At 71.4% G+C, this 57,671-nt stretch carries 38 protein-coding genes (1 of these 38 running past the window's edge); 17 read left to right on the top strand and 21 right to left on the bottom strand.

What is annotated here, in order from left to right; all coding sequences use genetic code 11:
- A protein-coding gene (locus AB0P17_RS16820; RefSeq protein WP_365811615.1) for a glycoside hydrolase family 2 TIM barrel-domain containing protein crosses the window boundary here: on the bottom strand, nt 1-3,523 show its 5' portion. The gene continues 371 nt to the left of window position 1, outside the view; only the first 3,523 of its 3,894 coding nucleotides appear in the window; its start codon is at nt 3,521-3,523; its stop codon lies off the left edge, out of view.
- 195 nt (nt 3,524-3,718) lie between these two features.
- Entirely contained in the window at nt 3,719-5,851 is a 2,133-nt protein-coding gene (locus AB0P17_RS16815; RefSeq protein WP_365811613.1) for an alpha-galactosidase, read from the bottom strand.
- Nucleotides 5,852-6,031: 180 nt separating this feature from the next.
- Between AB0P17_RS16815 and AB0P17_RS16810 the strand changes: the two genes are divergently transcribed.
- Genes AB0P17_RS16810 through AB0P17_RS16785 form a run of 6 tightly spaced genes read left to right on the top strand, consistent with a single transcriptional unit; the run spans nt 6,032 to nt 14,850 of the window.
- Entirely contained in the window at nt 6,032-7,219 is a 1,188-nt protein-coding gene (locus tag AB0P17_RS16810) for an ROK family transcriptional regulator (RefSeq protein ID WP_365811612.1), read from the top strand.
- The gene (locus tag AB0P17_RS16805; protein ID WP_365811611.1) at nt 7,216-8,529 is read left to right on the top strand and encodes an ABC transporter substrate-binding protein; all 1,314 of its coding nucleotides are present in this window, start codon (nt 7,216-7,218) and stop codon (nt 8,527-8,529) included. Before AB0P17_RS16810 ends, AB0P17_RS16805 begins: the two co-directional genes overlap by 4 nt.
- A gap of 46 nt (nt 8,530-8,575) precedes the next feature.
- Nucleotides 8,576-9,550, top strand: a complete 975-nt coding sequence (locus AB0P17_RS16800; RefSeq protein WP_365811609.1) for a sugar ABC transporter permease — start codon at nt 8,576-8,578, stop codon at nt 9,548-9,550.
- A 56-nt stretch (nt 9,551-9,606) separates the two neighbouring features.
- Nucleotides 9,607-10,467 (top strand): carbohydrate ABC transporter permease, encoded by an 861-nt coding sequence (locus tag AB0P17_RS16795; RefSeq protein WP_365811787.1) that lies wholly within the window; start codon nt 9,607-9,609, stop codon nt 10,465-10,467.
- A 54-nt stretch (nt 10,468-10,521) separates the two neighbouring features.
- The gene (locus AB0P17_RS16790; RefSeq protein ID WP_365811607.1) at nt 10,522-12,360 is read left to right on the top strand and encodes a CBM35 domain-containing protein; all 1,839 of its coding nucleotides are present in this window, start codon (nt 10,522-10,524) and stop codon (nt 12,358-12,360) included.
- 51 nt (nt 12,361-12,411) lie between these two features.
- The gene (locus AB0P17_RS16785; protein WP_365811604.1) at nt 12,412-14,850 is read left to right on the top strand and encodes a glycoside hydrolase N-terminal domain-containing protein; all 2,439 of its coding nucleotides are present in this window, start codon (nt 12,412-12,414) and stop codon (nt 14,848-14,850) included.
- A 16-nt stretch (nt 14,851-14,866) separates the two neighbouring features.
- Here the strand turns inward: AB0P17_RS16785 and AB0P17_RS16780 are convergent, their stop codons facing one another.
- The 18 genes from AB0P17_RS16780 to AB0P17_RS16695 all read right to left on the bottom strand — a co-directional run bounded on the left by AB0P17_RS16780 (nt 14,867) and on the right by AB0P17_RS16695 (nt 39,132).
- A complete protein-coding gene (locus AB0P17_RS16780; RefSeq protein ID WP_365811602.1) occupies nt 14,867-15,988 on the bottom strand; it encodes an aminotransferase class V-fold PLP-dependent enzyme in 1,122 nt (373 codons plus the stop codon).
- A 69-nt stretch (nt 15,989-16,057) separates the two neighbouring features.
- Nucleotides 16,058-18,910, bottom strand: a complete 2,853-nt coding sequence (locus tag AB0P17_RS16775) for a beta-L-arabinofuranosidase domain-containing protein (RefSeq protein ID WP_365811600.1) — start codon at nt 18,908-18,910, stop codon at nt 16,058-16,060.
- A gap of 259 nt (nt 18,911-19,169) precedes the next feature.
- A complete protein-coding gene (locus AB0P17_RS16770; RefSeq protein ID WP_365811598.1) occupies nt 19,170-20,930 on the bottom strand; it encodes a DUF6055 domain-containing protein in 1,761 nt (586 codons plus the stop codon).
- Between the two features lie 209 nt (nt 20,931-21,139).
- Nucleotides 21,140-23,794 (bottom strand): beta-L-arabinofuranosidase domain-containing protein, encoded by a 2,655-nt coding sequence (locus AB0P17_RS16765; protein ID WP_365811596.1) that lies wholly within the window; start codon nt 23,792-23,794, stop codon nt 21,140-21,142.
- Entirely contained in the window at nt 23,791-25,200 is a 1,410-nt protein-coding gene (locus tag AB0P17_RS16760; RefSeq protein ID WP_365811594.1) for an aminopeptidase P family protein, read from the bottom strand. The genes AB0P17_RS16765 and AB0P17_RS16760 overlap by 4 nt, the downstream gene beginning before the upstream one ends.
- Complete coding sequence (locus AB0P17_RS16755; RefSeq protein WP_365811592.1) at nt 25,197-26,465, bottom strand: alpha/beta fold hydrolase; 1,269 nt, start codon at nt 26,463-26,465, stop codon at nt 25,197-25,199. The genes AB0P17_RS16760 and AB0P17_RS16755 overlap by 4 nt, the downstream gene beginning before the upstream one ends.
- 17 nt (nt 26,466-26,482) lie before the next feature.
- Nucleotides 26,483-27,328, bottom strand: a complete 846-nt coding sequence (locus AB0P17_RS16750; protein WP_365811590.1) for an ATP-binding cassette domain-containing protein — start codon at nt 27,326-27,328, stop codon at nt 26,483-26,485.
- Entirely contained in the window at nt 27,325-28,140 is an 816-nt protein-coding gene (locus tag AB0P17_RS16745; RefSeq protein WP_365811588.1) for an ABC transporter ATP-binding protein, read from the bottom strand. The genes AB0P17_RS16750 and AB0P17_RS16745 overlap by 4 nt, the downstream gene beginning before the upstream one ends.
- Nucleotides 28,137-29,135: an ABC transporter permease gene (locus tag AB0P17_RS16740; RefSeq protein WP_365811587.1), complete on the bottom strand. Its 999-nt coding sequence runs from the start codon at nt 29,133-29,135 to the stop codon at nt 28,137-28,139. Before AB0P17_RS16740 ends, AB0P17_RS16745 begins: the two co-directional genes overlap by 4 nt.
- Nucleotides 29,132-30,088 (bottom strand): ABC transporter permease, encoded by a 957-nt coding sequence (locus AB0P17_RS16735; RefSeq protein WP_365811585.1) that lies wholly within the window; start codon nt 30,086-30,088, stop codon nt 29,132-29,134. The genes AB0P17_RS16740 and AB0P17_RS16735 overlap by 4 nt, the downstream gene beginning before the upstream one ends.
- A 1-nt stretch (nt 30,089) precedes the next feature.
- Nucleotides 30,090-31,787 carry an ABC transporter substrate-binding protein gene (locus tag AB0P17_RS16730; RefSeq protein WP_365811583.1) on the bottom strand — a complete coding sequence of 566 codons (1,698 nt, stop codon included), beginning with the start codon at nt 31,785-31,787 and terminating at the stop codon, nt 30,090-30,092.
- Between the two features lie 326 nt (nt 31,788-32,113).
- Nucleotides 32,114-32,782, bottom strand: a complete 669-nt coding sequence (locus tag AB0P17_RS16725; RefSeq protein WP_365811581.1) for a GntR family transcriptional regulator — start codon at nt 32,780-32,782, stop codon at nt 32,114-32,116.
- A gap of 223 nt (nt 32,783-33,005) precedes the next feature.
- Nucleotides 33,006-34,007, bottom strand: coding sequence for a proline racemase family protein (locus tag AB0P17_RS16720; protein ID WP_365811580.1), 1,002 nt, complete (start codon nt 34,005-34,007; stop codon nt 33,006-33,008).
- 1 nt (nt 34,008) lies between these two features.
- On the bottom strand, nt 34,009-34,938 hold the full coding sequence (locus AB0P17_RS16715; protein ID WP_365811578.1) for a dihydrodipicolinate synthase family protein: 930 nt from the start codon (nt 34,936-34,938) through the stop codon (nt 34,009-34,011).
- The gene (locus AB0P17_RS16710) at nt 34,935-36,353 is read right to left on the bottom strand and encodes an FAD/NAD(P)-binding oxidoreductase (protein ID WP_365811577.1); all 1,419 of its coding nucleotides are present in this window, start codon (nt 36,351-36,353) and stop codon (nt 34,935-34,937) included. Before AB0P17_RS16710 ends, AB0P17_RS16715 begins: the two co-directional genes overlap by 4 nt.
- The gene (locus AB0P17_RS16705) at nt 36,346-36,603 is read right to left on the bottom strand and encodes a 2Fe-2S iron-sulfur cluster-binding protein (RefSeq protein WP_365811575.1); all 258 of its coding nucleotides are present in this window, start codon (nt 36,601-36,603) and stop codon (nt 36,346-36,348) included. Before AB0P17_RS16705 ends, AB0P17_RS16710 begins: the two co-directional genes overlap by 8 nt.
- On the bottom strand, nt 36,600-37,817 hold the full coding sequence (locus tag AB0P17_RS16700; RefSeq protein ID WP_365811573.1) for an FAD-dependent oxidoreductase: 1,218 nt from the start codon (nt 37,815-37,817) through the stop codon (nt 36,600-36,602). Before AB0P17_RS16700 ends, AB0P17_RS16705 begins: the two co-directional genes overlap by 4 nt.
- A gap of 469 nt (nt 37,818-38,286) precedes the next feature.
- On the bottom strand, nt 38,287-39,132 hold the full coding sequence (locus tag AB0P17_RS16695; RefSeq protein WP_365811571.1) for a class II fructose-bisphosphate aldolase: 846 nt from the start codon (nt 39,130-39,132) through the stop codon (nt 38,287-38,289).
- 314 nt (nt 39,133-39,446) lie between these two features.
- Between AB0P17_RS16695 and AB0P17_RS16690 the strand changes: the two genes are divergently transcribed.
- Nucleotides 39,447-41,309: a glycoside hydrolase family 76 protein gene (locus AB0P17_RS16690; protein ID WP_365811570.1), complete on the top strand. Its 1,863-nt coding sequence runs from the start codon at nt 39,447-39,449 to the stop codon at nt 41,307-41,309.
- A 63-nt stretch (nt 41,310-41,372) separates the two neighbouring features.
- On the opposite strand, the gene AB0P17_RS16685 is transcribed toward AB0P17_RS16690, so the two are convergent.
- The gene (locus AB0P17_RS16685; protein WP_365811568.1) at nt 41,373-42,452 is read right to left on the bottom strand and encodes a LacI family DNA-binding transcriptional regulator; all 1,080 of its coding nucleotides are present in this window, start codon (nt 42,450-42,452) and stop codon (nt 41,373-41,375) included.
- A gap of 182 nt (nt 42,453-42,634) precedes the next feature.
- Between AB0P17_RS16685 and AB0P17_RS16680 the strand changes: the two genes are divergently transcribed.
- From AB0P17_RS16680 to AB0P17_RS16635, 10 genes are all read left to right on the top strand, one after another.
- The gene (locus AB0P17_RS16680; protein WP_365811566.1) at nt 42,635-45,805 is read left to right on the top strand and encodes a glycoside hydrolase family 38 C-terminal domain-containing protein; all 3,171 of its coding nucleotides are present in this window, start codon (nt 42,635-42,637) and stop codon (nt 45,803-45,805) included.
- A 127-nt stretch (nt 45,806-45,932) separates the two neighbouring features.
- Nucleotides 45,933-47,234: a sugar ABC transporter substrate-binding protein gene (locus AB0P17_RS16675; RefSeq protein WP_365811564.1), complete on the top strand. Its 1,302-nt coding sequence runs from the start codon at nt 45,933-45,935 to the stop codon at nt 47,232-47,234.
- A complete protein-coding gene (locus tag AB0P17_RS16670) occupies nt 47,231-48,229 on the top strand; it encodes a sugar ABC transporter permease (protein WP_365811563.1) in 999 nt (332 codons plus the stop codon). Before AB0P17_RS16675 ends, AB0P17_RS16670 begins: the two co-directional genes overlap by 4 nt.
- Nucleotides 48,229-49,104: a carbohydrate ABC transporter permease gene (locus AB0P17_RS16665; protein WP_365811561.1), complete on the top strand. Its 876-nt coding sequence runs from the start codon at nt 48,229-48,231 to the stop codon at nt 49,102-49,104. Before AB0P17_RS16670 ends, AB0P17_RS16665 begins: the two co-directional genes overlap by 1 nt.
- 24 nt (nt 49,105-49,128) lie before the next feature.
- The gene (locus AB0P17_RS16660) at nt 49,129-50,460 is read left to right on the top strand and encodes a glycosyl hydrolase (RefSeq protein ID WP_365811559.1); all 1,332 of its coding nucleotides are present in this window, start codon (nt 49,129-49,131) and stop codon (nt 50,458-50,460) included.
- Between the two features lie 130 nt (nt 50,461-50,590).
- Complete coding sequence (locus AB0P17_RS16655) at nt 50,591-53,197, top strand: endo-beta-N-acetylglucosaminidase (protein ID WP_365811558.1); 2,607 nt, start codon at nt 50,591-50,593, stop codon at nt 53,195-53,197.
- A gap of 126 nt (nt 53,198-53,323) precedes the next feature.
- Nucleotides 53,324-54,043, top strand: coding sequence for a GntR family transcriptional regulator (locus tag AB0P17_RS16650; protein ID WP_365811557.1), 720 nt, complete (start codon nt 53,324-53,326; stop codon nt 54,041-54,043).
- Nucleotides 54,040-55,074 (top strand): ADP-ribosylglycohydrolase family protein, encoded by a 1,035-nt coding sequence (locus tag AB0P17_RS16645; RefSeq protein ID WP_365811555.1) that lies wholly within the window; start codon nt 54,040-54,042, stop codon nt 55,072-55,074. Before AB0P17_RS16650 ends, AB0P17_RS16645 begins: the two co-directional genes overlap by 4 nt.
- A 109-nt stretch (nt 55,075-55,183) precedes the next feature.
- Nucleotides 55,184-56,653: a cytosine permease gene (locus AB0P17_RS16640; protein ID WP_365811553.1), complete on the top strand. Its 1,470-nt coding sequence runs from the start codon at nt 55,184-55,186 to the stop codon at nt 56,651-56,653.
- Nucleotides 56,650-57,671 (top strand): PfkB family carbohydrate kinase (locus AB0P17_RS16635; protein WP_365811551.1); only part of this gene is annotated, 1,022 nt, incomplete at its 3' end. The genes AB0P17_RS16640 and AB0P17_RS16635, both read left to right, overlap by 4 nt.

The following is a 57,671-nucleotide window of genomic DNA, read 5'->3' as shown; positions in this document are numbered from 1 at the left end:
AGGAGGTCCACTGCCCGGCGACGGTGCCCGAGTACAGGCCCACATCGGTGCCGTTGTTGCGGTCCCACATGTTCTCCTCGGGGCCGCGGCCGTAGTAGTGCAGGCGGTCCAGGTGCTTCGGCAGGAACAGCAGGGTGCCGACCTCGGGGAGGTAGGGCAGGCTCGACGCACCCGGGTGCAGGGTGTGGTCGACCTTGATCTCGCCGTTGCCGAAGACCGTGTACGTGGTGGTGTACGTCGACTCCACGGTCGTCGGCAGTGTGCCGCTGACCTTGATCTCGACGGCCTTGTCCCGCAGTGCGCGGACATCGACGGCCGTGACCTCGCGCAGGGAGCCGGCGTCGCGCCAGGTCTGGTTGCGGGTGTGCTGGCCGTTGCCCCGGTCGTTGTCGGTGGGCGCCCGCCAGAAGTTCGGCACGGGGCCCGAGGTGATCAGCCGGAGGCCTCGGGCCTCGTACGAGGTGATGGTGCCGGTGCCCTTGTCGACGGTGACGGAGAAGCCTCTTCCCGTGACGGTGACGGTCTTCTCGCCGTCCTCGTGGCGCAGAGCCGGTACGGTCTCCAGCGCCACCGGTGTCACGGCCGGACTGCTCGCGGCGACGGGCAGTTGCTGCTTGGCCGTCTCGAACCCGGCCTCGGCCCACTTGGCCGGCTCCTTGGTGGTGAAGGAGAGCTGCAGGAAGTACTCCGTGCCGGGCGCCGGTCTCGCCGGGACCTTGACGGGGACCGTGATGTCCTTGCTGGTGAGCGGAGCGACGTCCAGCTGGTCGCGGCTCAGCCTGCCGCGCTGGACGACCTTGCCGTCGGCGACCAAGGACCAACGGCCGTCGAACTCCCGGAGGTTGGTGAAGAGGTGCTCGTTGGTGAGGGTGACCCGGCCGGAGGTGACGGTGTCCCCGCCGACGGGCGCGGCGTTGATCGCCTGGTAGATCTGCTTGACCTCGACGGCCTTGCCGGTGCTGCCACGGTCGGCGGTGACGATGCCGTCCCCGGAGAACGCCCCGTCGTTGGGGTTGTCGCCCCAGTCGCCGCCGTAGGCGAGGAACGTCCTGTCGCGGGGCCGCTTCTCGGTGAGGCCGACGGTGGCGGCGTCGAACCAGAACCGTACGCCCTCGTCTCGGGGGCCGCGGCTGCCCGAGGCCAGTTCGGTGGCGCTCAGCGCCCGCGCGTACACACGCGCCCGGCGGATGGTGCCGCTGAACTCGCGGGTCGGGTTGTCGACGTCGGTGGCCAGCACCAGCGGCGCGGTGTTGACGGCGGGGCCCCGGGGGGCGGTCCGGGTGGCCCGGACCGCGCCGTCGACGTGGAGGCTCAGGGTGCCGGCCCCGGCGTCGAAGACGCCCGCCACATGGTGCTCGCGGCCGGTCCAGTCGTCCGGCAGCGGCCAGCTCGCGGTGACCCACTGGCCGCCGTCGTGGATGAAGAACTCCAGGGTCCGGCCGGACTGCTTCAGGGCGTAGTGGGTGTCGCCCTTGGCGATGATCGGCTGGTGATAGCCGGTGACGCCCGGGGTGACCCATGCCTCCAGCGTGAGCGAGCCCGTGAGGTCGAGGCTCGCGTCCCGGGCGAAGACGGTGCCGCCCGAGACTCCCGTGGCGCGGGCGAAGGTGCCGCTGGGGGCGACGAGCTCGCCGTTCAGGGCGGCGGGCCCGGACTCGGTGAGCAGCTTGCGCGTGGGGGTGGGCCAGCTCAGGGCCTGGTCGACGAAGTCCCAGATCCAGCCGCCCTGGAGCACGTCGTAGCGGCGGACGAGGTCCCAGTACTTCTTGAAGTTGCCGCTGGAGTTCCCCATCGCGTGGGAGTACTCGATCATGACGTACGGCCGGGTGTCGCCCGTGTCCTTCGCCCGGGCCTCGACGCGGGAGGGACTGTCGTACATCTCGGAGCGGATGTCGCTGATGCCCGGGCGGTCGTCGCCCTCGTACTGGATGACTCGGGTGGTGTCGTAGGAGCGGATCCAGTCGTACATGGCGGTGAAGGTGCTGCCGCCGCCCGCCTCGTTGCCGAGCGACCAGATGACCACGGACGCGTGGTTCTTGTCGCGGTGGACCATGTTCTGGGCGCGGGCCACGCACGCCTCGGTCCACTCGGCGTGGTTGCCGGGGTAGTCGCCGCGGATGCCGTGGGTCTCCAGGTTGGTCTCGTCGACGAGGTACAGGCCGTACTCGTCGGCGAGTTCCAGCCACAGCGGGTTGTTGGGGTAGTGCGAGGTACGGACGGTGTTGATGTTCAGCCGCTTGATGACGCCGATGTCCTCGACCATGTCGGCGCGGGTGAGCGCCGAGCCGTGGGTCGGGTGCATCTCGTGCCGGTTGGTGCCCCGGAAGGAGACCGGCTTGCCGTTGATGCGCATCAGCCCGTCCCTGAGCGCGAACTCGCGCAGGCCGACCCGGTGGGAGAGGGTCTCGACCACCTTGCCCGCCGGATCCCGCAGGCGCAGCACGGCGGTGTAGAGGTGCGGATGCTCGGCCGACCAGAGGCGCGGCGTGGGCACGGCCTTCGCGGCCTGTACGGTCGTCTCCTCGCCGGCGTCGAGCGTGACGGTCTGCTGGAGCGGCCGGCTCCAGACCGGGTGCCCGCCTGCGTCGTACAGCTGGGTCTCGACCGCGTACCGGCCGGCGCCCTCGCCTCCGTAGTCGCGCACGCTGGCGGTGACCGACAGCTCGGCCGCCGTGCAGTCGTCGCTCAGCGGGGTGTCGAGCTTGAAGTCGCGCAGATGCACGGCGGGTGTGGAGTACAGGTAGACCGAGCGGAAGATACCGCTCAGCCTGATCATGTCCTGGTCCTCCAGCCAGTCGCCGTCGGAGTAGCGGTAGACCTCGACCGCGATCTGGTTGGTGCCCGGCTTGAGGTGCCGGGTGATGTCGTACTCGGCGGGATCGTAGGAGTCCTCGTGGTAGCCGACCAGCTCGCCGTTGATCCAGACGTAGTGGGCGGACTTCACTCCCTCGAAGTGCAGGAAGGTGCGCCGTCCCGCCCAGTCGCGCGGGACCGTGAAGGTGCGGCGGTACTGGCCGACGGGGTTGTAGCGGGTGGGGGCGGCCGGTGGCTGTGCCTCCTCGCCCCGGCCGTTGGCGCCCCACCACGGGTATGTGATGTTGACGTAGATCGGGAAGTCGTAGCCGTGCAGCTGCCACACGGAGGGGACGGGGACGCTGTCCCAGGAGGTGTCGTCGAGGTCGGTGCGGTGGAAGTCGGCGTCCCGGTCGTCGGGGCGGTCGGCGTAGGCGAACTTCCACGTGCCGTCCAGCGTGAGCCGGTACGGCGACCGGGTGCGGTCGGCGGCCAGCGCCTGGCCGAGGGTCGCGTACGGCATCAGGGTGGTGTGCGCCGGCTCGGCTCCCAGCCGGAAGACGTTGATACGGCCGTTCCACTCCGGGGTCCCGGCGACCGCCTCGCGCCGGCCGGCCGCGTAGGACGGTACGGGCGACGTGGACAGGGCGAGCGCGCCGAGGACGGCGGCTCCGCCCTCAAGGAGACGACGGCGGCTGACGGCCGTGGGAGACACGTGCGGGTGCGGCATGTCCGTGACCTTCCTCGGAGCGAACGGGAAACCACGTTCCTGATCAAGGCTCGAATACGGCGTGTGCGTAAGGAACTTGATGCTGCGTCAGATGACACGGGAGATGACGGTGAGGTCACCGGGTCAGCCTCACCCTAGGACTCGATCACAAACGAATCAATGATCCTGTCGGAATCTGTGCGTTCCTGATGGGTGTCATGACACCCGCTTCAGATGGACCGCCGTGCTCGCCCAGTCCCCCGCCGGCAGCTCCAGTGGCAGTCCGTGCTCCATCAGTACCCTCGCGTGGTGCGCGACCCCGGTCGTCATGTCCCGGTAGACCGCCGCCGGGTCGAGGCCGGCGAGGTGGACGGGCAGCTCCGGCCGCCCCCGGCGGGGCGTCCGCCGCCAGGCGAGCACCAGGGTTTCCGCCCGGTCGGCGGAGGCGTACTGCACGACGCTGGGCCCGTCGTCCACCGGCGCCCGCAGCCGGTACTGCACGCCGTGCTGGACCAGATGACGGACCCGCTTGTACGCGTCGACGAACGCGGCGCCCTCGGCGATCTCCTCGTCCGACCAGCGGGTGAGGTCACCGCCGACGCCGAGCACCCCGGCCGTCGCCACATGGAAGCGGAAGGCCAACGGCACGGAGCGCGAGGTGAGTTCATTGGGTACGTCGGTGACCCACGCGGCCATCGTGGACGCCGGGTAGAGCTGACTGTAGCCGTGCTGGATGGCGATGCGGTCGGCCGCGTCGGTGTTGTCGGACGGCCACGCCTGGTCCGTACGGGACAGGATGCCGAGGTCCACGCGTCCGCCGCCGCCACTGCACGCCTCGACGCGCAGCCGGGGATGGTCGGCGCGCAGCCGGTCGATGACGCGGTAGAGGTTGCGCACATAGGTGCTCCAGAGCCGGTCGTCACCGTCGGGCCCGGACGGACCCGCCTCGCTGAACGGCCGGTTCATGTCCCACTTGAGGAAATCGACACCATGGTCCGCGACCAGTGCGGTGAGCCACGCGTACGCCCACTCGGCGACGTCGTCCCGGGCGAAGTTCAGCACGAGCTGGTTGCGCAGCTCGGTCCGCGTACGGTGCGGGAAGTGCAGGACCCAGTCGGGGTGCGCGCGGTAGAGGTCGCTGTCGGCGTTGACCATCTCCGGTTCGACCCAGAGGCCGAAGAGCATGCCGAGGCGGTGCACCTCGTCGGCGAGCGGCGCGAGGCCCCGCGGGAACCGGTCGGGGGACGGTGTCCAGTCGCCGAGTCCGGCCCGGTCGCCGCGCCGGGCGCCGAACCAGCCGTCGTCCATGACGTACAGCTCGGCCCCCAGCTCGGCGGCGCGCGCCGCGAGGTCCATCTGGCGCTTCTCGTCGATGTCGAAGCCGGTGGCCTCCCAGGAGTTGTAGAGCACGGGGCGTATCTCGTCGGGGTGCGGCAGGACGTGGGCACGGGTGTACGCGTGCCAGGCGCGGCTCGCCGCGCCGAAGCCGCCCCGGGTGTGGAGTCCGGCGAAGCGCGGCGTGGTGTGGGTCTCCCCGGGCCCCAGGCGCAGGGTCGTCGCCGCGTCGTGTCCCGCGCCGCCGGTGAAGCCGGCCCGGCCGTCGGAGGTGCGCTGGACGGTGACGCGCCAACTGCCGCTCCAGGCGAGGGCGGCGCTCCACACCTGGCCGTGGTCCTCGCTCGCCCCGCCGTCGTCCAGCATGACCCACGGGTTCAGGTGGTGGCTGGAGATCCCGCGTCTGCTGGTCAGCACGGTCTCACCGAACGGCAGTGTCTCGCGGCGGAGCTGGGTCTCGGCGGCCCACTCCCCGGTGACATGGCTGAGCCGGTAGTCGGCGCGCGGCGGCAGGGTCCAGGCCGCCGCGTCGGCGCGCAGCAGGACGATGTCGTCGGCGCCGGTGTTGCGCAGGGAGGTCCAGCGCTCGATCACGTCGCTGTCGTGGTGGACGCGGTAGTGCAGGACGATGGAGAGCGGGTAGTGCCGATCGCGGAAGACGAGGTCCAACTCGCCTGCCCCGTCGGGTCTTTCGCGGATTTCATGGCCGACGGGCTCCCATTCGAGGGCGCGGGTGCCGTCGACGAAGCGGACCTGGAGGGAGGGCACCCCGTAGCGGGCGCCGCCGTCGACGGGCAGTTCCTCGCCGACCGGCGGCCGGCCCTCGAAGCTGTTGGCCTCGCGGTCCACCGGGTGCGGGCGGGCCGCGATCTCCCGTGCCTCGTCCAGGGTCAGCCTGCCGCCCCACGCCACATGGCAGGGTGCTCCGCTGCGGTCGGTCCGCACCGCGTACGAGGTGTGCGGGGTGGTGAGCAACCACAGGCCGGCGTCCGGGGCGTAGGAGATGTGGGGCATGGAGATCCTCACGTTCGGGGGCGGCAGCGTGACGGCTGGCAGCCAATCCACCCGCTGATTTCTTGTCAAGTACGGCTACGGGAGCAGTCTTTGCATGATGCGAGCCTGATCAACTTTCGTTTCCGAGGACTCCTGCTTTTTTTATTGACAGAGGAAATTAACTCACCTACGTTTCCGGCCATGCCGACGACCGACCAGGTGGAGGCCTTCCCCGCGGCCACCCCCGCCGCCTCCTTGGTGTTCACCACCGTGCTCTCGCAAGGCCCGCTCTCCCGTGTGGAGCTCTCCCGGCGCACCGGCCTCTCGTCGGCCGCCGTGACCAAGGCCGTACGCCCGCTTTTGGCGGCCGGGTACTTCGTCGAGGCCGCCGACGACAGCGCCCCGCCCGCCGTCGGCCGGCCCGCCAACCCGGTGCGGGTGGACGGCGGCCGGGCCCTGTTCATCGGGGTGAAGGTGACGGCCGACGAGGTGATCGCGGTCCTCGCGGACCTGTGCTGCCGGATCCGGCTGGCCCGCCACGTGGCGCTCACCGACCGTGCGCCCGGTGCCGTGATCGCCGTGATCGCGGAACTGGCGGGAGAATTGGAGACGGAGGCCGAGGGGTTCGGAGTGCGGGTGCGGGGCCTCGCGGTCGCCGTCTCCGGCGATGTGGACCGGGCGGCCGGAGTGGTCCGTTACTCGCCGTTCCTCGACTGGCGTGACATCGCCCTCGCCGAACTCACGGCGGCGGCGACCGGGTTGCCCACCACCGTGGACAACGACGTCCGGGCGCTGACGGTCGCCGAGCAGTGGTTCGGTGCCGGAGTGGGACTCACCGACTTCGCCCTGATCACCGTCGGCGCCGGGATCGGCTGCGGCCTGGTGGTCAACGGGCGGGTGGTCGCCGGGGCGCACGGCGCGGCCGGTGAGATCGGCCATCTGTCCATCGATCCGCGAGGACCGCTGTGCCACTGCGGCAACCACGGCTGTGTTGAGGCGATCGCCTCCGACTCGGCCATCGTGCGCCGTATCCGGCGCGACACGGGCGAGTCCCCGGCCGGCCCCGCGCAGGCACTCCAACTGGCGCACGGCGGAAGCCCGGAGGCCCGCGCGGCATACGCGGACGCGGGCGCGGCGATCGGCCGGGCGATCGGCACGGTGGTCAATCTGCTCGGCCCCGAGCGCGTGATCATCTCGGGCGAGGGACTCGCGGCGTACGACCTGTTCGCCGCCCAGATCAAGGAAGCGTTCTCCACGACCGCTTTCAGCACCGCCGATCAGTGCGACGTGATCATCCGTCCGCTGCCGTTCGAGGAGTGGGCGCGCGGGGCCGCGGCCACCGCGATCCAGGCCTTCACAGGGTCAGACACCTTCCGGGAGAAGCGATGACGCAGCAGAGCCGCACACCCGCCACCGCTGGTCCGAGACGACGCGGCGTCCTGGGCGGACTGATGGGAGTGGGCGCCGCCGCCCTCGCCGGGCCCGCCCTGGCGGCGTGCGGAGGCGGCCCTCCCGCCGCCGATCCGAAGTCCGTGACCTTTGGCTCCAACGGCGCCGACGCCACCCCCAAGAAGGCCTACGCGGCCGTGACCAGGGCCTTCACCGAGAAGACCGGGCTGAAGGCCAAGACCAACACGGTCGACCACGACACCTTCCAGAAAAGCATCTCCAGCTATCTCCAGGGCACCCCGGACGACACCTTCACCTGGTTCGCGGGCTACCGCATGCGGTACTTCGCGGAGAAGAAGCTGGCCGGTCCGGTCGACGACGTGTGGGAGACCATCGGCTCCGGCTTCAGCGAGGCGGCCAAGCAGCTCTCCCGGGGCACGGACGGCACGTACTACTTCGTTCCGCTGTACAACTACCCATGGGCGGTCTTCTACCGGAAGAGCGTCTTCGAGGAGCGTGGCTACACGGCGCCGGCCACCTGGGCGCAGTTCGTCGCGCTGGCCAAGAAGATGAAGAAGGACGGGCTCTCCCCGATCGCCGCCGGCTACGGCGGCGGCGACAGCTGGTCCGTCCTCGGCGCCTTCGACTATCTGAACCTGCGGGCCAACGGCTACGACTTCCACATGGATCTGATGCGCGGCGGCGTGGCCTGGAGCGACCGGCGCGTGAGCACCGTCCTCGACCTGTGGCGGGAACTCGCCCCGTACCACCAGCCGGGCGGCGGCGGGCGTTCCTGGCAGGACGCGGCGCAGTCGCTGTTCGACAAGAAGTCCGGCATGGCCGTCATCGGACTCTTCCTCGGCCAGCAGGTCACCGACGAGGCGCTGCGCGAGGACATCGACTTCTTCCCCTTCCCGGAGATCGACCCGGCGCACGGCAGGGACAGCGTCGAGGCGCCGACCGACGGATTCATGCTCAGCCGCAGACCCAAGAACCCCGAAGGCGCGCGGAAGTTCCTCGAATTCCTCGGCAGCGCCGAGGCGGAGAGCATCTACCTGAGTGTCGACCCGAGCAATGTCGCCGTCCACAGCAAGGCCGACACCAGCACGTACAACGCGCTGCAGAAGAAGTCGGCCGAGCTGATCGGCGCCGCGCGACACATCACCCAGTTCGGCGACCGGGACAGCGATCCCGGGTTCGTCTCCACCGTCGTGCTGCCCGGCCTGACGCAGTGGCTCGGCCACCCGGACGACGGGGCGGCCACGCTGAAGAAGATCGAGTCCCAGCGCGGGCGCTTCTTCTCCGGCTGATCCGCCCCGGCCCCCCGTCGCCTCCGCCTGAGGGAAGCCCACCCCTATGACGTCCACGCTCGAAGCACCGGAGGAACCGGTCACGCCGGCCGCGCGCGACGCCTCGGCGCGCCGACGCCGGCCGCGCCGGCTCGGCCTGCGCGACCGGCTCTTCCTCGGTGTCATCGTCGGTGTACCGCTGCTGGCCCTGCTGGTCCTCGTCTGGCTGCCCGCGCTCGCCTCGTTCGCGCTCTCCCTGACCCGCTGGGACGGCATCTCGCTCTCCGAGATCGACTGGATCGGCTGGGACAACTACCGCGAGATCTTCACCAATTACCCGCCGTTCTGGCCGGCCGTCCAGCACAACGTCATCTGGCTGCTCTTCACCGCACTGCTGCCGACACCGTTCGGCATCTTCCTCGCGTACCAGCTCGACCGGAAGATTCGTTTCACCCGGATCTACCAGACCGCGATCTTCCTGCCCATGGTGCTGTCCCTCGCGGTGGTCGGACTGATCTGGGAGATCATCTACAACCCGGACAACGGCCTGCTGAACGGCATCATCGGCGCGGCCTCGCCCGGCACCCACATCGACTGGCTCGGCGATCCGGACCTCAACCTGTGGGCGGTGCTCGTCGCGTCCGCGTGGCGGCACACCGGCTACATCATGATCCTCTACCTGGCCGGGCTCAAGGGGTTCGACCCCGCGCTCAAGGAGGCCGCCGCACTGGACGGCGCGAGCGGCCGGCAGACGTTCCTGCGCGTGGTCTTCCCCGCGCTGAAACCGGTCAACATCGTCATCCTCGTCGTCACGGCCATGGAGTCGCTGCGCGCCTTCGACATCGTGTACGTCCTCGGCGGCGGCATCGGCAGCAAGCCCGGCATGGAGCTGCTCTCCCTCCTGATCACCGACAACATCGTCGGCGAGACCAGCCACATCGGCTACGGCTCGGCGATCGCGGTGATCATGCTGCTGGTCTCGCTGACCGCCATCTGCACCTTCCTCGTACAGAACTTCCGCAAAGAACAGGAGGAGCGGTGACCGCGACCGCCACACCCCCGGCCGCCCCGCCACGGCCACCGCACAGGGCGCCTCCCGTGGAGCGGTCGCGCCCCCGTGCCCAGACGGGCCGCCACCTCTTCCTCGCCGGGGTCTCCCTGCTCTGGCTGATCCCGCTGCTGTGGGCGGTGTACACCTCGCTGCGGCCGTACGAGGACACCGCGAGGAACGGCTATCTGTCCTGGCCCAGCGGTCTGAGCCTGGAGAACTTCACCGACGCCTGGGCGCAGTCGGGTCTCGCGCACTTCTTCTGGAACTCGGTGCTCATCACCGTGCCCGCCGTCCTCGGCACGCTGTTCTTCTCCGCCGCGGTCGCCTTCTACGTCTCGCGCTTCGACTTCCGCTGGAACCTCGCGCTGCTGATGCTGTTCACCGCGGGGAACCTGCTCCCCGCCCAGGTGCTCATCACACCGCTGTACCGGCTGTACCTCCAGTGGAACCTGCCCGGCTGGATGAGCGACTCGTATCTGCTCTACAACTCCTACTGGGGCATCATCGTCATCCACGTCGCCTACCAGTGCGGCTTCTGCACCTTCGTGCTCAGCAACTACATGAAGACGATCCCCAAGGAGATCACCGAGGCCGCGCTCGTGGACGGCGCCCCCGTCTGGCGGCAGTTCCTCCAGATCGTGCTGCCGCTGTGCCGGCCGGCGTTCGCCGCGCTCGCGACGCTGGAGTCGATCTGGATCTACAACGACTTCTTCTGGCCGCTCGTGCTGATCGAGACCGGTGACAAGCGTCCCGTCACCTCCGCGCTCGCGAGCCTGGAAGGGCAGTACTTCACCAATCCCAACCTCATCGCGGCCGGCGCCCTGATGACCGCGATTCCCACGCTGATCGTGTACTTCGCGCTCCAGCGCCAGTTCATCAGCGGTCTGACGATCGGCGCGGGCAAGTAGCCGGACCCGCCCCCGTACCGTCCCTCGTCACCGGAGAGCAGGAGGCCCCTTCCCATGCGCCCACTCACCCGCACCGCCGCGAGAACCCTGCGCGCCGCCCTCGTCCTCGCCGTCACGGCAGGTCTCGCGGTCGCCGCGCCGACGACGGCCCAGGGCCAGGACCGGGCCGAGGCCACCGGCGCGGTGTCCACGGCCCCGGCCGCCGCCACCGGCGGGACGGCCGTCGCCGAGAAGCCGTACATGGGGTGGAGCAGTTGGAGCCTCCAGACCACCTCGTATCCGGGGGTCAACCCCCGCGGCAACTACAGCTTCCTCACCGAGGACAATGTGAACAGGCAGACGGACGCCCTGGCGTCGAAGCTGAAGAAGTTCGGCTACGAGTACGTCAACATCGACGCCGGCTGGTGGCGCGGCTGGGACTGGACGCCGGAGTTCGACGAGTACGGGCGCCAGAAGCCCGACACCGAGCGGTTCCCGAGCGGGATGAAGGCGGTCGCGGACCGCATTCACGGCAAGGGGCTCAAGGCCGGCATCTACCTCCCCGTGGGTCTGGAGAAGGAGGCGTACGGCGGGGGCGAGCCGCGGATCTGGAACACCGACGACTGCACCACCGGGGACATCGTCCACAGCGATCTGCGGACGACCAACGGCTGGGACAGCTCGTACAAGATCGACTTCTCGAAGCCGTGCGCGCAGAAGTACATCGACTCGCAGGCCCGGCTCATCGCCGACTGGGGGTACGACTTCCTCAAGCTCGACGGGGTGGGCCCCGGCTCCTTCAAGAGCGGTGACAACTACGACAACCGCGCGGATGTCGCCGCCTGGCAGCAGGCCATCAAGCGCACCGGACGCCCCGTCCACCTGGAGATCTCGTGGTCGCTCGACATCGACTACGCCAAGGACTGGCAGGCCACGTCCAACGGATGGCGGGTCGACACGGATGTCGAGTGCTACTGCGACACCCTGGTGTCGTGGGAGAACTCGGTCGAGGACCGGTGGCGTGACACCCCCGGCTGGACCCGCTACGCCGGGCCCGGCGGCTGGAACGACCTGGACGCGGTCAATGTCGGCAGCGCCGCCATGAGCGGTCTGACCAAGGCCGAACGGCAGAGCTACATGACGCTCTGGGCGATCGCCAAGTCCCCGCTGTACAGCGGGGACGACCTCACCCGGCTGGACGACTACGGTCTGTCGCTGTTGACCAACCGCGACGTGCTGAAGATCAACCAGCAGCCGGGGAGGCCCGCCAAGCCCGTCACCTCCGTCGGCGACGAGCAGGTCTGGGCGTCCGGGAACCCCGACGGCAGCTACACGGTCGCGCTGTTCAACCAGGGGGACTCGCCCTCGCCCGTGACCGCCGACTGGCAGACACTCGGCTTCACCGGCCAGGCCTCCGTACGGGACGTGTGGAACCACGAGAACCTCGGCCGGCACAAGGACGGCATCACCGAGGCCGTACCGGCCCACGGTTCGCGGCTGTTCACCGTCACCCCGCACGGAGCCGGCCTGAGGACGACCGGGTACGAAGCCGAGTCGCCGGACAACATCCTGACCGGCTCCGCCTCGGTCGCCGGCTGCGACGAGTGCTCGGGCACCAGGAAGGTAGGCAACCTGTACACCGGCGGCACGCTCCAGTTCACGGACGTGGTCGTCAGCAAGGCCGGCCGCTATCTGGTCAAGGTCGCCTACACCTCCCGCGATCCGCGGTCGGTCGGTGTCTCGGCCAACGGCAGGGCACCCGTCGCGACGGCCTTTCCTGCCACCGGCGGCTGGTCGGCGGTCGACTCGATCAGCGTGCCGGTCACCCTGAAGGCGGGCCGTAACACCGTGACCTTCGACAGCGGTGACGGGTACGCGCCGGACATCGACAAGATCGACGTACCGCGCCGCTGACCCCGCTCCGTACCTCCGCGTACCTCCCGTCCGCAGGAATGGAGTTCTTCCGTGCATGACCAGCAGGCGCACCGTCCCGCGCGGTCCGGCCCCGACGACGGCCCGGGTCCCGCCCGCCGTCGGGTGCTCTCCCTCGCCGCCGGCGCCGGAGCCCTCTCCGCACTCGGCGGCCTGCCCGCCTTCGCCGTCACCGCGCCGCCGAAGCGCCCGGCCGTCTCCCCCCTGCTCGCCGACGGCGAGGGCCCGACGACCCGCATGTGGTATCGCGCACCCGCCGGTGACACGACCATGCTCGAACGAGCCCTGCCCGTCGGCAACGGCCGGCTCGGAGCGCTCGTCGGCAACGACCCGGGGCATGAACTGCTCTTCGTCTCCGACGCCACGATGTGGACCGGCGGGATCAATGACGAACTGGATGCGGACGGTCAATTCCCGTATGGCCGGGCCGACTTCGGGAGTCTCACCCAACTGGCGCACGTGACGGTAGACATCCCGGACCACGATCTCGGCGCGGTCCACGACTTCCGCCGCGCACTCGACCTCGACCAGGGCCTGGTCACCTCCGGCTACGTCCGGGCGGGCGTCACCTACGAGCGTCGCGTCTTCGCCAGCCACCCCGACGACGCGATCGTCGTCCATTTCTCGCAGCGCGGCGGCGGCCACTACACCGGCACCCTCTCGCTCGACGGCACCCATGGCGAGACCACCTCGGCGGACGCGGGGACCGACACCCTGTTCCTCGGCGCGCAATTCGCGAACGGACTGCGCTACGGCGCCGCCGTCACCGCGCGCAGCCGAAGCGGTTCGGTCACCACGAGCGGCTCGCGGATCGTCTTCACCCGGTGTGCCGACCTGACCGTGGTCATCAGCGGCGGATCGGACTACGCCCCCGACTCCACCACGGGCTACCGCGCCCCGGGCCTCGATCCGACCGCGCTCGCCAGGACCAAGGTCCGGGACGCCGTACGCCACTCCCCCACCGCTCTGCTGCACACCCATGTCGCCGACTACCGCGACCAGTTCGCGGGGATGAGCATCTCGCTGGGCCCCTCGACGGCCGAACAGCGGTCCCTCGACACCTGGGCGCGGCTGAAGCACCGCGCGCAGCAGGACGTACCCGACCCCGAACTCGAAGCGCTCTACCTCCAGTTCGGCCGCTATCTGATGGTGAGCAGTTCGCGGGACGGTCTGCCCGTGGCTCTCCAGGGGCCGTGGCTGGACGGCAACGACCCGGACTGGATGGGCGATTACCACACCGACATCAACATCCAGATGAACTACTGGCTGGCCGACCGCACCGCCCTCTCGCGCACCTTCGACGCGTTCACCGACTACTGCCTCGCGCAGCTTCCGGTCTGGTCGGAGCTCACCCGGACCCACTTCAACGATCCGCGCAACCGGTTCCGCAACTCCTCCGGCCGGGTCGCCGGCTGGACCGTGGCGTACTCGACGAACATCTACGGCGGACTCGGCTGGTGGTGGCACCCGCCGGGAAACGCCTGGCTCTGCAACTCACTGTGGGAGCACTACCAGTACACGCGGGATCTCACGCACGTGAAGAAGATCTACCCGATGCTCAAGGGCGCCTGCGAGTTCTGGGAGACCCGGCTGGTGACCACGACGGTCGAGGACCCGGAGACCGGCGAGGAGCGCGAGGTCCTCGTCGCCGACAACGACTGGTCACCCGAGCACGGCCCCCAGGACACGAAGGGCATCACCTACGCGCAGGAGGTGGTCCGCGACCTGTTCGCCAACTACCGGGAGGCGTGCGGGCTCCTCGGCCGGGACGCGGCGTTCGCCAGGACGGTGGCCGGGCTCCAGGAACGGCTGTACCTGCCCGAGGTCAGTCCGAAGACCGGTTGGCTCCAGGAGTGGATGTCCCCCGACAACCTCGGCGAGACCACCCATCGTCATCTCTCCCCGCTGATGGGCCTGTTCCCCGGCGACCGTATCCGCCCCGACGCCTCGCCCGCGGCGCTGGTGAAGGGCGCCACCGAACTCCTCGCCGCCCGTGGCATGGAGAGCTTCGGCTGGGCGAACGCCTGGCGCGCCCTGTGCTGGGCGCGGCTGAAGCACGCGGACAACGCGTACGCGCTCGTCATCAACAACCTGCGGCCCTCCGTCGACGGCGGCAACGGGAGCGCGATGAACCTCTTCGACATCTACGAGGTCGAGAAGGGCAGGGGGATCTTCCAGATCGAGTCCAACTTCGGCACCCCGGCCGCCATGATCGAGATGCTGCTCCACTCGCGGCCCGGCCATATCGAGCTGCTTCCCGCACTGCCCGCCGCCTGGGCGCGGTCCGGCTCGGTGACCGGCATCGGCGCGCGCGGCGGGTTCGTCGTCGATCTGAGCTGGCGTGACGGGAAGGTCCGTGAGGCGAGGATCCGCAGTGTCGGCGGGCGCAGGACGAGGGTCACGGCCGGTGGCGTCTCGCACGAGGTGGACGTCCGGTCCGGGAGGACGGTCATCCTGCGGGACTTCGGATGAGCGGGCCCGGGGTGGGTCAGGAGGGCGCCCCCAGCACGGTCAGGGCCGCGTCGAGCGCGGCCGGTGTGGTGGTCGCGTGGATGCTGAAACGTATGCGGTCGTCCCCGTGCACGGTCGCGGTCACGCCCGCCGCGTCGAGCTGTTTGTGGACGGTCGGGGCCGCGCCGTGCGCGATGCCCACCACGACGAGGCCGGCGCGCTCGTGGGGTGCGACGGGTGAGAGCACCGGGAGGTCCGCGGTGAGGAGCCGGTCGATGAAGGCGGTCGCCGTCTCCTCGATACGACGCCGGACGGTGGCGACCCCGACCGACTCCAGCTGGGCGAGCGCCGCCGCGAGCGCCCCGGACGCGAACGGTGATCCGTTGGTCGTCGAGAAGCGCTGCGCGCCGGGGAGCGGTTCGTGGGGCACGCCGTCGTAGCGGGAGGGGCCTTCGACACCGGTCCAGCCGCCGAGGACCGGCCGGAGGCGGGCGAGGCCCCGTGGGGAGAGTGCCACGAAGCCCGTGCCCCACCCCGCTCTGAGCCACTTCTGGCCCCCGACGACGAGCGCGTCCGCCACGGTCCAGTCCTGGTCGACGACACCGAACCCCTGGATGCCGTCGACCACGAGAAGGCGGTCGCCGATCGCCGCGCGGATGCCCGCCAGGTCGGCGCGGAACCCGGTCCGGAAGTCCACCGCGCTGACCGCCACCGCGACGGTGTCCGGCGTGAGGGAGGCCGCCACACGTTCGGGCGTCACCGGCGCGAACCCATCACCGGACACGCCGGGCAGCGTACGCACGGTGATGAGCCCGGCGTCCCGGGCCCGCCACCACGCGTACAGGTTCGAGGGGAACTCCGCGCTGCTGACGAGCACCGCGCCCCGCGGCAGTCCGAAGGCGATCTGCAGAAGACCGAAGGACGTGCTGGGCGTCAGCGCCACCGCACCGCGGTCGAACCCGGTGAGGCGCGCGACCGCCGCGAGCGCGTGCTCGTCCCGCGCGTGCAGTCCCGACGAGGGAACACCGGCGCTCGCCTCCGCCGTGAGCCGGCCGATCGTCTCCACCACCGCGCGCGACGGTGGCCCGTAGCTGCCGAAGTTGAGATATCCGGTCGGCTCCGCGAAGGAGGCGAGGTAGTCGTCGAGCTCTGCCGTCACGCGGAAACTCCCTGGAGAACGATCGGTCGGGACATCCTTCATACCTCACGGCCCGCCGGCCGCCGGACGTCAGGGTTTCATCGGTGCCGCCGCCGCGGCCCCGGTGACGGCCGCGCCCTCCGCCCGGCTCAGCAGCCCGGCGGCCTCCCACTCACGGACGGTGGCGGTCACGGCCCGCAGGAACGCCCGGCGGTCGGCGAACGGCGCCCCCGCCCACAGCCGGTCGAGGAAGGTCGTGCCGCTCGCGTCGGCGCGGTTCGCGACGCCCGCGTCGGTGCCGGCGAACACGATCCGCGGCTCCTCCCGGCGGAAGTAGGCGTGGTAGGGGTCGGTATCGCCCAGGTAGAACGGCTCGAACGGCACCCCGCCCACCGTGAACGTCATCGGCCGCTCCCCCGCCCCGGCGACGGCCGCGAGGTCGCCTTCGAGCGTCAGGGACCCGTACCACGACATCGGCAGGGCCTGCGGGCTCGCCGACTTGGCGACGAGCGCGACGGGCCCATGGAGCAGGGCCTGCAGACCGGGGTCGTCGAGAGCCCGCTCGACCCGCAGCCGGAACGGGAAGCGGGCCTCGACCCGGTCGCCGTTCCGCCAGGTCCTGGCGAGGCTCGCGTACCCGTCGAGGCCCACCGGTACGGTCTGCGGCCGGTTGTTGACCGTGATCGTGAAGCCGGAGCGGGCCCACGACGGCACCCGCAGGCGCAGGTCCAGCCGGCCGCCGCCGGTGATCGTCAGGGTGGTGGTGTCCGACCTGGGGTAGTCGCCGCGCTGGGTCACGGTCAGTCCCCGCTCCGCCCATCGCAGGGTCGACGGGAGGTACAGGTTGACGTAGAGCACGTCGCCGCGCGGTGACCGGAGGTAGATGGAGTCCTGGTACTTGGTGTGGTTCTCCAGCCCGGTGCCGCCGCAGCACGTGCCGGTGTTGCCGTATCCCCGTCGCACGCCCGGGCCGACCGGCACCATGTACGTGACCAGCGGGTCGTCGGTGCTGTCGGTGTCCTGCCGGGAGGCGAGGATCTGGTTGACCAGTGTCTTCTCGTAGTAGTCGAAGAACCGGGCGTCCGGCGCGTGCAGGAACAGCCCCCGTGCCACCTTGAGCATGTTGTACGCCGCGCACGACTCGGCGTTGGTCGTCGTGACGATGCTGCCCGCGATGACGTCCCGCCCGCGGAAGACCTCGCCCTGGCCGGTGCCGCCGTGCACGTAGGTGCGGTGCGGCACGACCATGTCGAAGAAGTGGGCCGCGGCCTTCCGGTAGTCCTCGCCGCCGCCGTTCTCGAAGAGGCGGAGATAGCCGAGGAACTGCGGGATGTGCTGGTTCGCGTGCTTGCCGTCGAGGCTGTCGGTGCCGGCCACGCAGTCGGCGAGCAGCGCGGTGTTGTCGAAGCAGCGCGCCGTGGCCAGGAACGTCGCGTCACCGGTCAGCGCGTACAGGTCGGCCATCACCTCGTTCATGCCGCCGTACTCGCCGGCGATGTACAGCGACCACATCCGGTCGAGCTGCTCGCGGGGCAGCGCGCCGAGCCGGCTGTGCACCCACTCCCCCATCCCGGTCGCGACGGCGAGCGCCGTGGTGTTGCCGGCGAGGGTGTACGCGTCGAGCAGCCCCCGCATGATCTTGTGGCAGGTGTAGTACGGCGCCCAGATCGCCGGGTACGTGACGTACGACTCCAGCTGGATGAACTGCGTCTCGGGGTAGGCCGCGAGGAAACCGGCGTGGCTCGGGCCGGGGGCGCCGCCGGGACCGGTGACGACCGCCGCGTCCCAGCCGCGGCCCGAGGAGTCGGCGACCGCCGAGCCGGACGTCTCGTCGAACCGGTACCAGGCGAGGTTGCCGTGCGTGCCGCCCTCGGCGGCCGCGAGCGCGGCGATCTCCGCCGCGTCGAGGGCACGGTCGTACAGGTGGAACTCGTCGACGGTGCCGGCCAGGTGCGCGTCCCCGAACTGGGAGCGGCCGATCCAGTTGTTCTTCGGGGCGCCCAGGTCGGCCGGTGAGAGCGTCATCGCCGGGTTCGTACCGGCCACCGCGCCGTCGACGTAGAGGGTCCCCGTGCCGCCCGTGAGGGTGACCGCGAGATGGACCCACCGTCCGGCCGGCACGGGCGCGGCGCCCCGGATCCGCTGCTCGGCGGAGCTGCCGCCGGTGGTGATCGCGAAGCGGGGGCCCACTCCGTCGTCGGCGGTCAGGAACATGTAGGTGCCGGTGCCGGTGCCGAAGTCGAACACCCGCGACCAGGTCCGCTTCTCGGCGAGCCGCACCCACACGGCGATGGTGAACGTGCCGAGGCCGTCCACGGTGGCGTCGGGCAGCCCGACGTACTGTCCGTCGCCGCTGAGTTCGAGCCCGCCGCCGGCCCGGCCGGTCGACCACACGGCCGGTGGCGGCGGTGTGCCGGGCCGGCCGACCTGGGCGGTCCAGGCGTCCTGGCACTCCTTGAGCCCGGCGACGACGGCGTCGAGCTTGTCCTTGAACACGGCCTCCCCGGTGCCCGCCCACGCCTGGGCGAGCATCGACAGGAAGTGCCCGCTGTAGTGCCCGCGCAGGTTGCCCGTCGCGTCGTCCCAGCCGCCCGGCGGCTCGGCGCCCCCGGTGTCCAGCCCCGCCGCGGCACGGAAATTGCTGAGGACACGGTCGACGGGGTAGGCGCGGGCGTAGGCGAGGATACGGTCGCGTTTCTCGGTGAACAGGCTCGCCCCGAGGTCGACCTGGTCGAGGGAGAACGGGACGGCCCGCCACGACGCGGGAACCGGGAGGCGGTCGACCCGCGGCCGGCCACCGACACCGGCCGGCCCCACCGGGGCGGCCGGGCCGGCCGGGGCCGCGGCCACCGGTCCGGCTTCGGCCACGCCGGCCAGGGTCGCACCGGCGGCCCCCGCTCCGTACCGCAGCAGCCGGCGACGGGACATCGCGTTGTGCGTCATATCTGCATTCACTCCCGGTCCGAGTCGGTAAAGGGATTCTTCGGTCATGAACGGCGTCGCAATGCTTTTCCGAAACGCTTTCGGTGCGATATCGGCCGGCGACGCCGGAAAGGCCCGCCGGGGTACGGCGGACGGAACACGCTCCCGGCCCGGGGAGACGGTCCGGGCCGGGAGCGGGGGAATTCCGGAAGCCACCGGGTCAAGAACCTTTCCCCGGCGGGCACTTCACCGGTTCCCGCGGTCTGCCTTGGCGGCGGCGCTAGGAGATCGCCAGGTCGGCGCTGGGGAAGGCGGTGAACGACGGGTTGATGTCGGACTCGCCGCCGCGGCCGTCGCAGCCCCGGTCCGGGTTGAACATCAGGTAGGTACCGGCGCCACAGGCGATGGCGAGTTCGGCGTCCCCGCCGACGACGATGTTCCCGGACAGGTTGGCGCCGCCCTGGATCAGTGCGTTGTCCTTGACCACGGCGTTGCCGCCGACGGTACCGCCGTTGACCCAGCCGAGCCCCTCGATGCGGGCGTTGCCGGTGACCGTACCGGCGTAGACCGCGGCCTTCGGGCCGACATAGGCCGTGGCGGCGACATTGGCGCTGTTGGAGACCCAGCCGCCGCCGTTGGCATGCCAGTGTCCGCCGCCGGTCGCGGCGGGCTTGACGTGGCCGGGCTCGAAGCCGGACGGGGTGGCGCCGGAGAGGCGGAACTCGTACGGGAAGCGCCGGGCCTTGGTGTAGCCGTCCAGGAAGCCGTAGTGCGGCACCGCGGTCGGGGTGGCGGTGACGACCAGCCAGACCTCGCTCTCGCCGGACTGCAGCTGGAAGCTGATCTGCCCGTCGGTGCCGGTGGTCAGCGGCGAGTAGCGTGCCGTGCCGTTGCGCATCGCCACCAGGCCGAACGTCCAGCCGCTCGCGCCGGTCTCCGCGTGCCCCTTCAGCCGGATCTTCACGAGCCCCCCGGCCTGCGCGGGCACGAGTTTGATCTTGTTGAAGCCGTAGTCCGAGGGCGCCACCCGCGCGTTGATCCGGTAGTGGCCCAGGCCCTGGTCGACGGCCTCGACGTTGCCCCCGTTGTACGCGTTGAGGAAGCCCGCGCCGTACACGTTGTTGAGGAACGGCATCAGCGTCGAGCGGTTGCCGAAGTCGTAGTTGACGGTGCGGGTGGCGTACTCGCCGACCCTCCGGCCCAGTTCGGACTGGCTGATCCCGGCGATCCGGCGGTACGTCTCCAGCGGGTGCTCGGTGCTGCGCGCCTCGTTCCAGATCCGGTTGAACATCGCCAGACCGTCCCGGTCCTTGATGTACTGCGCCAGCATCCAGTTGCCGTAGTGGTGCCGGCTGGAACTGAAGTACAGGTTCTCCGAGCGCAGCCAGCGGGTGAGGTCCCCGGCCGCGGTGGTGGGCAGCGCCTGCATCGCCATGAACTCGGCGCTGGTCTCCCAGAACGTGCCCGCGCTCGGGTCGACGAAGCCGGCGCCGGACCGGCCCAGGAACGTGTAGTTCTGGAAGACGTGGGCGAGTTCGTGCGCCAGTCCCCACGAACCGGGCAGCGCGGCGCCCGGGGCGACATTGATGACGCCGACCCTGTTGTCCACCGATCCGCCGGTGGCCCAGGCGTCCAGCGCGGTGCGGTTCCAGGTCCGGGTGACGATCACGATGATCTTGTGCTGTGCCAGCAGCCCGGTCTCCGGGGTGAAGGCCATCGTGCTGACGTAGAACCGGTAGAGGTTCTCCAGCTGGGTGATCACGCTGTTCGGGTCGAAGTTGTACGGCGAGGGCGCCGACACCGGGTTGGTGCCCGACTTCTCGCCCCACAGCAGGATGAAGTTGTCGGACTCCCGGCTCCGGTCGGCCGACCAGGGCACCTCGCCCGTCTGGGTCCATCTCGCGGGGATGTAGACGGACTTCGCGGCGGGCGCCGACGCGCGGGCCGTCGCCGACGGCGCGACCGAGGCACCGGTCACCAGCGTGAGGGTCAGTACGACAGCGAGCCACAGTGGCCGTAATCGAGCATGCAGAAGCGTCACGACGGAAACACCATCCCGTTGGGGGCCGATGATGGGCGCCACGCCGACCTTTCGGGCCTTTCCCGGGCACCGGACAAGGACGGTGGACGCAGAGGACTCCGGTGTGCGCGTGAAGGCCGACACTGATGGACGGGGCATCTATTACTGTTGACACTGACGTACGAAAACCCTTTCGGCAACCTTCGGTTCGGGAAAATCACCCGGGATTCTCAGGGCCCCGGCGGCAGCGCCATCCGCTGGACCGGAGTGGTGTTCCCGGCGCGGTCGGTGGCGATGAACTCGAGGATCTGCGGCTCCTCGCGCAGCGCCCTGGTGAACGGCTCCTGGTAGACGCCCCAGAACGTCTCCGGGGTACGCCATTGGACGCGGTCCACGCCGGACACATCGTCGGCGGCGTGGAGGGTCACCTCGACATTGCTCGGTCCGAGCGGACGGACCTCGGCACGCACCGACGGGGGCCGCGTGTCCACCGCGATCTCGCGCGTGGCGTGGACGGTCCGCCCGGAGGGGTCGGTTGCCCGGCCCCGGAGCACGTGGTGGCCCTCGCGGTCCAGGGCGATCACCCCGGTCGCGGGCCGCCAGGCGCCCTCGCCCACCGCGGCCTCCAGGGTGGCGGGCGACACGGAGGTCACCGCGAAGCCCGGCTCCCGTGTGTACCAGCCGGACGGGGCACGGTCGCCGGTCACCTCCACCCGGACCACCGGCAGCGGATCCCCCGCGCCGATGTCGGCCGGGAGCGACCAGGCGACGACGTCCTCGGCGGGCCGCCCGTCCGCGGCGACCGTCCGGGTCACGCGCACCGCGTCCGCCCCGTCCGGGCCGACGACACCGCGGCGCGGCACGGCCGGGCCGTCGAGGGTGCTCGCGGCTGCCGCCAGGAGCACCAGGGTCGCCTCGTCCCGGCTCAGCAGCCCGGATCGGGCCGCCCGCACCACTCCCCGGTGGACCGCGGTGAAGAAGTCGGCGATGTCGGCGTATCCGCCGTCCGCCCACAGTCCGGTGAGGAACGACCAGCCGTCGGCGTCATGGCGGTCGGGTACCCCGGGCGCGCTGCCCAGGAAGGCGATCTCCGGGTCGGCCAGGCGCAGATACATGTGGTGCCGGTGGCCGCCGCCGGACCAGGCGGGTTCGAAGGTCCGGCCGAGCACCGAGACCAGGTCCCCGTCGGTGGTGTGCCCGGCGATGGTGCCGTCGAGACGCCGGTGGGCGGCCGCCGCGACGGGCAGGGTGGTGGTGGCGTCGTCGCGCGCGAGCAGCACGGTGGGGCCGAGTTCCACGCTGACCAGGGTGGGGTCGTCGGGGGTGGGCACCAGCCGCAGCGGCATCGGCAGGTCGAGTTCGACGATGTCGCCGGGGCGGAAGTCGCGGCGCAGTGTCACGAATCCGGTGGCCGGCACCGATGTCTCCACGCCGTCGATCCGGGGGACGGCGGCCCAGGGCGGGATGCGCAGGTGCAGTGCGCCGGAGAAGGCGAGGCCGAACTCGACCGACACCTTCCCTTCGCGGGGGTAGCGGGTCCGCAGGGTCACCTCCTGGTCGGCGTGGCGCAGCCGCGAGGGTACGTAACTCGTCACGTAAAGCTGCCCGGGTGCGTGGAACCACACCGATTCCTGGTGCTTGACGTGGCTCTCCAGGCCGGTGCCACCGCAGCAGGTGCCGACGTTGTCGTACTCGCGCAGGGCGCCCGGGTCCACCGGGTACATGTACAGGACCTCGGGACTGGTGTCCGAGGTGACGTCCGCGCGGGAGCCGACGATGTGGTTGAGCGAGGCGCGCTCGGCGTAGTCGGCGTACCGGCGGTCGAGGGTGTGCCCGAAGAGTGAACGGGCGATCTTCAGCAGGTTGTAGGTGGCGCAGGTCTCGGCGTTGCGCCGCTTGACGAACCCGGCCACGGTGTCCGCGGGGCCCCACAGTTCGCCCTCGCCGGTGCCGCCGTGCGCGAAGGTCCGGCCGGGCACGATCTGGTCCCAGAGGGCGACGACCGCGTCGAGGTAGCGGCGGTCGCCGGTGGCGTCGTACTGGTCGAGGTGTCCGACGAGCATGGGGAGGTGCTGGTTGGCGTGCATGCCGTCGAGCACGTCCCGGCCCGCCACCGCGGCGTCCAGCACGCGGTCGACCTCGAAGGCCCCGGCGGTGCGCAGGAACGACGGCTCCCCGGTGATCCGGTGCAGTCGCGTCATGGTCTCGTTCATGCCGCCGAACTCACCGGCGATGTAGAGGGACCACATGCGCTGCAGCCGCTCCCGGTCGAGCCGCAGGATCCGGCCGGCCACCCAGTGGCCCATGCCGGTGGCGATCTCCAGCGCCTGCCGGGAGCCGACCAGCTCGTACGCGTCGAGCAGCCCCGCCATGATCTTGTGGCAGGTGTAGTACGGCGCCCAGATCTCCCCGTACGGCGCCATGTCCTCCAGCCGCGAGAACTGCCATTCGCCGTACGCCGCCAGAAACCCCGGATGGCTGTAGCGCCCGGTCGCCGTCAGCGCGTCGCGCACCTCGGCCAGGCCCGCGACCATCTCGTCGGCCTTGTCCCGCAGGAGTTCCTCGCCGGTCGAGGCGTACGACAGCGACAGCATGGACAGAAAGTGCCCCGCGTAGTGCCCGCGCAGCAGGCTCGCCGTGGGTGCCACGCCGGGTCCCGGGTAGTCGGCCTCGGACCAGGCCTGCTCGTCGGGATGGCCGAAGTCCTCCCAGGTGCCGGGGGGCAGCGCCCCGTGGGTGTCGAGCCCCGCGTTGGCCCGGAAGACGGCGAGCACCCGGTCCACGGGGAACACCCGGGCGAGATGCAGCATCTGGTCCCTGGTCCGGGAGTGCACCCCGTCGAGAAGCTCGACGTCCCGCAGGGCGAAGGGTCGTGCGTGGGTCATCGGGCCGCCCATTTCTCGATCCCGGCGGCGTCGATCGGCAGCGCGCCCGACAGCACCTCGTGCCCGGTCCCGGTGACCAGGAGGTCGTCCTCCAGGCGTACGCCGATCCCGCGCAGTTCGGGGGGCAGGGTCTCGTCGTGGGCGTGGAAGTACAGGCCGGGTTCGACCGTCAGCACCATGCCGGGCCGCAGTGGCGCGCCCTGGTAGCGCTCGTACGTCGAGGACGCGCAGTCGTGCACGTCCAGGCCCAGGTGGTGGCCGATGCCGCAGACGAGGTAGCGGCGGTGCTGCTGGCCCTCGGGGGCGAGCGCCTCGTCGACCGAGACCGGCAGGAGCCCCCAGTCGTGGAGTCCGCGCGCCAGCACCTCCATGGCGGCGAAGTGGAAGTCGGTGTAGGTGACGCCGGGGCGTACCTGGTCCATGCCGGCCCGGTGCGCGGCCTCGACCAGGTCGTGCACCCGGCGCTGGACCGGTGTGAAGGTGCCGCCGACCGGGAGCGTCCGGGTCACGTCGGCGGTGTACAGCGAGTTCGCCTCGACGCCCATGTCGAGGAGCAGGGTCTCGCCGGGGCGGACCGGGCCGTCGCAGCGGACCCAGTGCAGGATCGGCGCGTGTTCGCCGGAGCCGACGATGGTGTTGTAGCCGGGCCCGTTGCCGACGGTGCGGGCGTGCCGGTCGAAGGTGCCCTGCAGCCAGCGCTCCCCCAGGGCGTCGGCGACGGCCCGCGGGATCTCGTCGGCGACGGCGGCGAATCCGGTGACCGTGTGGTCCACGGCCTCGCGCAGCTGGGCGATCTCCCAGTCGTCCTTGATCATGCGAAGGTCGGAGAGCACCGCGCGGACGTCGTCCGCCGGGCCGCCGGGCCGCTCGCCGAGGTCGCCGATCGGCCGCACCGGCAGGTCCAGCGCGGCCGACCAGGCCGCGAGCCCCGCCGAGGGGCCGACCCACAGTTCCCCGTGGGCCGCGCTGGCGTGGAAGTCGCGTTCGCCGGGCCGGGCCGGAGCGGGCATGTACAGCACGGCGTCGTGGCCGCCCGGGCGCGGCGTCATCACCAGGACCGCGCCCTCGGTCGTGCACGAGGTGGCCCAGACGAAGTCGCTGTCCGCCCGGAACGGGTAGTCGGCGTCGCCGTTACGGCGGGGCGCGCGGCCCGCGGCCAGGACGAGGGTCCGGTCCGGCAGGCAGGCGCTCAGCCGGGCCCGGTGCTCGGCCGCCGCGCGTGCCGCGGCCGGGCTCACCGGTGCCGGGATGTCGCGTGCGGCCCAGCCCTGCCCGATGCGGGCCAGGAAGCCGGGGCTCTCGTCGGCCAGCCGTGGCGGTTTCGTACCGGCGTACGGCGGGGTGGTCCCCCCGGCGTACGGCGGGTTGGCCGTCCCGCCGGCCGGCGGTGTGGTCGTCTCGGTCAACGCTTTTCGCCTCCTCGGTCGCGGACCATCTCCCGCAGCCGGCGCAGCACCCGGCCGTCGGCGATGCCGTCGTGTTCGTACTCGTTGGTCACCCAGGTCTGCGCGTTGCCGACCCGGCTCAGGGTGTCGCGCTGCAGCCCGGCGTCGACGAACACGTCGTCGGCGTAGACGGCGGCGGCCAGCGGGACGTCGTTGGCGGCGAGCCGGGCCGGGTCGTAGAGCGGGCTCCAGACCCGCTGCTCGGCGAGTTCGGCCATCGCGGGTGCGAACGGCCGCAGCGCCCGGATCTCCTCGAACATCCACGGAAATGTCATCTCCGAGGTGAACAGCAGCGGCCGGCGGTCCCCGGCGAACTCCGGCCGCCGGTCCCGTTCGCGCTGGGCCGACCAGCGGAAGGGGCCGTTCGGTCCGTCGCCGTAGATCGACTCCTGGAGGGTCCAGAACAGCGGGTTGCCCGCGTTCGACGTCTTCACCAGCACGGTCTCCAGGAACGCGTCGTCGAGGCGGCCGTCCCGGCGGACCGCCTCGGAGACCAGCCAGTGCAGGCGCTGGTGGCCGGCGCCGAAGCCGAGCTCCCCGCCCAGGGTCTGGAACCGGCGCACCGACAGGGGCGAGCCGTCGGGCAGCGTCACCTCACCGCCGGCGAGCCGGTCGGCGATCGCCGCGACCGCGGCGGCATCCCGCGGGTAGCGCCGGTAGAAGTCGGCGGTCTTGCCGGCCACCCGGTCGAACGTACGCCGGTAGACCTCGTCCGGATCGGGCGGTGTGCCGGGGATTCCGCCGCAGACGTAACAGGCGGTCAGTGCCTCGGGCGCGTGCGACAGATAGGTCAGGGTGATCCACCCGCCGAAGCTCTGTCCGAGGGTGGCCCAGCGCTTGCCGTCGTAAGCCCGGGTCCGGACGTGTTCGAGGTCGCGCACGATCGAGTCGGCGCGGAAGCGCAGCAGGTGGTCGGCGGCCGCACGGGCGTCGGGGAAGCCCGCGATGTCGGTTCCGTCGACCGGGGTGCTGCGCCCGGTGCCGCGCTGGTCGACCAGAACGACCCGGTAGTGCGTCAGGGCCTCGGGCAGCCAGCCGCCCAGCGGGGCGGGCCGGGGATTGGCGCCGCCGGGGCCGCCCTGCAGATAGGTCAGCAGCGGCAGGTCGTCGTGGCGGCGGTCGGGGTCGGTGAACTCCCGGACGAACAGCTCGATGCCCGCTCCGCCGGGATCGGACCAGTCCAGCGGCGCGGCGACGGTGAACTCGCGGACCCAGGCGCCGGGCACGGGGTACTCCACCGGGTTCACGCGGTGGCCCCGGTCGTGTTGGCGCGCCGGCGCGCGTCCCACTCGGGACGGATCCGGGGCACGGCGGCGAGCAGGGTACGGGTGTACTCGTGGCGCGGGTCGTCGAAGACCGCGTCCCGCTCGCCGGATTCCACGACGCGGCCGCCCGTCATCACCGCGACGCTGGTGGCGATCTGCCGGACCACGGCGAGGTCGTGGGCGATGAACAGGCAGCCGAACCCCTCCTCGCGCTGGAGTTCGCGCAGCAGGTTGATGATCTGTGCCTGCACCGAGACGTCGAGCGCCGAGACCGCCTCGTCGCAGACCAGTACGCGCGGGCTCACGGCGAGCGCGCGAGCGATGCCAATGCGCTGCGCCTGTCCGCCGGAGAACTGCGCGGGGTAGCGGTCGACGTGATCGGGGTCGAGCCCCACCCGTTCCATGAGGGCGCGGGCGACCGTCCGGGGGCCGCCGGGAATCGGCCGTTTCTGGTAGCGCAGGGGGGCGGTGACGATCCGTTCGACGGTGTGCCGGGGGTTGAGCGAGGAGAACGGGTCCTGGAACACGACCTGGACCTGGCGGCGCACCTCCAGCAGCTCCTGCCCGTGCAGGGCGGTGATGTCGCGGCCGTCGAGGTGGACGGTGCCCGACGTGACGTCGATCAGCCGGGCCGCGAGCCGCGCGGTGGTCGACTTGCCCGAGCCTGACTCCCCCACCAGAGCGAGGGTCCGGCCCGCGTGCAGGTCGAAGGAGACGGTGTCGACGGCGGTGAACGTGCGCGCGGGGCGCAGCAGTCCGGCCGTACCGGCGACGGGGAATTCCTTGACCAGGTCCCGGGCCCTCAGCAGTGGTTCGGAGCTCATGTGTCGCCTCCCAGGGTCTGGAGCTCGCCGATCTCGTCGTCGATCCGCGGGACCGCTTCGAGCAGCGCCCGGGTGTACGGGTGCCGCGGGTCGCAGAAGATCTGCTCGGCGGTGCCGGACTCGACCACCTTGCCGTGCCGCATGACGATCAGTGTGTCGGCGACCTCGCTGACCACGGCGAGGTCGTGGGTGATGAGGATGAGCGCCGCGCCGGTGTCGCGGCGTACCTCGGCGAGCAGGTCGAGGATCTGGGCCTGGACGGTGACGTCGAGCGCGGTGGTCGGCTCGTCGGCGATGATCAGGCTGGGCTCGGTGCTGAGCGCCATGGCGATCATCACGCGCTGGCGCATGCCACCGGAGAACTGGTGCGGGTATTCGTCGACGCGGCGGGCCGCGTCGCGGATGTGCACGCGTTCCATCGCCTCGATCGCCGCGGCGCGGGCGGCGCGGCGGCTGACGCCGGAGCGGTGCGAGCGGTAGGCCTCGGCGATCTGTGTGCCCACGGTGTAGTACGGGTTGAGCGAGGAGAGCGGGTCCTGGAACACCATCGCGATCCGGTCGCCGCGCACGGCGCGCATCCCGCGTTCGGTCAGTGTGGTGAGGTCGCCGCCGTCGAACTCGATCCGGCCGGTCCGGGTGGCGCCCTTCGGGAGCAGCCCCATGATCGCGAGGCTGGTCATCGACTTGCCCGAGCCGGACTCGCCGACGATGCCGAGGGCGCCGCCGGGCGGCACGGCGAAGTCGACGGCGTCGACCACCGGGGCGCCGTGGAAGGCGACGGTCAGGCCCCGCACGCGCAGCAGGTCGCTCATGACGCCGCTCCTCTTCCGACCCGCGGGTCGATCGCCGAGTACACCAGGTCGACGGCCATGTTGCCGACCACGACGAAGAAGGCCGCGAGCAGCGTCACCGCCATGATCACCGGCTGGTCGTTCTTGGTGATGGAGTCCGCCGCGAGTTTGCCGACGCCGTTGATCCCGAAGACCGTCTCGGTGATCAGCGCGCCGCCGAGCAGGCCGGCGAAGTCCATGCCGGCGATGGTGACGATCGGGGTGAGCGCCGGCCGCAGCGCGTGCCGCCGCCATACCAGGTCCGGTCGCAGGCCCTTGGCCCGCGCGGTGCGCACGAAGTTCTCGTCCAGGGTGTCGATGACGTTGGCCCGGGTGAGGCGGGTGTACGACGAGGCGTAGCCGATGGCCAGCACGGTCCACGGCATGATGAAGTTGAGGAACCACTGCCACGGGTCGTCGGCGAACTGGACGGCCTGCGGGAACGGCAGCCACTGGAGCCACACCACGAGCACGTACTGGAGGGCCAGGGCGAGGACGTAGTTCGGGACCGACATGCCGGCCAGGGTGAGCCCGGCGATGAACCGGTCGGTGAACCGTCCTTCGCGCACGGCGCTGAGCAGACCGCCGATCACGCCCATGACCAGCCAGAGCACGGCCGCGCCGAGGGCGACCACCGCGGTGACCGGCAGCCGCTGCACGATCATGTCGGTGACGAGCTGTGAGGTCTGGAAGGAGTAGCCGAGGCAGGGGGCCGGGCAGTGCACCGTGGACGGGCCGCTGCCGTAGTCGCGGCCCGCGAACAGCCCCTGCAGGAAGTGCAGGAACTGGCTGAGGAACGGGTCGGTCAGGCCGAGGTTGGCGCGGATCTGGTCGATGCGCTCCGGGGTGCAGTTCTTGCCGCAGATCTGTACGGCGGGGTCCGGCGACAGGGCGAAGAAGATGACGTAGGTGAACAGGCAGACCAGGAACAGCACCAGGAGCATGCCCAGCACGCGGTGCACGACGTAGCGGGTCATGAGCGGCCTCCCGGCTCGGCGACGGTCCGGATGCGGTCGCCGAGGACCATGAAGGACAGCACCAGCAGCGCCAGGAAGACGCCGGGGACCAGGAAGTACGTGGGGACCACCGCGTACCAGCTCACCGAACTGGAGATCATCTGCCCCCAGGACGGCGTGGGCGGCACCAGGCCGACACCGAGGAAGGACAGCCCGGCCTCGGTACCGATGTAACCGGGTATCGCCAGGGTCACCATGACCAGGATGGTCGAGCGCAGGTTGGGCAGGATCTCGGTGAAGACGATGGTGGTGCGGGAGGCGCCGGACGCGCGGGCCGCCTCGACGAACTCGCGTTCCTTGAGCGACATGGTCTGCCCGCGCACGATCCGGGCCAGGTACGGCCAGCCGAACAGCGAGATCACCACGACCAGCAGGTACTGCCGGTCGTCCGCGGGCAGCGCGGACAGTACGGCGATCATGAAGATGAGGGCGGGGAACGCCATCAGGAACTCCATGACCCGCGAGATCAGCATGTCGGTCCGGCCGCCGAAGTAACCGGCCAGCAGGCCGAACACCATGCCGAGCACCGTGGTGAGCAGGGTCGCGCCGAGGGCGATGAGCATCGAGGAGCGGGCGCCGTACACGATCCGGGCGAAGATGTCCCGGCCGCTGCCGGGCTCGACGCCGAGCCAGTGCGACCCGGAGATGCCGCCCCAGGAGCCGACCGGCATGCCGCCGAGGTCGGGGTCGATGGCGCTCTGGTCGAACTCGTACGGGTCCCAGCCGCTGACCCGGACGATGAGAGGTGCGAACACCGCCATGAGCACGATCAGTGCGATGTAGCCGAGGCAGGCCACGGCGACCGGGTCGCGCAGCAGGGCCCGGGCCACGCTCCGGCGGGGATCCGGGGCGGTGCCGGGGGTGACCGGTGCGGTCACCTCCGTCACCTGCGGGCCGGTTGACGAGATCGTCATGTCAGCCCTTCGCCGGGTCCTTGAGACCGATGATCCCGTAGTCGACGTCGCCGCTGGGAGCGACCACCCCCGCCAGGTTGCTGCCCGGCAGGTAGATGCGGTTCGCGACGTTCAGCGGAACGAAAGGAGCCAGCGCCATGATCTTCTTGTCCAGCTCGCCCCAGGCCTTGTTCGCCGCGGCCAGGTCGGTCATCGCGCCGATCCGGTCGATCTCGGCGTTGACGGCGTCGTCGTCGAGCTGGGCGAGGTTCTGGTTGCCCTTGTCGGTGATCTTCCGGCCGTCGAACAGGGGCGGCAGGAACGTCGACGCGCTCGACGCCCAGTCCGGGCACCAGCCGGTGATCGCCGCGTCGTGCTGCTGCGACGGTGTGCCGATCGTCTCGTAGTAGGTCGCCGCGTCGATCACGTTCAGCTTGACCTCGATACCGGCCCGCTTGAGCGCCTGCTGGATCGCCTCGCCCTGGCCCTGGTCGAGCTCCTTCGCGCGTACGTCCAGGGTCATCGTGAAGCCGTTCGGGTAACCCGCCTCGGTGAGCAGCTGCTTGGCCTTGGCCGGGTCACCGGCGTTGTCCGCGCTCGGATAGGGGTCGTAGTCGACGTGGCCGGAGACCGTCGCCGGCAGGAGGCTGTTGGCGAGCGTCGCGAGCTGCCGGCCGCCGCTGGCGTTGAGCACCGAGCCTTTGTCCACCGCGTAGTTGACGGCCTGGCGCACCTTCACGTCGTTCAGGGGTTTCTTCGTCGTGTTGAGACCCATGTACGTGAGACAGGTCGACGGCGCCTTGACCGTCTGCGCCTTGGCCTGCGGTGTCTGCAGGCGGGCAATGGTGGCTGTCTGCACGGTGCCGGAGATCGCGTTGATGTCGGTGCCCTGGCCGGCGATGAGACGCTCGTCGATGGTGGCGCCCTCGACGCCGATGGTGAAGCGCCACGCGTCGGGGTAGGCCTTGCGGGCCGTGTCGCTCTTCGCGTCCCAGTGCGGGTTGCGCTTGAGCTGGATCAGGCTGCCCGGGGTGAGTTTCTCCAGGTCGTACGGGCCGGAGGAGACGACGTCCTTGATGAACGAGCCGCCCGCGCCGGTGCCGACCGGGAACGGGGTGCCGCTCGGCTGGGACAGCGCCGCGTCGAACTCGGGGAACGGAGCCTTGAGATGGAAGACGATCGTCCGGTCGTCCGGCGTCTCGATCGTCGGCAGGTCGCCCGAGCGGTACGGCCCCCGGTAGCCCTTCGGGGCGTCGATCAGCTGTTTCAGGTACGGAGCGCCGATGCCGATCTCCGGGTCCCAGCCGCGGCTGATGCCGAACTTGACGTCCTTGGAGGTGATCGGCGCGCCGGTGTCGAACTTGATCCCGTCCTTGAGCTTGTAGGTCCAGGTCAGGCCGTCGGCGGAAACCTTGCCGAGGCTCTCCGCGAGGTCGGGGACCATCGCGTTGGGGTCCTTGGCGTCGTTGGGCGCCTTGGTGATGAGCTGGCGGTATATCAGGCGGTAGAAGGCGTTGACGCCGCCGTCCCATCCGCGGGTCGGGTCGAGATAGGAGAAGTCGGTCGACTGCAGGACCTGTACGGTCCCGCCCTTGACCGCGGGCCCGCCGCTCCCACCGCCGGTGGCTTTGGACGAGGTGCCGCCACCGGTGCATGCCGAAAGGGCGAGTGCGCCGGCCGCCAGCCCAGCGAGCGCCGCTGAAGACGAGGTTCTCTTCAAGGGGTCCTACCTTCCGGTCGGGTGCGGGCAGCCCGGCCGTCCGGCGGAGCAGGACGGGTGACGGGCCGGCGGACCAGCGACTATGTGCGGAAACGGTGGGCAGATACGCTGCGAATCCGGTGGGCCGCCGGGCAGAGCGGAGCGCCCACGACCGGTCCCACGGAGAGACCGGGATCACAGCGAGCCCGGCCACTTGAGGAGACAGTAGTATGTGACACCTCCCGGGAGAAGAGGTTCCGCGAGAATTTACCGGGGTGACATTCCGGTTCCGGGGCACGCCGACGAGCCCGCCCGGCTCGGCCGGGCGGGCTCGTCACACCGGTGTCTCACTCCTCCGAGCGGCCGTTCCACCAGCCGAGCACATGGCCGATGTGGGCGGTGAGCAGCGTTTCCGCACCCCGCCCGTCGCGCGCCTCCAACAGGTCCACCAGGCTGTGGTGTTCGGCCGCCGAACGGGCCAGCTCGGCGGTGCCGACCATGTCGGCCAGGCCCACCATGCGGGTCTGCTGCCGCAGGTCCTTCACCATCGCGACCAGCCGGCGGTTGCCGTGCAGTTCCAGGAGCCGCAGATGGAAGGCCATGTCGGCGGCGAGGTAGGCCGCCAGATCGGCCGCGGCGGCCGAGTCGACGATCACCTGGGCCCTGCGCCGCAGGTCGGCGGCGGCCTCCGGCTGCAGCGCCCGCGCGATCTCCCGCATCGGCGGCGCCTCCAGGAGCTGGCGCAGCCGCACAATCTCCCAGAGGTCCTGCTCGCTGACCTCGGTGATCCGGAAACCCTTGTTGCGCACCACGTCGACGAATCCGCGTCCCTGCAGGTTGAGCAGGGCCTCACGGACCGGGGTGGCGGAGATCCCGAACCGCGCGGCCAGCGTCGGCGCGGTGACCAGGGTCCCCGGGGCCAGTTCACCCGAGACGATGGCCGCGGCCACCGCGTCCTCCACCGTGCCGCGCAGGCTCGTCCCCACCGACACCGGGCCGATGATTGATGAGCTCATCCGCGCCGTCCTCCCACCACTAAAATGTCACATCCCGCCGACCGCCGTCGGCCGGCGCAGTGCCGAGTATCCCATTCACCGGTCGTCGCAGGTGCGGGGGTACATCGACACGGAGGTCCATCGGGACCGGCGCCGCCAGCACCGGCACCGGCGCCGGTGACCCCCGCTATGTCACCGACCGCCGGAGCGTGTGGTCGTGTACGGCCCGGCCGCACCCGGGGGCTCAGAACTCGAATCCGGCCGGGTAGGGATCGGTCGGGTCCAGCATGTACTGGCCGATCCCGGTCACCCAGGCCCGGCCGGTGATGACCGGCAGCACCGCGGGCAGGCCGCCGACCGTCGTCTCCCCCACCAGACGGCCGGTGAACCGGCTGCCGATGAAGGACTCGTTGACGAAATCCCGGTGCAGCGCCAGCTCGCCGCGTGCGTGCAGCTCGGCCATCCGGGCGGACGTACCGGTGCCGCAGGGCGACCGGTCGAACCATCCGGGGTGGATGGCCATGGCGTGCCGCGAGTGCCCGGCGTCCGAACCGGGGGCGATGAACTCCACGTGGTGGCAGTGGTCGACCCCGTCGATCAGCGGATGTGCGGGCGGCGCCGACGTGTTGATCGCGTCCATGATCGCCAGCCCGGCGCTCAGGATCTCGCCCTTGCGCGCGCGGTCGAACGGCAGCCGTACGTCGTCGAGGTCCACCATGGCGTAGAAGTTCCCGCCGAACGCCAGGCTGTACCGGACCTCGCCGAGGCCGGGCACCTCGACGGTCTCGTCGAGCCGGTCGCAGTACGCGGGCACGTTCTCCAGTGTGACGCTGTCGGCGTGCCCGTCCTTGACCGCGACGTTGGCCACCACGAGCCCGGCCGGGGTGTCGAGACGGATGGTGGTCACCGGCTCGACGACCTCGACCATCCCGGTCTCGACCAGCACCGTGGCCACCCCGATCGTGCCGTGGCCGCACATCGGCAGGCACCCGGAGACCTCGATGAACAGCACGCCGAATTCCGCGTCGGGACGGGTCGGCGGCTGCAGGACGGCCCCGCTCATCGCCGCGTGGCCGCGCGGCTCGTTCACCAGCAGCCGCCGTACGTGGTCGAGGTGTTCGGCGAAGTACAGCCGCCGTTCGTTCATGGTGGCGCCGGGAATCACCCCGACGCCGCCGGTCACGACCCGGGTCGGCATGCCCTCGGTGTGCGAGTCGACCGCGGAGAACAGCCGGGACGTACGCATCTCAGGCCGCCGTCACGCGGTGCGCCTCGACCGCGGCGATGGCCCGCCGCATGTCGGCCCGCACCCGGGCGTCGTGCTCGGCCGAGAGCGGGCCGCGCGGCGGGCGGCACGGGCCGCCGTACCGGCCGACCATCTCCATGCCGAGCTTGATGGCCTGGACGAACTCGGTGCGCGAATCCCACCGGAACACCGCGACGAGGTGCCGGTAGAGCTCCCGGGCCTGCTCGAAGCGCCCGGCCAGCATGTGGTCGTAGATCGCCACCGACTCGGCGGGGAAGGTGTTGGGGAAGCCGGCGAACCAGCCGACCGCCCCGTCGGCCATCAGCTCGAACAGCACGTCGTCCGCGCCGGCCACCACGTCGATGTCGCAGAGCTCGGTGATCTCGAAGAGCCGGCGTACGTCCCCGCTGAACTCCTTGATCGCGGTCACGTGGGGCAGCTCGGCGATCTCGGCCACCAGGTCCGGGACCAGGTCGACCTTGGTGTCGACCGGGTTGTTGTAGACCATGATCGGCAGCCCGACCTCGTCGATCTTCGTGTAGTGCTCGACGACCTGCTCACGGCTGGCCCGGTACATCGTCGGCGGCAGCGCCAGCACTCCGTCGGCGCCGTCCTCGGCGGCCAGTTCGGCCCAGTGCTTGGCCTGGTGCCAGCCGGGCCCGTGCACTCCGGCCACCACGACACCGCGCCCGCCGACCGTTTCGACGGCCACCTGGACGACCTTGCGGCGCTCCGCGTCGGTCAGCGCCGAGTACTCGCCGAGCGATCCGTTCGGACCGACGCCGTGGCAGCCGTTGCTGATGAGCCAGTCGCAGTGCTCCGCGTAGCGGTCGTAGTCGACCTCCAGCCCGGAGGGGGCGGAGGGGTTCTCCTTGAAGGGCAGCGCGGTGGCGACGATCACCCCGCGCAGGTCGGTCGGTGCGGAACTCATGGGAGGTCCTCTCGGTTGCTGGTCCTGGGGGAAGCGGCGAGTTCGCCCAGGCGTACGGGGGTCGCGATCGGCCGGTGTGCGGTACGGCCCGGGTCGAGCAGGCCGGGCCCGTGCGCGCCGGTGAGCAGGTCCTCGACCGCGCGGCCGCAGGTGCGGCCCTGGCACAGGCCGAGGCCGGCCCGGGTGGTCAGTTTGAGCGAGCGCAGCCCGCGGGATCCGGTCAGCTCCGCGGTCCGGCGCAGGGCGCCCGCGGTGACGTCCTCGCAGCGGCACACCACGGTGTCGTCGTCCACCCAGGAGCGCCAGCCGGGGCGGATACCGTGCGCGGCGGCGAGCCGCGCGGCGACCTCCCGGAAGGCCGCCCGCTCGCGGACCGCGCCCGGTGCGGGCACGCCCCCGGCGGCGACGCTCCCGGCGATCGCGCCCTCGGCCAGCGCCAGGTCGACGCCGCCGATACCGGTCAGCTCACCGGCCGTCAGCACCCCGGGCACCGAGGTGCGCTGCCGCTCGTCGACGGTGACCGCGCCGTCCGCGCCGACCGCGCAGCCCGCCGCGGTGGCGAGTTCGGTGCGCGGGACGAAGCCGTGGCTGACGCAGACGGCGTCGACCTCGATCCGGCGTTCGGTGCCGGGGACCGGCGTCCAGTCCCGGGTCAGGCGCGCCACGGTGACCGCCGCCACGCGCTTGGTGCCGTGCGCCGCGATGACCGCCGCGCCGGTCCGGTACGGAATGCGGTGGGCGGCCAACTGGCGGGCGTAACCGGCCAGTTCACCGGCCTTGCGCCGGGCCGGGAACAGCCGCCACGGCCGGGCCGCCCAGCCCCCGGCGAGCTGCGCCGGGCCCGCCGCCTCGACCACGCCCGCGACCTCGGCGCCGATCCGCAGCAGGCCGGCGACCACGGGCAGCAGGAAGGGCCCGGCGCCGGCCACCAGGACGCGGCGGCCGACGGCCACCCGCTCGCCCTTGGCCAGAGCCTGCGCCGCCCCGGCGGTGAAGACCCCGGGCAGGTCCCAGCCGGGGAACGGCAGGGTGCGCTCGTACGCCCCGGTGGCGAGCACCAGGGCCGCGGGATCGTAGGTACGGGGTTCACGCCCCTGCCCGTCGGGCTCGCCGACGAGCACGTGCACCAGCGGCGTGGCGTCGTCACGCCGGTCGACGGACCAGACGTGCGCGCCGGTCACGACCTCGCACCCCTCGTCGCCGAGCAGTGCGGCGCGCATCGCGACGAAGCGGTCCCAGCCGTGCTGCCACCGCCGCTCGTCCGGGTCCGCCCGTCCGTCCGGCAGATGCCGCCAGTACTGCCCGCCGATGTCGTCGCCGGCTTCGAGCAGCACGACGCGGGCGCCGTGGCGGCGGGCGGCCAGCGCCGCGGCCAATCCGGCCGGGCCGCCGCCCACGACGAGTACCTCAGTCACGATCGTCCTCCTGCAGGTCGATCCTGTCGCCGTCCACGGCCCGCCGCTGGCAGGCCCGTACGTCGCGCAGGCCGTTGACGGTCACCAGGCAGTCGAAGCAGGCACCGATCCCGCAGAAGACCCCGCGGGGGCGGCCGGTGCGGGTACGCCGCCAGGCCACCCGCCCGTCGGCCAGCAGCAGTCCGGCGATGGTCTGGCCGGCGAGGCCGGCGATCCGGTCCCCGTCGACCTCGATGTGAATCCCCGTCATCGGGCGGCCCCTTCGAGGTGCGGCAGCAGGGTGGGACGGTCCAGGCGGAACTCGGCGGCCAGCGGATCGGTGGCCCCGTCGGCGCCGCCGAGGAGCTGGTCGCGCAGCAGGTCGGCGGTGGCCAGGCTCAGGCCGATGCCCGCGCCCTCGTGCCCGGTCGCGTGCCACAGACCGGGCAGTCGGTGGTCGGCGCCGATCACCGGCAGGTGGTCGGGGACGAAGGGCCGGAACCCTCCGTACGCGCGCATCGCCTGCGCGTCGGCGAGGAAGGGGAAGAGCAGCAGCGCCTTGGCGGCCAGCGCGGCGAGCACCCGGGCCTCGATCCGTTCGTCGAAGCCGCGGCGTTCGCGGGAGGAGCCGATCAGGACGGTCCCGGCGGCGGTCGACTCGACCACGCTGGAGACCTGCAGGTCGGCCGAGCCCGAACCGACCGCGCCCACGTAGTCGGCGTCGTACACCTTGTGCCGTACGCGGGCCGGCATCCGCGAGGTGACCAGCACCGTGCCGCGCCGTGGACGCACGGGGAGGGGGACGCCGAGCCGCTCGGCGACCAGGCCTGACCAGGGCCCGGCGGCGAGAACCACCGCGTCGGCGGGCAGAGTTCCGGAGGCCAGCCGTACGCCGGCCAGCCGGCCCGACGACAGCACCGGCCCCGTCACCTCGACGCCCTGCCGCACCCGGGCGCCGTGCCGACGGGCGGCGGCCAGCAACGCCTCGGTCGCCACCACCGGCTGCACCTGGAGATCCTCGGGGTAGAACACCGCGGCGGTGCTGTGCGGTGTCAGATCGGGCTCCAGCTCATGGGCCCCGGCGTCGTCCACCGTCTCGGCCGTCACCCCGGCGCCCCGCTGGGTGTCCGCGAACGCCAGCAGGGCCGCCGCGCCGGCCTCGGTCGTGGCGACCACCAGGCCGCCCTTGCGTTCCAGTTCGAGACCGGGGAATCCGGCGGGCAGTTCGTCGCGCAGCTCGTCCTCGATCCGCGCCCAGGCGGCGAGCGAACGCTGCGCCAGCCGCAGCTCGGGGCCGGGTTCCTTGTCGGAGACGAGCAGATTGCCCTCGCCGCCGGCGGAGGTGCCTCCGGCTGTGGCGCCGCGGTCGACGACGGTCACGTCGCAGCCGGCGCGGGCCAGGGCGCGGGCGGTCGCCGCGCCGACGATGCCGGCGCCCACGACGACGATCCGGAGAGGCCGAAGCGGCCGAAGAGGAGCGGGCACCTCAGTACTATGTCACATGTCCCGTGGTGATGGGAGGCCCCCTATGCCCCGATCGTGCTCGGGACCATGTCCGAGTCGGCGGCACCGGGCCGTCGGCCGCGCGGGGGACGTACGGACCACTCGTGGGTACGACAATGCCACCGGAGCGTGGGTCATTCCGCGGCGGGCCGTCGTGGACCGGTTCGGGACGGTGGATACCACGGGGGCGGCAGCCGAGGGCGCCGGAGCGGCCGAGCAGATCGGCGAGGAGCCAGATGATCGCGAGCCACATCTCGGTGCCCTGGAGCCCAGGTTCGGGTCCCGGCCCGGATGTTCCCGGGCCGTAGCCGAAGCCCCCGGCCGTCCTGCTGCCGCGGCAGGAGGCCAACTGCACCACGGACAGTGGTCGAGGTGCCGTACCGGGCAACTCCTGCCGCGGTTCCATGTGCCACACGTCAGGGCCTCCCGTGGGAAGACCGGACCGGGGTTCTCAGGCGGGGCGGGCCGGGCGCAGGATGTCGAGCAGTCGTGTGACCTCGGTGGCGACGACCGCCCGGCCCGCCCCGAGGTAGCCGCGGGGGTCCACGGCGGCGGGGTGGGCGGCGAGGTGGTCGCGCACGGCGGTGGTGAAGGCGTTGTTGAGGTGGGTCGAGATGTTGATCTTCGTCATGCCGCGGCGGACCGCCGCGACGAGTCCGGAGTCGGACACCCCCGAGGAGCCGTGCAGGACCAGGGGGACGGGAACGGCCCGGCGCAGCGCGCCGATCAGCCCGTAGTCCAGTTCGGCGTCGCGGGTGAGCATGGCGTGCGACGTGCCGACGGCCACGGCGAGCGCGTCGACACCGGTGGCGGCGACGTAGGCGGCGGCCTCCTCCGGGTCGGTGCGTACACCGGGGGCGTGCACGCCGTCCTTGCCGCCCACCTCGCCGAGTTCGGCCTCGACCCACACGCGCGCCGCGTGGCACCGGGCGACGACGTCGGCGGTGGCCTTGACGTTGTCGGCGTAGTCGAGGGTGGAGGCGTCGAACATCACCGAGTGCAGGCCGAGTTCGAGGGCTTCCTCGACCAGCGGCAGGGCCGTCACATGGTCGAGGTGGACGGAGACGGGGACCCCGGCCCGCTCCCCGGCGGCCAGGGCGGCGCGGGCCAGCGGGGCGAGGGCGCCGTGGTAGCGCACGGCGTTCTCGCTGATCTGGAGGATGACCGGCGCGTTCGCCGCCTCGGCGCCGGTGATGACGGCCTCGGCGTGCTCGATCTGGATGATGTTGAACGCGGCGGCCGCGTGGCCGGCCGCCGCGGCGGCGGCCACGGTGTCTCCGGTGCCGGTGAGAGGCATGATGTCCTTCGGTTCGGGCGGGGCCGGCCGTGCGGCACGCGGACGCCGGGGCCGGTCGGGGCTTTCCTGGACGATGAGTTGGGGGCTGACCTCGTCGGTACGGGCCCGTAGGGTACCCGGCCGCCGAAAGGCGGTGGCGGCCCGCCGCGGGGCGGACCGGCCGCTCGCTCCTCCCGCGTGACCGACAACGTTGTCCCGTGAGCTCTGGACAAGCGACCGGGTCGGTGCTGTGGTGTTCGGGGAGTTGGGGAGTTGGCGAGTGCCGGGCCGCCCCTTCCCTTCCGCGTACGGCTTTCACGGAAAGGCGGTACGTCATGTCAGCGTGGACCCGTCCCCTCCTCGGCGGCCTCCTGGCCCTGATCCTGGCCCTGACCGGCCTCGTCGCCCTCCCCTCCGTATCCCGCGCCGCGACGCCGGTCTGCGCCCTGGCGTGTGACACCCTGGACCCCTCGAAGGCACGGCAGGACACCTTCCCGGTGCCGGAGCGGAACATCAACGGCCGGACCTTGCGGCTGCACGTCTCCGACCCGGACAGCATGGCCTGGGCGAGCATCGACAACGGCGCGGGCGGCGACTCGGTCTGGCTGGACCGGTCCTGGGACCGGGGCGCCACCTGGGACCCGCTGCTCGGCAGGGCGAGCATCCCCGGTACCTGGACCGGCACCCGCACCCTGATGTACAACCTCACCGATCCGGTGGGCCACCGGCGCGGCTGGATCCGCGCCTGCGGCGACGCCGCCGCGGTCGCCTGTACCGACTGGGTGTATCCGACGGTGTGCGACGGCTCGTCGTGCGACGGCGCCGATCCGGCAACCGCGTCGGGCGACGACACCCCCGTGCCGCCGGCCACCCTCTTCGGGCGCGCCATCAGTCTCCATGTCGACCAGCGAACGGGCATGGCCTGGGGCGTCGTCGAGAACGGCGGCGCCGGCGACGAGATCTGGCTCGACCGTTCCTGGGACGGCGGCGGGAGCTGGCCCGAGGGCTCCTCCCTCGGCCGGACGAGCGTGACGGCCGGGGCGGCCTCGGCCCGGACCGTCCTGTTCGCCACCCGGGACCCCCGTGGTCTCCTGTACGGCGGCGCGGTCCGTGCCTGCGGCCGGGAGGCGGCCCACCAGGAGGGCGGCTGCACGGCCTGGGTCAGGCCCGCGCCGACCCGGGAGCGCGCGGCGGCGGACGCGCTGATGGCTTCGTACCACACCGACGAGGGCTGGTGGCGGAGCAGTTGGTGGAACTCGGCGGTCGCGCTCACCTCGGTCGTCGATTTCGCCGACCGCACCGGGCGGCACGACTACGACTGGGTGATCGCCCGTACCTTCGAGCAGAACCGCGGTGTCTTCCCGGCGGGCGGGCGCGGTTCCGACCCGGTCGAGGGCCACTTCATCAGCCGCGCCGTCGACGACGCGGCCTGGTGGGCGGTGGCCTGGCTGACGGCGTACGACTACACGGGCGAGCGGCGCTACCTCGACGAGGCGGTCACGATCACCGAGTACGTCCGGCAGCACTGGGACACCGGAACGTGCGGCGGCGGGATGTGGTGGGACCGGGAACACACCTACAAGAACGCCGTGACCAACGGGCTGTACCTGTGGCTGACCACCTCGCTGCACGACCGGATCGACGGCGACACCGCGTGGGGCGCCCGCGCGGCCACGGCGGCGGACTGGTACCTCGCCGGCGGGATGATCAACTCGTCGGGTCTGGTCAACGACGGGCTGACCGGCGGCTGCGGCAACAACGGCCAGACCGTGTGGAGTTACAACCAGGGCCTCGCGATCGGAGCCTTCACCCAACTGTGGCGCTCGACCGGAAACGCCCGGTACCTGGACACGGCCCGACGGCTGGCCGACGCCGCGACGACCTCTCCGGTGCTGACCAGCGGCGGGGTGCTGACCGAGTCCTGCGACACCGGCACGCGGTCCTGCGACGACAACCAGAAGCAGTTCAAGGGCATCTTCATGCGCCACCTCGCCGATCTGGCGGACGCCACCGGCTCGGCCTCGTACCGGGCGTACATCAGGAAACAGGCCGATTCGATCTGGACCACCGACCGGGACTCCCTCAACCGGCTCGGCCAGCGCTGGTCCGGCACCGGCCCCAACCAGGCCGACTGGCGCACCCAGGCGAGCGCGCTGGAAGCGTTGACGGCCGCGGCGGGTCTCCAACGCTCCCGCTGACCTCCAACTCCCCCCGGCCCGGGGACCGTCGGGTTCCGCCGGCTCCGCCCCGCCCGGGGGCCGTCAGGCTCCGTCGCCCCGGGGGCGGAGCGCCGGCGGTGCGGTACTGCCCCGTACGATCAGCCGGGGCGTGGGGGCCTGGGTGGCGCGGGGCTCCGGGTCGTCGGCCATCACCCGGAGCAGTTCGGTGGCCGTGAGCGTGCCGAGCGCGAAGGTGTCGCGGGTCAGCGCGGTGACCGGGGGGTGCGCCATGGTGGTGAGGACGGAGTCGTCGAAGGACACCAGGGAGAGGTCGCCCGGGACGGCGAGGCCCATCTCGGTGGCCACACCGAGCCCCGCGACGGCCATGACGTCACTGTCGTAGACGATCGCGGTGCATCGGGGGTCCGCCCGCAGCAGACGACGGGTCGCCGCCGCGCCCTGGGCGTCGGAGAAGTCGGTCGGGATGGAGTCCACTTCCGTCCCGAGGACGGTGCGCACATCGCGGATGGCCTCGAACCGGCGCCTGGTGTGCTGGAAGGACGTGATGCCGCTGACATGTCCGATGTGCCGGTGGCCGAGGGAGGACAGATACCGCAGGATGTCGGCCATCGCGGCATGGTCGTCGACCCATACGCTGGTCAGCGGCATGCGGTTGCCGCAACTCCCCAGCGTCACCGCGGGGATGCCCAGGTCGGCGACGAGCTGCGGCCGGGGGTCGTCGACCTCCAGGTCGAGCAGGACCAGCCCGTCGACGCGGTGCTCCGCCGCCCAGCGCCGGTACACCGCCGTCTGTGCCGCGGTGTCCTCGACGATGAGGAGTTGGGTGGCGATGCCCTGGCCGGAGAGGCGGGACTGCAGGCCGGAGAGGAAGTGCGCGAAGAACGGCTCCACTCCGAGCGTACGGGCGGGGCGGGCGATGACGATGCCGGCCACGTCACTGCTCGCGCCCTTGAGCGCGCTGGCGGCCCGGTGCGGGCGCCAGTTGAGTTCGTCGGCGACGTCGAGGATGCGCCTGCGGGTCTCCTCGCTCAGGCCGGGGCGCCCGTTGACGGCCAGTGAGACCGCGGAGACCGAGACACCGGCCAGCCGCGCGATATCGGTGCTCCGCAGGCGCGGCGTCGGCGCTCCCGCTCCCGGTCGGGCTTGCCTCTTCGGTGCCATCGGCCCTCCGTCGCCGCCCCGCCGTGACGGCGTGACCCAACTGTGATGATTCGGCGCGGTGACTGCGCTACTGAAACGTACTAGTCTGCCGCCACTCGCACCAGGACTAGAACGTATTAGCTCATCGGTACTGCAACGTATGAGAACGTCTTCGCCACTCCTGTTCCCGGAGAGGATCCACGGTGCACGATCACTTGGCCTTCACGCTCGACCGGCTGGACCGGGTACGGCGGGACCGCATCCTGCCCCGCGTCCGCACCCGCCTCGCCGGCGTCCGGGTCGAGGCCTGGGGCGTCGAGGACGGCGGCGAGCCGGTGAGCCCGGGCCACGCCCTCGGGCTGACCACCGACGCGGGCCGCGCCCGCCCCGACTACCGGCCCTTCGCACTGGGCGGCACGTGGGGCCCCGCCTGGTCCACGACCTGGTTCCGGGTCCAGGGCACGGTCGACCCCGAGCAGCCGGGACCGGTCGATCTCGTGCTGGACCTCGGGTGGTTCGACCACTCGGTCGGCGGCCACTGCGAGGGTCTGGTCTTCACGCGGGACGGCACCGTGATCAAGGGCCTCCATCCCCGGCAGAGCAGCATCCGGCTCAAGGAGGCGCCCGGCGCGGGTCCGTCCGCCCTGCTCGACGCCGAGGGGCGCTTCGTCCTCCATGTCGAGGCCGCCGCCAACCCCCTGCTGCTCGGCCTGCCGCCCTTCGTCGTCACCGAACACGGCGAGAAGGGCGCGCGGGAGCCGTTCGAGGAGTTCCGGCTGCGCCGGGCGGAGACCGCGGTGTTCTCGCCCGAGGTGCACGGCCTCCTCTGCGACCTGGACGTCCTCGGCGGGCTCGCCGCCGAACTCGGCGACGAGGAACCGCGCCGCTGGCGGCTGCTGCGCGGCATCGAAGAGGCCCTGGACGTCTACACCGATACCGACGCGGTGACCACCGCCCGGCGGGCACGCGCGGTGCTGGCGCCGCTCCTGGCCGCGCCCGCCCACCACAGCGCCCACCGGATGACCGCCGTGGGGCACGCGCACATGGACTCGGCATGGCTGTGGCCGCTGCGCGAGACGGTGCGCAAAGTGGGCCGTACCGTCTCCAACGTCCTCGCACTGCTGGACACCCACCCGGACCTGATCTACACCATGTCCGCCGCGCAGCACTTCGCCTGGCTGGAGGAACACCACCCCGCGCTCTTCGAACGGGTGCGCCGGTACGTCGAGCAGGGCCGCTTCGTCCCGGTCGGCGGGATGTGGGTGGAGCCGGACGGCGTCATACCCACCGGCGAGTCGATGGTGCGTCAACTGACCTACGGGAAGCGGTACTTACTTGACCGATTCGGTATCGAGACGCGCGAGGTGTGGCTGCCCGACTCCTTCGGCTACTCGGGCGCGCTGCCGCAACTGGCCCGCCGGGCCGGCGCACGCTGGTTCCTGACGCAGAAGATCTCGTGGAACGACACCACCGTCTTCCCGCACCACTCGTTCTGGTGGGAGGGCATCGACGGCACCCGGGTCTTCACCCACTTCCCGCCCGTGGAAACGTACGCCGCCGAGGTCACCGCCCGCGAACTGCGCCACGCGGTGGGCAACTTCAAGGACAAGGCCATCGCCTCCCACTCGCTGCTGCCCTACGGCTACGGGGACGGCGGCGGCGGTCCGACCACCGAGATGGCGGAACGGCTGCGCCGCTTCGCCGATCTGGAGGGCGCTCCCCGGGTCGCCTCCCGCACCCCCGCGGAGTTCTTCCAGGACGCCGAGGGCGAACTGGCGGAGATCACCGCGGCGTCGCCCTCCCTCGCCCCCGTCCACCGGGGGGAGCTGTATCTGGAGCTGCACCGGGGCACGCTGACCTCCCAGGTGGCCATGAAGCGGTACAACCGGCGCTGCGAGTCGCTGCTCCGGGCCGCCGAGTACCTCGGCGCGGCGGCCACACTGCTGGGCACCGCGCCCTATCCGCGGGACGAACTCGACGAGATCTGGCGCGGTGTGCTCCTGCACCAGTTCCACGACATCCTGCCCGGCACCTCCATCAGCTGGGTGCACCGGGAGGCCCGCGACTTCTACCGGAGCACGGTGGCGCGGCTGCACGACCTCGTCGCGCGAGCCACGAAGGCACTGGACGGGGCGGCGGCGGACGGACCCGGCAAGGAAGCGGCGGGAAAGGAAGCGGCTGGGAGGGAAATGGCGGGGAAGGACCGGGCCGCCGGGGTACTGCCGCCGTTCCTCAGTGCGTCCGCGTCCGCCGCGGCGGACGGTCCGGCCGCCGTCCGGGTCACGGACGGGGAGGCCGGCGCCACCGTGCTGGACGACGGAGTGCTCCGGGCCGTCGTCGACGTCGAAGGGCACCTCACCTCCCTGGTCGATCTGCGCACCGGCCGCGAGACCGTGGCCCCCGGCGAACGCGCCAACGAGCTGCAGATCTTCCGTGACGAGCCGGTGCGCTGGGACGCCTGGGACGTGGACCGCCACACCCTGCGCCATCCCCGGACGGCCGGCGAGGTCACCGGCCGCAGAGTGGTCCACGACGGACCCGACGCGGGCGTCGAGGTCGTCCGCCGGTTCGGCGCCTCGGAGTTCACCGTCACGGCGTGGCTGCGCGCGGGCACCGGACGGCTGGAGACGGAGTGCGCCGTCGACTGGCACGAGCGGGAGCACCTGCTCAAGGCGGCGCTGCCGGTCCATGTCATGGCGCGGACCGCGCGGTTCGAGACGCAGTACGGGTACGTGGAGCGTCCCCTGCTGGTCAACACCGCCGCCGAGGACGCGATGTTCGAAGCCGGCATGCACCGTTATATCCATGTGGCCGACGGGGCGTACGGACTCGCGATCCTCAACGACACCATGTACGGCGCCGACGCCCGCGCCCGGGGCGGCGCCACGGTCGTCCGGCTGTCGCTGCTGCGGGGCAGCCGGTTCCCCGACCCCGACGCCGACGTGGGCCGTCATCTCTTCCGCTGGGCCCTGCTGCCGGGTGTGGACGTGCCCGCCGCGGTGGAGGCCGCCTACCGGTTCAACGCCCCCGCGGTCGACGTCCCCGCCGGGCTGCGCCCGCTCGTGGAGCTCCAAGCGCTGAGCGGCCACGCGGTCGTCGACTGGGTCAAACTCGCGGACGACGGCTCGCGCGACCTCGTCGTACGGATCTACGAGACACAGGGCGGTCGGGCCCGGGCCCTGCTGCGCCCGTCCGCGGCCCTCGGCGCGGACTCCGTCGTGTACGAGACCGATCTGCTCGAACGCCCCTTCCGGCCGGAGGACGGCCTGCCACCGGCCCTCTCCCCCTCCCCGCCCGGGGACTCCGTGCCCGCCGACGGCGCCCGTCTGGACCTCGGCCCCTTCCAGGTGGCGACCCTGCGGATCACCACCTGACCCACCGGTCGCCGTCCGGTCGGCCGGTCACCGCCCGACGGGACCGGCCACCACCTGGCGTACGGATCACCGCCTGACTCGGGACACATCCCGACACTGTCGCGCACCACATGTGAGGAGATTCCCCATGACATCAACGGGCAGCCGGCGCAGCGTCGTCGCGGGCACCGTACTCGGATCGCTGCTGCTGTCCTCCTGCGTCATCGGCGGCGGTGGCGAATCGGCGCCCAAGGCATCGGACGGGAAGGTCTCCGGCTCGATCACCTTCCAGACCTGGAACCTCAAGAACGAGAAGTTCACCTCGTACTTCAACACCCTCATCGCCTCCTTCGAGAAGGCCCATCCGGGCACGGACATCACGTGGGTGGACCAGCCGGCCGAGGGCTACCAGGACAAGCTCTCCGCGGACGCCGCGGCCGGTTCGCTGCCCGACGTCGTCGACATGGGGCCCGAGGCCGCCTACACGCTCGCGCGAGCGGGCGTCCTGCTGGACCTCGGCAAGGCCGATCCGGGGGCCGAGGAGAAGTATCTGGACAAGGCGTGGCAGGCGATGACGTTCGACGGCCTGGGCGGGGGCACGTACGGCTACCCGTGGTATCTGAACACCGGTCCCTCGTTCTTCAACAAGGAACTGCTGAAGAAGTGCGCGCTGGATCCCGCCAAGCTGCCCACCACCTACGACGAACTCTTCGACCAGGCCGAGACCATGGCCGACAACTGCCCCGACGTCGCCATGATCGCCAGGATGCCCGCCATCGAGACCTTCGGCGAGTACGGCGTGCCGCTCATGGACAAGGACGGCGAGAAGTTCACGTACAACGACGCCAAGGGCGTGGAGCTCGTCGAGCGGTTCCGGGCGCTGTACGCGAAGAAGGGGCTCACCGAGGAGGCGCTGAACAACCTCCAGACCAAGGAGGTCGAGGAGTTCAAGGCGGGCCGGCTGGCCTATCTGCCGGGCAGCTCCTACACCCTCACCGACCTGAAGGACACCGCGCCCGATGTCTACAAGAACCTGGCCATCGGGGCGCGGATCAGCAACGGTTCCCCCAACATGTACATCGAGTCGCTCGTCGTGAACGCACGCTCCGAACACCCGGCGCTGGCCCGGGCGTTCGCGAAGTACGTGACCAACTCGGCCAATCAGCTGGCGTTCGCCCGGAAGGCCTCCGTCTTCCCCTCGTCGGCCGGGACGCTGGACGACCCGTACTTCACCGAGGACGACGGTGATCCGGCCACCAAGGTACGGATCGAGAGCACCGCCCAGGTGAAAAAGGCCGTCGTGTGGTGGCCGCCCGCGTTCTCGGGCTCCGCGGACAGCGAGACGCTGCGCGAACAGATCGCCCAGGCCCTGCTCGGCAAGAAGTCCGTGAAGGCGGCGCTGGACGCCTCCGTCAAGTACTCCGACGAGCGGCTGGAAACCAACGGATGACGATCACCGCGCCCCGCTCGCTCCCCGGCCGCCGGAGCGGCAGACGGAGCGGCGGACGGAGCGGCGGACGGAGCGGCCCCCGGGGCGGCCGATCGCTCCGGCGCCGGGGCCCGCTGGCCACCCACCGCTGGTATGCGACTCCCTGGCTGTTCCTGCTGCCCGCGCTGACCGTCATCGTGCTCATGGTCCTCGTGCCGTTCGTCAACACCCTGCAACTGGCCTTCACCGACTCGACGTTGCTGAGAACCGGTGGCTTCGTCGGGGCGGAGAACTTCCGCAGGATGTTCGCCGACGAGCGGTTCACCACCGCCCTGCTGAACTCCACCCTCTACACGGTGTGTGTCGTGCCCGTCATGGTGGTGCTGCCGCTGATGCTCGCCGTGCTGGTCAGCTCGGTGGAGCGGCTGGCCGGTTTCTTCCGCACGACGATGTATCTGCCGGTCGTCATGTCGCCGGTGGTCGTCGGGCTGATCTGGACGAACATGCTCGACAAGAAGGGTCTGGTGAACGAGGTCGCCGCCACCCTCCGGATCGCCTCCGCACCCTTCCCGTTCCTCAGCGACCGCTGGCTGCTCCTGTTCAGCGCGATGTTCGTCACGGTGTGGATGGGCCTCGGCTACTACATGGTGATCTACCTGGCGGCCCTGGTGAACATCGACCGCAGCCTCTACGACGCGGCGGCCGTGGACGGCGCGGGGACGGTGCGTACCTTCCTCGACGTCACCGTGCCCGGCGTGCGCTCGACCATGGCGCTCGTCGCCGTGCTGTCCTCGGTGGCAGCCTTCCGGGTCTTCGGGGAGATCTACGTCCTCACCAACGGCACGGGAGGGGTGGGCGGCGGCGACCTCACGATGACCATGCTCATCCAGCGCGAGGGCACCGGACTCCAGGCCCGTACCGGATACGCCGGCGCGATCAGTCTCGTCATGTTCGTCATCCTCGGCGGGCTGCTCCTGGCGCAGCTCGCCATGCAGCGCAAGCAGAGGAACGTCTGATGCCCCGCACTGTCCCTTCCTGCGTCCCGGTCCGGGTGGAGCGCGGCCGGCGCCGGGCGGGGCCCGGCGCGGTGGCCCGCTACGCCGTCCTCGTCCTGATGGCCCTGCTGCTGGCGGGCCCGCTGCTGTGGCAGCTCTCACTCTCCCTCAAGGGCGCGGGCGAGCCGCTGTACGAGCGGCCGCCCTCCGTGATCCCCGAGCACCCCACGTTCGAGCACTTCGGCACCGTGCTCGACCGGATCCCCGTACCGCACTACCTGCTCAACTCCCTGCTGGTGGCGGCCATGGCGGTGACCGGCAACGTCATCGGCGCGACCTGCGCCGGCTACGCCCTCGGCAAGCTGCGCTTCCGCGGCCGGTCGGCGGTGACCGTGCTGGTCGTCATGGCGCTGCTCGTGCCGTCGGAGACCGTGCTGATCTCGCAGTTCCTCACGGTCAGGGCGGCCGGGCTGGCGGACACCCTCGTCGGTGTCGCCCTGCCCACCCTCGTGGCGGCGCTGAACGTCCTGCTGATGCGCAACGCCTTCCTCGCTCTCCCGCGCGAGTTCGAGGAGGCCGCCGTCGTGGACGGGGCGAACGCCTGGCAGCGGTTCATCCGGGTGTCCGTCCCCCAGGTCAAGGGGGTGATCACCGTGGTGGCCGTGTTCGCCTTCGTCGGCTCGTGGAACGACTTCCTGTGGCCGCTGATCGTCCTGTCGGACGAGCAGAACTACACCCTCACCGTCGGCCTGAACCGGCTGCGCGGCACCTTCTACGACGATCCGCGTCTCATCGCCGCCGGCACGGTCATCGCCCTGGTACCGATCATCGCGTTCTTCGCCGTGCTGCAACGCTACTTCTTCCGCGGGCTGGAATCCGGCGGGCTGAAAGGCTGACATGCTGCGGACTGAAAGGTCGACATGCTGAGGTTCGGAGTCAACTACACGCCCTCCCGGGACTGGTTCTACTCCTGGCTGGATCCGGACTGGGCGGCCGTCCGGCGCGATCTGGAGGCGGTGGCCGCCCTGGGGCTCGATCACATCCGGGTCCTCCCGCTGTGGCCGGTGGTGCAGCCGAACCGGACCCTGATCCGGCGGCGTGCCCTGCGGGACGTCCGCCGGGTCGTGGAGATCGCCGCCGGGGCCGGTCTCGACGCGAGCGTCGATGTCCTGCAGGGGCACCTGTCCGGATTCGACTTCGTGCCGAGCTGGCTGACGGACTGGCACCGGCGCAGCATGTTCGCCGATCCCGACGCCGTCGCCGCCCAGGCCCGGCTGGTCGAGGCGTTCGAGGAGGAGTTGCACGACCTGCCCACCTTCCTGGGGCTGACCCTGGGCAACGAGGTCAACCAGTTCACCTCCGCGGCGCACCCCACCCCGATGCCCGCCACGACGGAGCAGGTGACGTCCTGGCTCAGCGCGCTGCACGGGGCCGGGCCGCGCGACGCCCGTCACTTCCGGCTCAACGCCGAGTACGACGCGGTCTGGTACGCCGACGGGCACGCCTTCGTACCGTCGCACTCCAGCCGGTTCGGCGGGATGAGCGTGGTGCATTCCTGGATCTTCAACGGCACCGCGCAGGGGTACGGTCCGATGTCGCACGAGAGCCTCCACCACGCCGCCTACCTGGTGGAGCTGTCGCGGGCCTTCGCCGTCGACCCGGGGCGCCCGGTGTGGCTGCAGGAGGTCGGGGCGCCGCTCAACCACCTGTCGGAGGAGCAGGCACCCGACTTCTGCGAGGGGACGGTCCGGGCGGCGGCCGACTGCGAGGCGCTGTGGGGGATCACCTGGTGGTGCTCGCACGATGTGGACCGCCGGCTGGGCGACTTCCCCGACCTGGAGCACAGCCTCGGCCTGATCGGGGCCGACGGCGCGGTGAAGCCGATCGGGCGGCGCTTCGCCGAACTCGCCGCGGAGCTGCGCGACCGACCGCGTCCCGCTTCCCGGCGTGAGGCCGTCGTGATTCCGGTCGACGGCGCGGACGTGCCGCTCTCCCGGGCGGAACTCTCGCCGGGCGGCGGTGTCTTCGAGGCGTGGATGGAGCGCGCTCGTGCCGGGGCGCGCCCCGCCCTGGTCACGTCGGGCATCGCCGCCGACCCCGCCGCGCTGGGCGCCCGCTCCGTCGAGCGTGCCGCTCCCGCCGCGCCGACCGGCCGTACCTTCTACACGTCCGTCAGCGACGCCGCGGTCCTGGAACGGCCCGGCCTGTACGCGGAGGACGCGGAGGACGCGCCCACCTTCTCCCCTCTGTAGGGCACTTCGCGGACCGGCCCGTCGTGAGGGCCGGCCGTCACCCCCGATGAGAAAGCGAGGCACTGTCTTGTTACGGCATCGCAGAACTGGAGGACGGTCCGCACGACGGGCCTGCGCCGGCGTCCTGGCCGTGGCGCTCGCCCTCACCCTCGGCGCGGGCAGCGCCGTCGCGAGCGACACCCTGCCCTGGACCGGTGAGAGCGCGGTGGGGGCCAACCAGCCGTACCAGCACGGCTACTCCCCCACCGACCTGCTGCGCTGGAACCCGGCGGACGACACCGACGCGCCGTACCTGCGCGCGAAGGTGCCGCTGCAGACGCGTACGGCCCCCAACTCCGCCACCCAGCGGAACCGGAACCTGCCCGCCGGGACCCAGCAGCTCACCCTCGCGGGCGACTACGGCAACGCCTTCTTCGAAAGCCACCCGTACACCAACGAGTTCAGTCAGTACCTCTTCAACTACTGGCAGTACACGGACGCGTACGCGTCCTGGCACGGGATGCCCACCGAGGGTGTTCCGGTGGACTACTACGACCCGGACCTGGACTGGCGGGAGAAGTGGTTCGAGTTCGGGATGCTGAACCTGCCCAACCCCGGCTACACCAACGCCGCGCACGCCAACGGGGTGCGGTCGCTGGGCTGCATCTTCTTCTCGCCGAACGACCGCGGTGACCAGGACTACTCCGAGCTGCTGGTCCGCGACGCCTCGGGGGCCTTCCCCGCGGCCGCGAAGCTCATCGAGATCGCCGAGTACTACGGTTTCGACGGCTACTTCGTCAATCAGGAGAGCTCCGTCGCGCCGGCCGACATCACGGCGTACAAGCAGTTCCTCAAGCAGTTGCGCGACGGCGGGATGTACGTGCAGTGGTACGACTCCGTCAGCAACTCCAGCGGCGGGATCTCCTACCAGAACGAGTTCAACGCGGTCAACGGGCCCTTCGTGCGTGACGCCCGGCTCGGTGACGTGTCCGACTCCATCTTCCTGAACTACTGGTGGAACAAGTCCAAGCTCACCAGCTCGAAGGCGTACGCGGCCGGTCTCGGCCTGGACTCCCGCAGGAGCGTGTTCGCCGGTGTCGAGGCGGGGATGTACCAGTTCAACCAGCCTTACCAGCTCGACGACAACCTCGGTGCCGACGGCGCGCCCATGAACGCCATCGCCACGCTCGGCGCCGACTTCGTCTCCTCCGACTACGCCGCCAAGACCGACGACGCCGCGCAGGCGCAGGTCTTCGACCGGGAACGCCGGTGGTGGACCGGCTCGTCCCAGGGGTCCACCACCCCGGAGGGCTCCTGGAAGGGCATCTCGAAGTACGTCGCGGAACGCTCCGTCATCAAGGGCAGCACCTTCGCCACGTCGTTCAACACCGGCCACGGCCTGTCGACCTGGAGCGAGGGCAGGCTGTCCAACGACGCGGAGTGGGGCAACATCAACCTCCAGGACATCCCCGTCTCCTGGCAGTGGTGGATCGACGCGGACCGCTCGCCGCTGACCGCCGACTTCGACTACGGCCCGGAGTACACCCCGGCGAGCAGGTTCTCCTACCGGAAGATCGGCGCCTACGACGGCGGCAGCTCCCTCGTCCTGAGCGGGGCGCTCGCCAGTGACAACACGGTGCGCCTCTACAAGACCGACCTGTCGGTCACCTCCCGTTCGAGTCTCGACCTCACCTACGCCAAGTCCTCGGCCGACGACGACTCCGAACTGCGGCTCGCGCTGGTGCTCGCCTCTGACCCGGACAAGGTCGTGCAGGTGCCGCTGGCCGGTTCCGGGAAGCGCACGGACGGGTGGCGGACCGTCACGGCCGATCTGTCCGCGTACGCGGGGCAGCGCATCGCCTCGCTCGGCCTCGTCGTCGCCGCGGGTGCCGCGCCCGTCGAGAACTACCAGGTCAACCTGGGCGCGCTGGCCCTGCGGGACGGCGTCGACCGCACCCCGGCGGTCCCGGAGGGGCTGGCCGTGAAGCAGTTCCTGCCCGACTCCGACGAACTCTTCCTCTCCTGGCAGCGCAGCGACTACGACACCGTCCGCCGCTACGACGTCTTCCTCGACGACACCTACCTCGGTGGCATCTACGACGACGTCTTCTACGCCAAGCGGTTCACCGCCACCTCGGGAACCATCCGGCTGGTGGCGGTCGGCCCGGACGGGAGCCGGAGCGAGCCGGCGACCGTACGGTTCGACCTGGGGACGGCGCCGGGGAAGGTGACCGCCGCGGCCGGCCGGGACGGGGCGCTCGCGGTGACCTGGAAGCCGCCCGCGTCGGGCCGGCCGGTCACGGTGAGGGTGAGCGGTGTCGACACGTCCGCCCCGTACACCAAGGAGGTCACCGTCCCGGGCACCAGCACCGGCACGACACTGACCGGTGTGCCCGTCGACGGGAGCCGGTACGTCCTGACCGCGACGTCCGGAGGCGGGGCGCCGACCGCCGTGCGCGGCACCTTCGCCGACGCCGAGATCGCCCCGTACCCGGCCTCCGCCGTGCGCGTCAGCGGGAACACCTTCACCTTCTCGCGGCCCGCGTCGGCCGACTGGCACACCCTCACCGTCCTGGAGAACGGTGCCCCGAAGTCGTTCGCGACGACATACGGATCGGGGAACAAGCCGTACATCGTGCGCGGCCGCACCACCCGCGGGGCGATGACGGTGACCATGTCCTCGGCCACCAGCAGGGTCGTCGCCGTGCTGGAGGACTACGCGGGCAATACGGTCCAGACCGTGCTCCGGGGCGGCTGAGCCCCAGGCCTTACGGTGGAGAGGAGCCCGGGGCGGAGCCGCCCCGGGCTCCTCTCCGTCCGGCCGCACGCAAAGATTCGGTCACGGCCATGGACCTGGAGGGGAGAGCGCGCGTACCTTCTGGACATGCCTGGACAGGTACAGAAGCATCATCGAATCGCCCGCGTTCTCGCCGACGAGATCCGCTCCGGGGTGCACTCGGACGGCAGTCGGCTGCCCGGGGAGCACGCGCTCACCCAGCGGTTCGGCGTCAGCCGGACCACGCTGCGGCAGGCCCTGCAGGTCCTCGGCGAGCAGGGGCTGATCTCCACGCACGCCGGGATCGGCTCGTTCATCACCTTCGACGGAACACCGCTGGACAACCGGCTCGGCTGGGCGCAGGCGCTGGCCGAGCAGGGCATCGAACTGCCCGTGGAGGTCCTGCGCTTCGAAGAGGTGACCGATCAGGAACTGGCCCGGGAGCTGGCCCTGGAGACGAGTGCGTTCATCGCGCTCGACCGGGTCCGGCGCCTCGCCGACGGGCAGGGGGTCTCACTCGAACGCAGCCGGGTCCCCGCTGTCGGGGAACTGGCCGGGCTGGCGCGGCGCGGCCTCGGCGGCGGTTCGCTGAGCACGGCGCTGGTCGCCGCGGGCCGGGTCACCGACTCCGGCGAGGGACTGGTCTCGGTCCGCGGGCTCGACGCGGCGGAGGCCGCCCTGCTGAACCGCTCCCCCGGGGAGTCGTTCCTCCACCTGGCCCAGGTGTACCGGGCCGCCGACGGCTCCGTCGTCGAGCAGGTCACCAGCCTGCTGGACCCGGTCCGGTTCCAACTGCACGTCCGCTCGGGCCGAGGAGGCCAACCGTGAACGATCAGCTCGACCGCGCCCTGGGCGCCTACTACGGGCTCGCCCTCGGCGACGCCATGGGCATGCCCACCCAGGTCATGTCCCGGGAGGAGGTCGTACGGGTCTACGGAACCGTCACCGGCTTCGAACCCGCCCGGCCCGACAACCCGGTCAGCGCGGGCATGCCGGCCGGGTCGGTCACCGACGACACCGACCAGGCGGTCATCGTCGGACGGCTGATCGACGAGGGGCGGGGCACCATCGATCCGCTCCGGCTCGCGCACGAACTCCTCGCCTGGGAGAAGGAGATGAAGGCCAAGGGTTCCTTCGATCTCCTCGGCCCGTCCACCAAGGCCGCGCTGGACGCCGTCGCCCGGGGCGTCCCGGCCGCGGAGGCGGGCCGGTACGGCTCCACCAACGGCGCCGCGATGCGCGTCACCCCGGTCGGTATCGCCTTCCCCACGGAGCCGTCGGCCGGCTTCCTCGACCGGGTCGTGGAGTCCTGCCAGGTCACCCATGACACGACCGTGGGGATCGCGGGAGCGGCGGCCGTGGCCGCGGCCGTGAGCACCGGGGTCGGCGGTGGCACGCTGGACGAGGCCGTCGCCGCGGCCGTCGCCGCCGCGCGGGCCGGGGCCCGGCGCGGACACTGGATCGCCGGGGCGGACATCGCCACCCGGATCGAGTGGGCGTGGCAGCTGGTGCGGGACCTGCCGGAGGCCGAGGCCCTGGACCGGATCTGCGCACTCGTCGGCACCAGTGTCGCCAGCCAGGAATCGGTGCCCGCGGCCTTCGCGGTGCTCGCGGTGACCGGCGGGGACCCGTGGCGCAGTGCGCTGCTGGCCGCCAGTCTCGGCGGCGACAGCGACACCATCGGCGCCATCGCCGGCGCGGTCGCGGGCTCGGTCGCCGGGCTCTCGGCGCTGCCCGCCGAGGCCGTAGGGACCCTTCGTACCGTCAACGCACTCGCACTGGAGCCGTTGACCGAGCGCCTGCTCGCCCTGCGCGAGCAGACCGTCCGCACCGGCTCCGATCACCCGTCGGCCGCCTGACCGGCGGCCCCCGCCACCACACTCCGGCCCGCACCCGCGGGCCGGTCCCCGGGCACCGCTGCCCGCACCCGCCCCGTACGTCCCTTCGCACCACGCAAGGAAGTCCGTCATGACCGCTTCGAGAACCAACGACGTTGTCGGTTCCGTGGAGACCCGAGGGATCGAGCCGGTCCCCGATGCCGAACGACACGGCCACGCCGGTCAGATGTTCTGGACCTGGTTCGCCGCCAACATCAGCATCCTCGGGCTGCCGCTCGGTGCCACGCTCGTCGCCTTCCGTGGGCTGAACATCTGGCAGGCCGCGCTGGTCGCCCTGCTCGGGTCGTTCGGTTCCTTCGCCCTGGTCGGCGCGTTGAGCCTGGCGGGCAAGAAGGGCGGAGCGCCCGCGCTCACCCTGTCCCGCGCGGTCTTCGGGCAGCGGGGCAACGCCGGCCCGACCCTGATCAGCTGGCTCAGCCGGATCGGCTGGGAGACGATCACGACGACCACCGCGGCCTACGCCCTGCTGGCGCTGCTGGCCATCGCGTTCGGTGTCGGCCAGAACACCGTGCTCACCCTGGTGTGTCTGCTGGTCTTCATCGTCTGCACGCTGCTGATCAGCGGTCTCGGGCACGCCACCATCATGTGGATCAACAAGTGGGCGACCGTCGTCTTCGGTGTGCTCAACCTGATCGTGATGGGCTTCCTGGTCGCGACCGTCGAGTGGACGAAGGTGCTCGACGCGCCGGCCGGACCGACCAGCGGAGTGGTGGCGGGCATCGGTTTCATCGCCGCTGGCACCGGTATCGGCTGGGCGAACGCGGGCGCCGACTACGCCCGCTATCTGCCCCGCGAGATCCCGGGGCGGCGGCTCGTCGTGGCCTCCGCGTTCGGCGCGGGCATCCCGCTCGTGCTGCTGATCTCGCTCGGATCGCTGCTCTCCGCCGGTGACCCGACGCTCGCCACCGCCGCCGACCCGGTCGCCGCCATCAACGCGATGCTGCCGTCCTGGATGGCGATCCCGTATCTCGTCGCGGCCTTCGGCGGACTGCTGATGTCGAACCACCTCTCCACGTACTCGGCCGGCCTGACCATGATCACGCTGGGGCTGCGGGTGCCGCGCCCGATGGCCGTGGCCATCGACGTGGTGCTGATGTTCGCCGGCGGTGTGTACTTCATGCTGATCGCAAAGGACTTCTACGGTCCCTTCTCGACCTTCCTGACGCTGCTGGCCGTGCCCATCTCGGCGTGGATCGGGGTGATCGCGGTGGATTCCCTGCGCGGCCGCGAGTACGACCCCGCGGCGCTGATGGACACCTCGCGCGGCAGCCGGTACTGGTACACGGGCGGCTTCCATGTGGGGGCGGTCACCGGCTGGGCCGTGGCCATCGTGGCCGGTCTGCTGTTCACCGAGGCGGGGACGAGCGCGAAGGACGTCTGGTTCTCCGGTCCGCTCGCCGGCACCTGGCTCGGGGTGAACGGCCTGGGCTGGGCGATCTCGATGGCCGTCGGCGCGGGGGTGTACGCCCTCTCCGGCCGCCTCGGCGGACGTCCGCGCGAGGTCACCGCGGCGCCCGTGCTCAACGAGGCCGGCCGGTGAGCGGCCGTCTGGTCCTCGCCGGGAACGTCATCGCGGATCTGGTGATCGAGGTCCCCGCGCTGCCCGAGCGGGGCGGGGACGTCATCGGCTCGCGTGCCGAGCTGACGGCGGGCGGCGGCTTCAACACCCTCGCGGCGGCCCGGCGCCTCGGGACGGAGGCGGTCTTCGCCGGGCTGCACGGCACCGGGCCCTACGGAGATCTCGTCCGCGCGGCGTTGGCGGCCGAGGGGATCGACACCCTGCTGCCGGTCCGCACGGACGGGGACACCGGCTTCACCGTCGCCCTGGTCGACGCGGGCGGCGAGCGTACGTTCGTCACCAGTTTCGGGGTCGACGCGCGGCTGACGGAGGCGGAGACGGCGGCCGTCGCCGCGCGGCTGCGGCCGGCGGACCTGGTGCAGCTCTCCGGGTACGGCCTGGTGATGCCGGTCAACGGCCCCCTGCTGTCCCGCTTCACGGCCGCGCTGGGACCGGACGTCACGGTCTGTCTGGACCCGGCGCCGCTGGTCGCCGACATTCCCGAGGCGGTCCTGGCGCCGGTGCTGGCCCGTACGGACTGGCTCAGCGCCAACGCCCGCGAGGCCCGGCTGATGTCCGGACACGAGGACCCGGCGGCGGCCGCGACGGCGCTGCGGGAGCGGCTGGCGCCGGGCGCGGGGGTGATCGTACGGGCCGACAAGGACGGCTGCTGGCTGGCGGCCCCCGGGGAGCCCACCCGGCACGTACCGGGCTTCCCGGTCACGCCGGTCGACAGCAACGGAGCGGGCGACGCCCATGTGGGCTCGTTCCTCGCGCTGCTCGCCCAGGGCAGGGATCCCCTGACGGCCGCCCGTGGCGCCAACGCGGCGGCGGCCTACGCGGTGGGCCGCCGCGGTCCCGCGACCGCACCCGACCGGGACCGGCTGGCCGCCTTCCTGGGCGAGTCCGGACTGCGTGTAGTCCCGGTGGGCGACGAGGAGGCGCGGGCAGCCTCGAAGTTGTTGATGGATGCCGGTTTGCACGGGCAGAAGTACGCGAT

This window comes from Streptomyces sp. NPDC088124 (genome assembly GCF_040685895.1).
In the GTDB taxonomy this organism is placed as follows: Bacteria; Actinomycetota; Actinomycetes; order Streptomycetales; family Streptomycetaceae; genus Streptomyces.
The sequence above is the reverse complement of the archived record's forward strand: the minus strand, read 5'-3'. Positions and strand labels throughout refer to the sequence as shown.

Coding starts and splice junctions, on each gene's coding strand:
- AB0P17_RS16815 (WP_365811613.1), bottom strand. CDS start 5,851: ATGCCCCACATCTCCTACGCCCCGGACGCCGGCCTGTGGTTGCTCACC.
- AB0P17_RS16810 (WP_365811612.1), top strand. CDS start 6,032: ATGCCGACGACCGACCAGGTGGAGGCCTTCCCCGCGGCCACCCCCGCC.
- AB0P17_RS16805 (WP_365811611.1), top strand. CDS start 7,216: ATGACGCAGCAGAGCCGCACACCCGCCACCGCTGGTCCGAGACGACGC.
- AB0P17_RS16800 (WP_365811609.1), top strand. CDS start 8,576: ATGACGTCCACGCTCGAAGCACCGGAGGAACCGGTCACGCCGGCCGCG.
- AB0P17_RS16790 (WP_365811607.1), top strand. CDS start 10,522: ATGCGCCCACTCACCCGCACCGCCGCGAGAACCCTGCGCGCCGCCCTC.
- AB0P17_RS16775 (WP_365811600.1), bottom strand. CDS start 18,910: ATGACGCACAACGCGATGTCCCGTCGCCGGCTGCTGCGGTACGGAGCG.
- AB0P17_RS16765 (WP_365811596.1), bottom strand. CDS start 23,794: ATGACCCACGCACGACCCTTCGCCCTGCGGGACGTCGAGCTTCTCGAC.
- AB0P17_RS16750 (WP_365811590.1), bottom strand. CDS start 27,328: ATGAGCTCCGAACCACTGCTGAGGGCCCGGGACCTGGTCAAGGAATTC.
- AB0P17_RS16745 (WP_365811588.1), bottom strand. CDS start 28,140: ATGAGCGACCTGCTGCGCGTGCGGGGCCTGACCGTCGCCTTCCACGGC.
- AB0P17_RS16740 (WP_365811587.1), bottom strand. CDS start 29,135: ATGACCCGCTACGTCGTGCACCGCGTGCTGGGCATGCTCCTGGTGCTG.
- AB0P17_RS16735 (WP_365811585.1), bottom strand. CDS start 30,088: ATGACGATCTCGTCAACCGGCCCGCAGGTGACGGAGGTGACCGCACCG.
- AB0P17_RS16725 (WP_365811581.1), bottom strand. CDS start 32,782: ATGAGCTCATCAATCATCGGCCCGGTGTCGGTGGGGACGAGCCTGCGC.
- AB0P17_RS16720 (WP_365811580.1), bottom strand. CDS start 34,007: ATGCGTACGTCCCGGCTGTTCTCCGCGGTCGACTCGCACACCGAGGGC.
- AB0P17_RS16715 (WP_365811578.1), bottom strand. CDS start 34,938: ATGAGTTCCGCACCGACCGACCTGCGCGGGGTGATCGTCGCCACCGCG.
- AB0P17_RS16705 (WP_365811575.1), bottom strand. CDS start 36,603: ATGACGGGGATTCACATCGAGGTCGACGGGGACCGGATCGCCGGCCTC.
- AB0P17_RS16695 (WP_365811571.1), bottom strand. CDS start 39,132: ATGCCTCTCACCGGCACCGGAGACACCGTGGCCGCCGCCGCGGCGGCC.
- AB0P17_RS16690 (WP_365811570.1), top strand. CDS start 39,447: ATGTCAGCGTGGACCCGTCCCCTCCTCGGCGGCCTCCTGGCCCTGATC.
- AB0P17_RS16685 (WP_365811568.1), bottom strand. CDS start 42,452: ATGGCACCGAAGAGGCAAGCCCGACCGGGAGCGGGAGCGCCGACGCCG.
- AB0P17_RS16675 (WP_365811564.1), top strand. CDS start 45,933: ATGACATCAACGGGCAGCCGGCGCAGCGTCGTCGCGGGCACCGTACTC.
- AB0P17_RS16670 (WP_365811563.1), top strand. CDS start 47,231: ATGACGATCACCGCGCCCCGCTCGCTCCCCGGCCGCCGGAGCGGCAGA.
- AB0P17_RS16665 (WP_365811561.1), top strand. CDS start 48,229: ATGCCCCGCACTGTCCCTTCCTGCGTCCCGGTCCGGGTGGAGCGCGGC.
- AB0P17_RS16660 (WP_365811559.1), top strand. CDS start 49,129: ATGCTGAGGTTCGGAGTCAACTACACGCCCTCCCGGGACTGGTTCTAC.
- AB0P17_RS16650 (WP_365811557.1), top strand. CDS start 53,324: ATGCCTGGACAGGTACAGAAGCATCATCGAATCGCCCGCGTTCTCGCC.
- AB0P17_RS16640 (WP_365811553.1), top strand. CDS start 55,184: ATGACCGCTTCGAGAACCAACGACGTTGTCGGTTCCGTGGAGACCCGA.